Here is a 57,671-nt window from a genome sequence, read left to right on the forward strand (position 1 = left end):
CGGGCGAGGGCGGCATCACCGCCCAGGCCATGGCGCAGGGCGGCGTCGACGTTCTGTTCAACCTCGGTGCTGACGAGATCGACATCGCGCCCGGCGCCTTCGTGATCTACCAGGGCACCCACGGCGACCGCGGCGCCCACCGCGCCGACGTGATCCTGCCAGGAGCGACCTATACGGAGAAGTCGGGCACCTTCGTGAACACGGAAGGCCGGGTGCAGATGGCGAACCGGGCGGCCTTCGCTCCGGGCGAGGCCCGTGAGGATTGGGCCATCCTGCGCGCCCTGTCGGACGTGCTGGGCCAGCGCCTGCCCTTCGACTCCCTCAACGCCCTGCGGGCGCGGCTCTATGCCGAGTATCCGCATTTCGCCGCGGTCGAGGACATCACGGAAGCGGATGTGGCGTCTGCCGTTCAGGCCCTGGCCGGAATCGGCGGCACTCCCGGCCGCGAGCCGTTCGCAAGCCCCGTCAAGGACTTCTACCTCACCAACCCGATCGCCCGCGCCTCCGGCGTCATGGCCGAGTGCTCCGCGCTCGCCCGTGAGCTGCGGCTCGAGGCGGCCGAGTAAGAGGATCGGATCATGGAATTCGGAGATATCTTCCTCGCGGTCGCGATCATGCTGGGCAAGAGCCTGCTCATGCTGGTCGCGCTGCTCGTCTTCATCGCCTACGCGCTTTATGCCGACCGCAAGGTCTGGGCGGCGGTGCAGCTGCGCCGCGGCCCGAACGTGGTCGGCCCCTGGGGGCTGCTCCAGTCCTTCGCGGACCTGCTCAAGTTCGTGCTGAAGGAGCCGGTGATCCCGTCCTCGGCCAACAAGGGCATGTTCCTGCTGGCGCCGCTCCTGATGTGTACGCTCTCGCTCGCGGCCTGGGCCGTGATCCCGCTCAATGCGGGCTGGGCGATTGCCGACATCAACGTGGGCGTCCTCTACATCTTCGCCATCTCGTCGCTCGGCGTCTACGGCGTCATCATGGGCGGCTGGGCCTCGAACTCGAAATACCCGTTCCTGGGCGCGCTCCGCTCGGCGGCGCAGATGGTGTCCTACGAAGTCTCCATCGGCTTCGTCATCGTGACGGTGCTCATGTGCGCCGGCACCCTGAACCTGTCGGCCATCGTCGAGTCCCAGAACACCGCCCTCGGCATCCTGGGCTGGTACTGGCTGCCGCTGTTCCCGATGTTCGTGATCTTCTTCATCTCGGCCATGGCCGAGACGAACCGTCCGCCCTTCGACCTTCCCGAGGCGGAATCGGAGCTCGTGGCCGGCTACATGGTCGAGTATTCCTCGACCCCGTACCTGCTTTTCATGCTCGGCGAGTACGTGGCGATCATGACCATGTGCGCGCTCGGCACGATCCTGTTCCTCGGCGGCTGGCTGTCCCCGATCCCGTTCGCGCCCTTCACCTGGGTGCCCGGCGTGATCTGGTTCGTCCTGAAGGCCAGCTTCCTGTTCCTTCTCATCGCCATGGTGAAAGCCCTGGTGCCACGCTACCGCTACGACCAGCTCATGCGCCTGGGCTGGAAGGTGTTCCTGCCGCTGTCGCTGGCAATGGTCGTCATCGTGGCGGGTGTTCTGATGCTCACCGGCACCGCGCCGGGCATGCGCTAACGGAGATCGGCGAAATGAAGCTCGATCAAGTCGCAAAGTCCCTTCTTCTGCAGGAGTTCGTAGCGGGGTTCATCCTCACCGTGAAGTACTTCTTCAAGCCGAAGGCGACCATCAACTATCCCTTCGAGATGAGCCATCGCGGGCCCCGCTTCCGCGGCGAGCACGCCCTGCGCCGCTACCCCAACGGGGAAGAGCGCTGCATCGCCTGCAAGCTCTGCGAAGCCATCTGCCCGGCCCAGGCCATCACCATCGAGGCCGGTCCGCGCCGGAACGACGGCACGCGCCGCACGACCCGCTACGACATCGACATGGTGAAGTGCATCTATTGCGGCATGTGCCAGGAGGCCTGCCCGGTCGATGCCATCGTCGAGGGCCCGAATTTCGAGTTCTCGGTGGAGACCCGCGAGGAGCTCTACTACGACAAGGCCAAGCTTCTCGCGAACGGCGAGCGGTGGGAGCGCGAGATCGCGAGGAACATCGCGAAGAACGCCCCCTACGTCTGAGCGCGTTCCCTGCCGGAAAAGGGCAGGGGGCAAACAGCTCGGGCGGGTTGTCCCGCCCGGATTCGGAAATTATAGACAGGCCCGCCGGATTCTCCGGCAGCCACGTCGGAAGGGGCCGCTCCTTGCGGCTTGAGCTTGAAGCATGACGGTTACCGCTGCCTTCTTTTACCTCTTCGCGACGATCACCGTCGCCTCGGGCTTCATGGTGATCGCCTCGCGCAATCCCGTACAGTCGGTGCTTTTCCTCATCCTCGCCTTCGTCAATGCGGCGGGGCTCTTCCTGATGATGGGGGCCGAGTTCCTGGCGATGATCCTGGTCATCGTCTATGTGGGCGCGGTGGCGGTGCTCTTCCTTTTCGTCGTCATGATGCTCGACGTGGATTTCGCCGAGCTGCGCCAGGGCTTCCTGCAGTACCTGCCCGTGGGCGGGCTCATCGGCATCGTGTTCCTGCTCGAGCTGGTGCTGGTGATCGGCACCTATGTGGTCGACCCGGGCCTGATCCGGACTTCCGCCGTGCCAATCCCGCCGGCCGAGGTGGTCACGAATACCGAGGCGCTCGGCCTCGTGCTCTACACCCGCTATTTCTACTTCTTCCAGGCGGCCGGCCTGATCCTGCTGGTGGCCATGATCGGCGCCATCGTGCTCACCCTGCGCGAGCGCGTCGGTGTCCGTCGCCAGGACATTTCGAAACAGAACGCCCGGACGCAGGAGACTGCGGTCGAGGTGCGGAAGGTTCCCTTCCGCCAGGGCATCTAAGGGAGACACGCGATGGTCATCGGCCTTGGTCATTATCTCACCGTCGCCGCTGTGCTCTTCACGCTCGGCGTCTTCGGCATCTTCATCAACCGGAAGAACGTGATCGTCATCCTGATGTCGATCGAGCTGATCCTGCTCGCCGTGAACATCAACATGGTGGCCTTCTCGACCCACATGAACGACATCGTCGGCCAGGTCTTCGCGCTGCTGATCCTCACGGTGGCGGCGGCGGAGGCGGCCATCGGCCTTGCCATTCTGGTGGTCTTCTTCCGCAACCGCGGCTCCATCGCGGTTGAAGACGTCAACATGATGAGGGGCTAAACGCCCGACCGGCGAAGTAAACGACAATGTATCACGCAATCGTCTTCCTGCCGCTCGTCGGCTTCCTCATCGCAGGCATGTTCGGACGTGTCCTCGGCGCCCGTCCGAGCGAGCTGATCACGACCGGCTTGCTCTTCGTCGCCGCGGCCCTGTCCTGGGTCGCCTTCATCCAGGTCGGCTTCGGCTCGGGCGCGACCCGGGTCCAGGTGGCCCAGTGGATGGCATCCGGTGACCTCGTGGTCGACTGGGCCTTCCGGATCGACACGCTCACGGCCGTCATGCTGATCGTGGTGAACACGGTTTCGGCCCTCGTGCATCTCTATTCCATGGGCTACATGCACGAGGACCCGCACCGTCCGCGGTTCTTCGCCTATCTGTCGCTGTTCACCTTCGCCATGCTCATGCTGGTGACCGCCGACAACCTGGTCCAGATGTTCTTCGGCTGGGAAGGCGTGGGTCTCGCCAGCTATCTGCTGATCGGCTTCTGGTACCAGAAGGACTCGGCCAACGCGGCCGCCATGAAGGCCTTCATCGTCAACCGCGTGGGCGATTTCGGCTTCCTTCTCGGCATCTTCACCCTTTTCGTGCTGTTCAACAGCGTCTCCTTCGACCAGATTTTCCCGCGCGTGGCCGAGTTCGCCGAGAGCCGGTTCATGTTCCTCGGCGTCGAGTGGCACGCCCTGACCATCGCCTGTCTGCTGCTCTTCATGGGCGCCATGGGCAAGTCGGCCCAGTTCCTGCTGCACACCTGGCTGCCGGACGCGATGGAAGGCCCGACCCCGGTCTCCGCGCTCATCCATGCCGCCACCATGGTCACGGCCGGCGTCTTCATGGTCGCGCGCCTGTCGCCGGTCTTCGAGTTCGCGCCGACGGCCCTCACGGTCGTGACCGTCATCGGCGGCATCACGGCCTTCTTCGCGGCGACCGTCGGTCTGGTCCAGAACGATATCAAGCGCGTCATCGCCTATTCGACCTGCTCGCAGCTCGGCTACATGTTCGTGGCGCTGGGCGTGGGCGCCTACAGCGTGGGCGTGTTCCACCTCTTCACCCATGCCTTCTTCAAGGCGCTGCTGTTCCTCGGGGCCGGCTCGGTCATCCACGCCATGCACCATGAGCAGGACATGCGGCACATGGGCGCCCTGCGCCGCTACATCCCGTTCACCACGGCGATGATGGCGATCGGCACCCTTGCGCTCACGGGTTTCCCGTTCACCGCCGGCTATTATTCGAAGGACGCGGTGATCGAGGCGGCCTACGCGGCCCATTCCTCCGCGGGCTCCTTCGCCTTCCTGGCGACGGTCATCGCCGCCTTCATGACCTCGTTCTATTCCTGGCGCCTGTTCTTCCTCACCTTCGAGGGCAGCGCCCGCTGGGGCCACCACGGGCATCATGCTCATGCGCCCCACGACCATGAGGGCGTGGAGCACGACGAGCGCAGCCGGGACGTGGAGCCCGCACACCATGCGGACCATGAGCACGGCCACCATGGGGATCACACCCCCCACGAGAGCCCGCTCGTCATGCTGATCCCGCTGGTCGTGCTGGCCGTGGGAGCCCTGGTCGCAGGCCTCCTCTTCCATAACGCCTTCATCGGCGAGGGCTATCAGGAGTTCTGGAAGGGTGCGATCTTCACCCGTCCGGAGAACCACATCCTCGAGGAGATGCACCATCTCCCGGGCTGGGTGCCGCTGCTGCCGACCGTGATGATGATCCTCGGCTTCCTGCTGGCGGTCTACATGTACATCATCGATGCCAAGCAGCCGGCGAAGCTCGCGGCGGATCATCCGATCCTCTACCGCTTCCTGCTCAACAAGTGGTACTTCGACGAGCTCTATGACGCGATCTTCGTGCGCCCCGCCATGTGGATCGGCCGCTTCTTCTGGCGCACGGGCGACCAGCGGATCATCGACGGCCTCGGTCCGGACGGCATCTCGGCCCGCGTGCTCGACGTCACCCGTGGCGTGGTCCGCATCCAGACGGGCTATCTCTACCACTATGCCTTTGCCATGCTGATCGGCGTTGCCGCTCTCGTGACCTTCTATCTCTTCAGGGGAGCGCACTGATGCTCGGGTTCGGCATTCTCTCCGGCCTACTGATCCTGCCTCTGGTCGGGGCGGCCTTCATCCTCCTGCTCCGCGGAGACAGCGAGGCGGCCCGGTCCAATGCGCGCTGGGCGGCTCTCGCGACCACGGTCGTGACCTTCCTGCTGTCCCTGGTTGCCTGGGGGCGGTTCGACACGGCGTCGTCGTCGTTCCAGCTCGTCGAGAGCCACACCTGGCTGGCCGAGACCATCCGGTTCAAGCTCGGCGTGGACGGCTTCTCGATGCCGCTCATCCTGCTGACGACCTTCCTGATGCCGTTCTGCATCCTGGCATCGTGGGAATCCATCGAGCACCGGGTGAAGGAATATTTCGTCGCCTTCCTGGTCCTCGAGACCACGATGATCGGCGTGTTCTCCGCCCTCGACCTGGTGCTGTTCTACCTGTTCTTCGAGGCGGGCCTCATTCCGATGTTCCTCATCATCGGCATCTGGGGCGGCAAGCGGCGCATCTACGCCAGCTTCAAGTTCTTCCTCTACACGCTCCTCGGCTCGGTTCTGATGCTTCTGGCCATCATGGCCATGTACTGGACCGCCGGCACCACCGACATCCCGACCCTGCTCGCCTACGACTTCCCGGCGAACCTGCAGACGTGGCTGTGGCTGGCCTTCTTCGCCTCCTTCGCGGTGAAGATGCCCATGTGGCCGGTCCATACCTGGCTGCCGGACGCGCACGTGGAAGCGCCGACGGCGGGCTCCGTCATCCTGGCGGGCGTTCTCCTGAAGATGGGCGGCTACGGCTTCATCCGCGTGTCGCTGCCCATGTTCCCGGAGGCTTCCGTCTATTTCGCGCCGCTGGTCTTCGCCCTTTCGGTCATCGCGATCATCTACACCTCGCTGGTCGCCCTGATGCAGGAGGACATGAAGAAGCTCATCGCCTATTCGTCCGTGTCCCACATGGGCTTCGTGACCATGGGCCTGTTCAGCATGAACCCCCAGGGCATCCAGGGCGCCATGTTCACGATGATCTCGCACGGTCTCGTCTCCGGCGCGCTCTTCCTCTGCGTCGGCGTCATCTACGATCGGATGCACACCCGCGAGATCCGGGCTTATGGCGGCCTGGTGAACCGGATGCCGCTCTATGCGGTCGTGTTCCTGATCTTCACCATGGCCAATGTCGGGCTGCCGGGCACGTCGAGCTTCGTGGGCGAGTTCCTGTCCCTGATGGGCGCCTTCCGGGCCAATACCTGGGTGTCGTTCCTCGCCACCACCGGCGTCATCCTCTCGGCGGCCTATGCGCTCTGGCTCTACCGGCGCGTGGTCTACGGGGTGCTCGACAAGCCGAGCCTGCAGGGCATCACCGACCTCAACCGCCGCGAGATCATCACTTTCGCACCGCTCGTGCTGCTCGTCATCTATTACGGCGTGCATCCCGGCCCGATCCTCGATGCCTTTGCCGCGCCGACGGATGCCCTCCTGCGGGGCTACGAGGCCGCGCTCCAAACCGTGAAAACGGCGGCTGTTGCCGCACACTGAGGCCATGATGAACCCCGCCTTCACCATCCCTGCCTTCGGTCCTCTGCTGCCGGAAATCATCCTCGCCGTCGGCGTGCTCGTCCTCATCCTGTTCGGCGCATTCCGTGGCGAGCGCTCGGTGGAGGGCATGAACATCATCGCCCTGGCGCTTCTCGCCGTCGCCTTCCTGGCGGTGCTGATGCTTCCGTCGGAGCGGGTCGAGACGATGGCCGGCTCCTTCGTGGTCGACGGCTTCGCCAAGTTCATGAAGAGCCTGACGCTGATCGCCTCGGCCTGTGGCGTCATCCTCTCCATGGACTACATGCGCCGCGAGCGGATCGCCCGGTTCGAGTATCCGATCCTGATCGTGCTCTCCACCATCGGCATGCTGATGGTGATCTCGGCGAATGATCTCATCGCCCTTTACCTCGGCCTCGAACTGCTCAGCCTGTCGTCCTACGTCATCGCAGCCTTCGACCGGGACAACGTGCGCTCCACCGAGGCCGGCCTGAAATACTTCGTCCTCGGCGCCCTGTCTTCGGGCATGCTGCTCTACGGCGCGTCGCTGGTCTATGGCTTCACCGGCAGCGTGTCGTTCCCGGTCATCGCTTCCGTGCTTCAGGGCAATGTGGGCAACGGCGCGATCTTCGGCCTCGTCTTCGTCGCCGCGGGCATTGCCTTCAAGATCTCGGCCGTGCCGTTCCACATGTGGACCCCGGACGTGTACGAGGGCTCCCCGACGCCGGTGACCGCGTTCTTCGCCGCTGCGCCGAAGATGGCCGGCATGGCGATGGCGACGCGCGTGTTCATCGATGCCTTCCCGGGCATCCTGGTCCAGTGGCAGCAGATCATCGTCTTCATCTCGATCGCCTCCATGGCGCTCGGCTCCTTCGCGGCCATCGGCCAGCGCAACATCAAGCGCCTGATGGCCTATTCCTCCATCGGCAACGTCGGATACGCGCTCATCGGCCTGGCGACCGGCACGGCTGAGGGTGTCCAGGGCGTGGCGATCTACATGGCGATCTATCTGGCCATGACGCTCGGCACCTTCGCGGTCATCCTGGGCATGCGACGCGGCAACGTGATGTTCGAGACCATCGACGACCTGTCCGGCCTCGCCCGCACCCATCCGGTGATGGCGTTCTGCCTGGCGATGATGATGTTCTCGCTCGCCGGCATTCCGCCGCTGGCCGGCTTCTTCGCCAAGTTCTACGTCTTCGCCGCCGCCATCCAGGCCAACCTGGTGGCGCTGGCCGTGATCGGCGTGGTGACGAGCGTGATCGGCGCCTATTACTACCTGCGCATCGTCAAGGTCATGTACTTCGACGAGCCGGTGGAGCGGTTCGAGCCGATGGCGCCCGGCGTCAGCTTCGTCCTCGTGGTGTCGAGCGCCGTGGTGCTCCTGTTCTGGATCGTTCCGGCGCCCGTGGTGAATGCCGCAGGCGCTGCCGCGCGCTCGCTGTTCTTGTGACGTGAAGCTGTCGCCGGAATCTGAGGCCGCCGGCTACCGGCTTCTCTCGCTCGAGGCGACGGAGTCAACGAACGACGACGCCCTGCAGGCCGCGAAAGCCGGAGATCCCGGCCTTCTCTGGATCGCCGCGACCGAGCAGCATGCGGGGAGGGGGCGCCACGGCCGACAATGGTCGTCGCCGCCCGGCAATCTCTACGCCAGCCTCCTCCTCATCGATCCCTGCGAGGCAGCGGTCGCCCCGCAGCTGGGCTTCGTCGCGGGCCTCGCCCTCCACGAGGCGGTGGAGAGGCTGACGGCTTTGGGTGCCCCACGCCTGGCTCTCAAGTGGCCGAACGATCTTCTCCTCGACGGCGCGAAGCTCTCGGGCCTTCTGCTCGAAGGGCATCGCGTCGGGGCCGGCGGCAGCCTTTCCGTCGTCATCGGCTTCGGCGTGAACGTCGCCTTCGCGCCGACCAATACGCCCTATCCGGCGGCCACGCTGGAGTCGATCAGGCCGGGTCTCGCGCGGGAGGACGTCTTCTCCGCCCTTTCGTCCGCTTTCGCATCGACCTATGCCGCATGGCGGGCCTCGATCCGCAACAACAACGCCGATCCGTTCGGTCCCATTCGTCGTCTTTGGCTCGAGCGCGCCGCCGGAATAGGGCAGGAGGTGACCCTGCGCCTTCCCTCCGGCGAGAAGCGCGGTATCTTCGAGGGTCTGGACCGTTCCGGTCGCCTTCAGTTGAAAAGCTCCTCCGGCGTGGAACTGATCGATGCAGGCGACCTTTATTTTCCCAATTTGCTGCACGATATAGCCAAGCTCGGCGCTGGCGCGACAAGGTTTTGATAGATGCCATCCTCCAAAGACGAACTGGTGTTTCTGCCTCTCGGCGGCCTCGGCGAGATCGGCATGAACGCTGCCCTGTACGGCTTCGGGCCCGAGCTGAACCGCCAGTGGATCCTCGTGGATTGCGGAATGGGCTTCGGCGGCGAGGAGCACCTTCCCGGCGTCGATCTGGTCTATCCGGATCTGCGCTTTATCGAGGAGGAGCGCCAGAACCTCCTCGGCATCTTCATCACCCACGCCCACGAGGACCATATCGGCGCCCTCGTCGAGATGTGGCCGCGCCTGCGCGCGCCGGTCTATGCCACGAAATTCGCCATCGGCCTCCTGGAAACGCGGCGCCTCTCCGAGGCGAACGCTCCGAAGATCGACCTCAATGAGATCGTGCCCGGCCAGCGGGTGAATCTGGGGCCATTCGATGTCGAGTACGTGCCGGTCGCGCACTCGATCCCCGAATCCAACGCCCTCGCGATCCGAACGGCGCATGGCCTCGTGGTCCATACCGGCGACTGGAAGCTCGACAACACTCCCTATCTCGGAAGCCTCACGTCCGAGGAATCCTTCCGCGCCCTGGGCGATGAAGGCGTCCTGGCCCTCGTCTGCGATTCCACCAACGTGGTGCGCGACGGCGTGAGCCCGAGCGAGGCCGACGTGTCCCGCAATCTCGCCGCCCTCATCAAGGATGCGCCGCACCGGGTCGCCATCACCACCTTCGCGTCCAACGTCGCGCGAATCCGCTCGGTCGCGGAGGCGGCGAGGGAGTGCGGGCGCGAGGTGGTCGTCGTCGGACGCGCCATGGACCGGGTGGTCGATGTGGCGAACGAGTGCGGCTACCTGGAAGGCCTGCCGGAGTTCCGCTCCACCGAGACCTTCGGCTATCTCCCGCGCGACAAGGTCGTCGCGATCCTCACCGGCTCCCAGGGTGAGCCGCGGGCGGCCCTGGCCCGCATCGCACAGGACGAACACCCAGACATCGCCCTGTCGAAGGGCGACCGGGTGATCTTTTCGTCCCGCGCCATTCCGGGCAACGAAAAGGCCGTGGGGTCGATCATCAACAGCCTGATCGAGCAGGGAATCGAGGTGATCACGGACCGGACGGAACTCGTCCACGTGTCGGGCCACCCGCGCCGGGGCGAACTGGCCCAGATGTACGAGTGGACCCGTCCCCGCATCGCGATTCCCGCGCATGGCGAGGCGCTGCATCTCGCCGAACACGCGAAATTCGCCCGCGCCCAAGGCGTGCCGGAAGTCGTGCGCGCCAAGAACGGCACCCTCGTGCGGCTGGCGCCGGGACCGGCCGAGATCATCGACAACGTGCCCGCCGGCCGCCTCTATAAGGACGGAAACATTATCACGTCAGCGAGCGAGAGAGCCGTTCCGGAGCGTCGGAAACTGTCCTTCGCGGGCATCGTCACCGTCGCCATCGCCATCGACGAGGACGGTGAGATCGCAGGCGATCCGGTCATCGACGCCATGGGCCTGCCGGAAAAGAACCGGCAGGGCGAGAACATTCTCGATCTGATTGCCGATGCGGTCTCCCAGCTCCTCGATGGCTTGTCCAAGGCCAAGCGCCGTGATCCGGAAACGGTCGAGAATGCGGTGACCCGCGCCGTTCGGGCTGCGGTGAACGAGGCGTGGGGCAAGAAGCCCGCCTGCCATGTTCTCGTGATCGAGGTATAGCCTCGGCCTGGAGGCCTTCAGGGGGAGCAGGGATGATCGGTCGTCTCAATCACATCGCCATCGCGGTTCGCGATATCGCCGCGGCATCGAGGCTCTACCGGGACACCCTCGGCGCCGAGGTTTCGAGTCCGGAGCCGCTGGCGGAGCACGGGGTCACGGTCGTGTTCGTCGCGCTGCCCAACACCAAGGTGGAACTCCTGGAGCCCTTGGGCGAGGATTCGCCCATTGCCCGCTTCCTCGACAAGAACCCGGATGGGGGCATCCATCACGTGTGCTACGAGGTCGAGGACATCGGAGCTGCGCGGGATCAGCTCCTGAAAACCGGGGCGCGGGTGCTCGGCTCGGGCGAGCCGAAGATCGGGGCCCACGGGAAGCCTGTTCTTTTCCTGCATCCGAAGGACTTCAACGGCACCCTCATCGAGCTCGAGCAGGCATGAGGACAAGCTCTTGGTAAAGCTCATCAAAACCGTTTCCGACTCGCTCTGGGCGACCCTCGGCATCGTCGCTGCCGTGTCGGGCGCGGCCGTCGCCGTTACGGTCAGCTTCTTCGAGCTGACCGTCAGCGGCGCGCTCGCCCTTTATTTCGTGATCTGGTGGACGCTTCTCTTCGCGGTTCTGCCCTTCGGGGTCCGCAGCCAGGCGGAGACCGGGGAGGTCGTGAAGGGCAGCGAGCCGGGCGCGCCCGCCGCACCGGCATTGCGGGAAAAGGCGATCTGGACGACCCTCGTCGCCGCCACGGTTCTCGTGGTCGTCGCCGGAATATTGCCTCTCTCGGGGCTCTGAAGCAGGAAAGAAAAAAGCAAGGCTTTCGCCTTGCTCGAACTGCCTTTTGGCAATTTTGACCCTTGGCTTTCTTGCGCCGTCGCTTGTTATAGCGAGCGAGGGTCTTGTTCCTCCCGAAACTCGGACCGCAGCGTCTGACCTTTGAAGGTCTAGAACGTTAGCGTTCCGTTTATAGCCGCCTCAAAAAGCCGTGTCATCTTTTTTGGGCAGGGTCTGATGCATTTTTCGGCACATATTGTATTGACCTTTCGTCTAAGGCGCCGGCCCGGGCCTTGCGAACAGATGACAGCTTGTCTTTTGCCAAGGGTCTGTGTTGTGTGCTTGAAACGAGTCGCGACCTGTCATTCCACTCTTCATCGATCCGAAGGCGTTCTATGCGTTTGAGCCGTTATTTCCTGCCTATTCTCCGCGAGACGCCGAAAGAGGCGGAGATCGTGTCCCACCGCCTCATGCTGCGGGCCGGGATGATCCGCCAGGAAGCGGCCGGAATTTATGCCTGGCTGCCGTTGGGCCTGCGGGTGCTGAACAAGGTCAATGCCATCGTGCGTGAGGAGCAGAACCGCTCCGGCGCCATCGAGCTGCTCATGCCGACCATCCAGTCGGCGGATCTGTGGCGCGAGTCGGGCCGCTACGACGCCTACGGCAAGGAGATGCTGCGGATCCAGGACCGGCACGAGCGCGAAATGCTCTTCGGTCCGACCAACGAGGAGATGATCACCGAGATCTTCCGGGGCTATGTGCGGTCCTACAAGGACCTGCCGCTGAACCTGTACCATATCCAGTGGAAGTTCCGGGACGAGGTGCGCCCGCGCTTCGGCGTCATGCGTTCGCGCGAGTTCCTGATGAAGGACGCCTATTCCTTCGATCTCGATCAGGCCGGCGCCGTCCATTCCTACAACAAGATGTTCGTGGCCTATCTGCGCACCTTCGCCCGCATGGGCCTCAAGGCCATTCCCATGCGCGCCGATACCGGACCCATCGGCGGCAACCTGAGCCATGAGTTCATCATCCTCGCCTCCACGGGCGAGAGCGAGGTCTTCTGCCACGCCGATTACCTCGACTACGAGATTCCCTCCGTGGATACGGATTTCGACAGCGTCGCCGGTCTCCAGGGCATCGTCGACAAGTGGACCTCCCTTTATGCCGCCACCTCCGAGATGCACGACGAGGCGGCCTTCGAGGCCATTCCGGGCGACAAGAAGATGTCGGCCCGCGGCATCGAGGTCGGGCATATCTTCTATTTCGGCACCAAGTATTCCGCCCCCATGGGTGCCAAGGTCATGGGACCGGACGGCCAGGAACGGGAAGTCCACATGGGCTCCTACGGCATCGGGCCGAGCCGCCTGATCGCGGCCATCATCGAGGCGAGCCACGACGAGAACGGCATCATCTGGCCGGAAGCCATCGCTCCGTTCGACGTGGCGATCCTCAATCTCAAGGCCGGCGATTCCGCCACCGACGAGGCCTCGAACCGCCTCTATGGCGAATTGACGGCCGCCGGCCGCGACGTGCTCTACGACGACCGGGACGAGCGGCCGGGCGGCAAGTTCGCCACCGCCGACCTGATCGGTATTCCGTGGCAGATCCTGATTGGACCCAAGGGCCTGGCGGACGGTAAGGTGGAACTGAAGCATCGCGCCACGGGCGAGCGGGAGATCCTGCCGCTGGGTGATGTCGTGTCCCGCCTGACAGCATCGAAATAAGGGCGAGATGGCCAAGACCGCGCCGACCGGAACCAAACCCTTTTCGCTCTTCGAGTGGATGCTCGCCGGGCGCTACCTGCGCACGCGGCGGCGGGAAGGGTTCGTTTCGGTCATCGCCGGCTTCTCCTTCCTCGGCATCATGCTGGGCGTCGCGACGCTGATCGTGGTGCTGTCGGTGATGAACGGCTTCCGTAAGGAGCTGCTCGACAAGATCGTCGGCATCAACGGCCATATCTTCGTGGCCCCCATTGAATCCCCGCTGACCGACTATCCGGAAGTGGCCCAGCGCATCGCCGCCGTTCCGGGGGTCAAGCGCGCGATCCCGCTCGTGGAGGGGCAGGCCTTCGGCTCCTCGCAGTACAACGGCAGCGGCGTTCTGGTGCGCGGCATCCGCGGGGAGGACATCCGGCGCATCGACTACATTGCAAACAACCTCCGGCAGGGCAGCCTGGAGGATTTCGAGAACGGGGAGGGCGTCGCCATCGGGCGGCGGCTGGCCGAGGCCCTGTCGCTCCAGGCAGGCGACACCTTCACCCTGATCACCCCACGAGGAGCCTCGACTCCGTTCGGAACGGCGCCGCGCGTGAAGGGCTATCCGGTCAAGGCCGTTTTCGAGATCGGCATGTCGGAGTTCGACTCCACATTCGTCTACATGCCGCTGACCGAGGCGCAGAACTACTTCAACCGCCAGGGCGACGTGCAGCTCATCGAGGTCTTCCTCGAGAACGCCGACCGGGTGGACGAGGCCCGCGCGGCCATCGAGGCGGCGGCGGGCCGGCCAATCCTCATGACCGATTGGCGCCAGCGCAACCGCACGTTCTTCTCCGCCTTGGAAGTGGAGCGGAACGTGATGTTCCTGATCTTGACGCTCATCGTCCTCGTGGCGGCGCTCAACATCATTTCCGGGCTCATCATGCTCGTGAAGGACAAGTCGTCGGACATTGCGATCCTGCGGACCATGGGGGCGACCCGCGGGGCGGTGATGCGCGTCTTCCTGATCACGGGCGCATCCATCGGCATCGTCGGCACGATCGCAGGCTTCGGGCTCGGGCTGCTTCTCGCGCTCAACGTCGAGACCATCCGCAACTTCATCTCGAACCTCACGAGCACCAACCTCTTCCCGGCGGAGCTCTACTTCCTCAGCCGCCTCCCGGCGGAGGTCGATACGGCCGAAGTGATCACCATCCTCGTCATGGCCATGGTCCTGTCGCTTCTGGCGACCCTCTACCCCTCCTGGCGGGCGGCGAAGCTCGATCCGGTCGAAGCGCTGCGCTACGGGTAGTCCATGTCAGCAGGTCAGACCAAACCCGCCCTTTTCCTTTCGAAGGTCGAACGCCGCTATCCGCAAGGGGAGGGCTTCCTCGAGGTGCTGCGCGGAGCCGATTTGGCGATCTGGCCGGGCGAGATCGTGGCGCTCGTGGCGCCGTCCGGAACGGGCAAGTCCACCCTGCTGCATGTGGCGGGGCTCCTCGAGAAGCCCGATGGGGGCGAGGTCTATGTGGGCTCGCAGCCGACCGCCGGGATGGGCGACCCGGAGCGCACGCGTATTCGCCGCGAAGAGCTCGGCTTCGTCTATCAGTTCCACCATCTCCTGCCGGAATTCTCGGCCCTGGAGAACGTGGTGATTCCGCAGCTCATCCGCGGGCTGCCCAAGAACGAGGCACAGGAGCGCGCCAAGCAGATCCTGACCTTTCTCGGTCTCGGCAAGCGCCTGGACAACCGGCCGGGCGAACTCTCGGGCGGTGAGCAGCAGCGCGTCGCCATCGCCCGTGCGGTCGCCAATGCGCCGCGCCTCCTGTTGGCGGACGAGCCGACCGGCAACCTCGATCCCCACACCGCGGATCGCGTCTTCCAAACCCTCGTTTCGATCGTGCGCGCCTCGAAGCTTGCGGCCCTGATCGCCACCCACAACATGGATCTCGCTGCCCGAATGGACAGGCGGGTGACGATCCGCGACGGTCTCGTGGTGCAGATGCCGTAAGGCTGGCTTGTTGCTGGGTTCGCATGTCGCCCGACGGGGAAGGGGCCCATGGCTCCTGCGACCGCAGAGCCTGCCGCGTCACTCCCGCGCCTTATGCCCCCTTGAGCGGCCCGGTGCGGCTCTTATCCACACCTTCCCGTGCGTTAAGAGTCTGTTGACTCCGTCCGGAGTGCCGGTTCTGCACACCCTTTACACAGAACATACGCTGAACAAGAATGAACATACAAAGAACATGGAGTGACGGACATGCTGCGTATGATCATCGAGACGGCTGCTGAAATTGCTTCCCTTGCAGTGTTCGGTTCTGCCATAGCGATCTGGGCGCTGGTACTGTCTCCGATCGCGTAATCCCCTGGATTCACAGGAAGGAATTCTCCCTGCCGTGAGGTAGGGCGCGGTTAGGGAGAATCGTGTCACACTGCGCGCCTGTTTCGAGTTTCGGTTCATGACGCGCGTTCTTCAAGATATCGGTTTCGTCCATCTGCATGTGCACTCCTCCTACTCGCTGCTCGAGGGGGCACTGAAGATCGCGCAACTCGCGAAGCTGGCGGCGGCGGACAAGCAGCCGGCGCTGGCGCTCACCGACACCAACAATCTTTTCGGCGCCCTCGAATTCTCAGAAAAGCTGGCCGGCTCCGGCATCCAGCCCATCGCGGGCGTTCAGCTCTCGGTCTGTTTCGAGGAGCCCGATCCTGTCGCCCGGGTCGTGCCCCAGCCCTCGAACGTGGTGCTGCTGGCCCAGACCGAGGAGGGCTACCGCAACCTCATGCGCCTCGTGAGCCACGCCTATTTCGGCGTGCCGCTCGGCGAGTCGCCCAGGGTCGCGGCACCCTCGCTCGCCCAGCACTGCGAGGGGCTGATCGCTCTCACGGGCGGCTTTACGGGGCCGCTCGACTGCGCCTTGCGGGACGGTCGCCAGGAACTGGCCCAGGCGCGCCTCGACATGCTCAAGCACGCTTTCGGGCATCAGCTCTATGTGGAGATCCAGCGTCACGGGCTCGATACGGAGCGGATGATCGAGGGCGAGCTGATCGCGCTCGCCGACCGCAACGGGCTTCCCATCGTGGCCGCCAACGAGCCGTTCTTTTCGTCGCCCGGCGACTACGAGGCGCACGATGCGCTGCTCGCCATCGCCGAGGGGCGCATCGTCTCCGACGACAACCGCCGCCGGGTCTCGCCCCAGCACAATTTCAAGACGCGCCAGCAGATGATGGAGCTGTTCGCGGACCTGCCGGACGCGCTGCAGGCGAGCGTCGAGATCGCCATGCGCTGCTCGACCCGCGTGAGAACGCGCAAGCCCATTCTCCCGAGTTTCGGAACGGGCCCGGATGCCGCCACCCTGGACGAAGGCGAGGAGCTCAAGCGGCAGGCGGAGGAGGGGCTCCTGAAGCGCCTTGCCGCGCATGGCCCCGCCCCGGGCCTGACCGAGCAGGATTATCACGACCGGCTCGCCTACGAGATCGGGATCATCCGGAACATGAAGTTTCCGGGCTACTTCCTGATCGTGTCGGACTTCATCAAATGGGCGAAGGATCACAACATCCCGGTCGGGCCGGGCCGTGGTTCGGGCGCGGGCTCGCTCGTGGCCTATGCGCTCACCATCACCGATCTCGACCCGCTGCGTTTCGCCCTGCTCTTCGAGCGATTCCTGAACCCCGAGCGCGTGTCGATGCCGGACTTCGACATCGATTTCTGCGTCGAGGGGCGCGAGCGCGTGATCGAATACGTGCAGCAGCGCTATGGCGAGGAGCAGGTCGCGCAGATCATCACCTTCGGTACGCTGCTCGCCCGCGGGGTGATACGCGACGTGGGGCGCGTGCTGGAAATGCCCTATGGGCAGGTGGACAAGCTCACCAAGCTCGTGCCGCAGAACCCAGCCAATCCGGTGACGCTCGCCCAGGCCATCGAGGGCGAGCCGCGGCTGCAGGCGGCGATCGACGAGGAGCCGGTCGTCAAGCGCATGCTCGACATCGCCCAGAAGCTGGAGGGCCTGCACCGTCACGCCTCGACCCACGCGGCGGGCGTGGTGATCGGCGACCGCCCCCTGCAGGAGCTGGTGCCGCTCTACCGAGACCCGAAAACCGGCATGCGCGTGACCCAGTTCAACATGAAATGGGTCGAGCAGGCGGGCCTCGTGAAGTTCGACTTCCTGGGCCTGAAGACGCTGACGGTTCTGCGCACGGCGGTCGACCTCATCCGGCGCACGGGCGTGGAGGTCGATCTTTCGGCCCTGCCTCTCGACGACCGCAAGACCTACGAGATGCTCCGGCGCGGCGAAACGGTCGGCGTGTTCCAGGTGGAATCGGCGGGCATGAGAAAAGCTCTTGTCGAGATGGAGACCGACCGCTTCGAGGACATCATCGCGCTGGTCGCCCTCTACCGTCCGGGCCCGATGGCGAACATTCCGGTCTACTGCGCCCGCAAGCTCGGCAAGGACGAGCACAACAAGAAGGATTGGTACCCGCACGACAAGCTGGAGCCGATCCTGCGCGAGACCTTCGGCATCATCGTCTACCAGGAGCAGGTGATGGAGGTGGCGAAGGTCCTCTCCGGCTACTCGCTCGGCGACGCCGACCTTCTGCGCCGCGCCATGGGTAAGAAGATCAAGGCCGAGATGGACGCCCAGCGCGAGCGCTTCGTCTCGGGCGCCGGAAAGGGCGGGCTGGACAAGGCCAAGTCCAACGAGATCTTCGACCTTCTCGCCAAGTTCGCGGATTACGGCTTCAACAAGAGCCACGCGGCGGCCTATGCCCTCGTGGCGTTCCAGACCGCCTATCTCAAGGCCAATTACCCGGTCGAGTTCCTCGCCGCGTCCATGACGCTCGACCTGGACAACACGGACAAGCTGTCCGAATTCCGCCGCGAGGCCCAGCGCCTCGGCTTCAAGGTGGTGCCGCCGTCCATCAACCGGTCGGGCGTGGTCTTCGACGTCGTCTACGACCAGGAGGGCAAGGGCCAGATCCTCTATGCGCTCGCGGCCGTGAAGGGCGTCGGGCGCCAGGCCATCGAATCGGTCGTCGAGGCCCGCGGCGACAAGCCCTTCAAGGACCTCGCCGATTTCGCCCGCCGCATCAATCCGCGCATGCTCAACAAGCGGACCCTGGAAAACCTCATCGCGGCCGGCGCCTTCGACGAACTGGAGCCGGACCGGGCCAAAGCCTGCGCCTCCATCGACGCCATGATGAGCCTGGCCCAGCAATCCCACGAGGCCGCCAATGGCGGCATGATCGACATGTTCGGGGGCGTCGCGGCGGCGGACGTGCAGCTGCGAATCGGCCCCTACGAGCCCTGGCCCGCCGCCGAGAGGCTTCAGAAGGAATACGACGCTGTCGGCTTCTTCCTCTCGGGCCACCCGCTCGACGAATACGGCGACCTGCTGAAGAAGCTGAGGGTCCAGACCTGGATGGAGTTCAGCCGTTCCGTCAGGGCCGGCAACTCGGTCGGCCGGGTCGCCGCCACGGTCCTGGACCGGCAGGAGCGCCGCACGAAGACCGGCAACAAGATGGGCATTCTCACCCTGTCGGATCAGACCGGCCAATACGAGGCCATCATCTTCTCCGAGGGCCTGCAGCGCCTTCGCGACGTGCTGGAGCCCGGCAACGCCGTGATCCTGATGCTGCAGGCCGGCCTGGAGGGCGAGGAGGTGAGGGCGCGCATCGGCATGGCCGAGCCTCTGGAGGAGGCGGTCGCCAAGCACCAGAAGGGCATGCGCATCTTCCTGCGCGACGAGCGCCCCATCGGCAGCGTGTTCGAGCGGCTGAAGGCGCGGGGCGAGGGCGAGGTCTCCCTGGTGCTGATCCTCGACGACGGGGACCGGGAGGTGGAGGTCAAGCTTCCGGGCAAGTATATGGCGACACCCCAGATCGCCGGAGCCTTGAGGGCCGTGCCGGGGGTGGTCGACGTGCATATGAATTGAGGCTTTGCTTCGTTCTTTTCTGGAGTGGAGGCGTTCGTGCAACAGCGTGACAGGATCTGCGGTATCGGCTAACGTTTCCGTCCGGCTGAATGTAGGAACGCCTCTTATGCCGGATTTATCGACTCTCGCCCTTTTCGCAGCGGCTTGTTTGGCGCTCACGGCCACACCAGGCCCCGATATGCTGCTCATCGCATCTCGCAGCGCTAGCCAAGGCCCGGCATCCGGGTTCGCGACCCTCGCCGGTATCCAGACCGGCACCTATTGCCATGCTCTCGCAGCGGCCTTCGGTCTTTCGCACCTGTTCTTGGCTGTACCGCTTGCCTACGACGTGGTGCGCTATGTTGGGGCGGCCTACCTGCTTTATCTGGCGTGGAGGACGTTTCGATCCCACGATGCGGCGCTCTTTTCTACGGACGGGCTGCACGAGTACCCGCTTGGACAGGTATTTCGGCAGGGACTTTTCACTAACTTGCTCAATCCAAAAATGGCCCTGTTCGTGCTGGCCCTATTTCCGCAATTCGTGCGCCCCAATGTAGGCTCTGTTGCAGTGCAGATCATGCTCTTGGCAACCGTGCTCAATCTCGTCGGGCTTCTGGTCAACGGCACCATTATCATGATGGCTAGCCACATAGGCAGAACCTTCACGGGCCAGAAGAGGCTGCGCCGTATGCCCCAGCTTCTTCTCGGTACGGTATTCGCTGGCCTAGCCATCAGACTTGCGTTTGATGGGCGACGCTGATGTCTTGATAGCCAAGCCTCATGGCTCGAGCGTCACGTTCTGAGCGAGGATTATGTTCAGGCGGAGGAGGACTCTGCCGGCCTTTTGGCCTTGGATCGTCAAGGGAAATAGGGGGTGTATCCCCCTTGCATTCCCCCACCTTTTCCCCTATACGCGCCGCATCCCACACGCGGAGCTTGCCTCATGAATCAATGAGGCGTCCCGGTGGCCGGCAGGACCGGTCCACTGCTCCGCGGAGGCTTAACCGGAGAAAAACTATGGCGCTTCCTGAATTCTCGATGCGCAGCCTCCTCGAGGCTGGCGCTCACTTCGGCCACCAGGCTCACCGCTGGAACCCGAAGATGGGTCCGTACATTTTCGGCACCCGCAACAATATCCACATCATCGACCTCGCTCAGTCGGTCCCGATGATGCACCGCGCTCTCCAGGCCGTCAGCGACACGGTTGCCAAGGGCGGCCGCGTGCTCTTCGTCGGCACGAAGCGTCAGGCTGCCGATGCGGTCGCCGATGCGGCCAAGCGTTCGGCTCAGTACTACGTGAACTCCCGCTGGCTCGGCGGCATGCTGACCAACTGGAAGACGATCTCCGGCTCGATCGCGCGCCTGCGCAAGGTCGACGAGATCCTCGCCGGCGGCGGCCAGGGCCTCACGAAGAAAGAGCGCCTCATGCTCGCCCGTGAGAAGGACAAGCTCGAGCGCGCCCTCGGCGGCATCAAGGACATGGGCGGCACGCCCGACCTGATCTTCGTGATCGACACCAACAAGGAGCAACTCGCGATCCAGGAGGCCCGTCGCCTCGGTATCCCGGTTGCCGCCATCGTCGACACGAACTGCGATCCGGACGGCATCACCTTCCCGGTTCCGGCCAACGACGACGCCGGCCGCGCCATCGCGCTCTACTGCGACCTGATCGCCCGCGCCGCTCTTGACGGCATCTCCCGCGGCGCCGGCGCCATGGGCATCGATATCGGCGAGTCCGAGAATCCGATGGCCGAAGAGCTCCCGGCCAACGACGCCGCTCCCGCCTACGAGGGCGAGCAGTTCGAGCGCCTTGCGGCTCCCCGCGGCGCCCCGGACGACCTGACCAAGCTGAACGGCGTCGGCCCGCAGCTCGAGAAGAAGCTCAACGAAGCCGGCATCTTCCACTACTGGCAGCTCGCTGCCATGCAGCCGGCCGATGTCGAGCAGCTCGACAAGGACCTGAAGCTCAACGGCCGCGTCGAGCGCGACGGCTGGCTCGGCCAGGCCCGGTCGATGATCGAGGCAGCCTAAAGAGGCTGTCCGGCACCGCGAATTCGCGGTGCTGCTTGAGCAAATTGATCGAGCCCGGCGTTCCATGAGCGCCGGGCTCCCTATATGCGTAAACCTGTGAAAGGATGAGCCATGGCGAACATTACCGCTGCGATGGTGAAGGAGCTGCGCGACAAGACCAGCGCCGGCATGATGGACTGTAAGACGGCCCTCAACGAGACCAACGGTGATATCGAGGCCGCCGTCGATTGGCTGCGCAAGAAGGGTCTGTCCAAGGCCGCCAAGAAGGCCGGCCGCGTGGCCGCCGAAGGCCTCGTCGCCGTCGAGTCCTCCGGTCACACCGCGACGATCCTCGAGGTCAACTCCGAAACGGACTTCGTGGCCCGCAACGACCAGTTCCAGGCCTTCGTCCGCGAAGCCGCCAAGATCGCCCTCATGGGCAACGGCACCATCGAGTCGCTTGAGGCCGCCCACTTCCCGGGATCGCAGACGACCATCAAGGACCGCCTGCAGGAGCTGATCGCCACCATCGGCGAGAACATGACGCTGCGCCGCGTGGCGAAGCTCGAAGTTTCGAAGGGCCTCATCGCCTCCTATGTCCATAACGCGGTCGGCGACGGCCTCGGCAAGATCGGCGTTCTCGTGGCGCTGGAGTCGGAAGGCGACGTGACCGTGCTCGGCACCCTGGGCCGCCAGATCGCCATGCACATCGCGGCGACGAACCCGGTGGCCGTCGATGCTTCCGGCATCGATGCCGCGACCATCGAGCGCGAGAGCAACATCCTGCGCGAGAAGAATGCCGGCAAGCCGGACAACGTGCTGCAGAAGATCGTCGAGAGCGGCCTGAAGAGCTACTACAAGGAGGTCACTCTCCTGGAGCAGCCTTTCGTCCACGACCCCTCGAAGACCATCACCCAGGTCCTCAAGGAGGCCGAGTCCAAGGCCGGCAAGCCGGTCAGCCTGAAGAGCTTCGTCCGCTATGCCCTCGGCGAGGGCATCGAGAAGGAGGAAGCCCCGGACTTCGCGGCCGAGGTGGCCGCGGCGGCAGGCGGCAAGGCCTAAATCGAACCAAGCAAAACGGCGGCGCTTCAGCCGCCGTTTTCATGAGAAGGTTTGAAAAGAGAGGTCAGACAGTGACACAGTTTCGGCGCATCCTGGTGAAGCTCTCGGGAGAGGCCCTAATGGCCCCCGACGGATACTGGCTCGATCCTCAGACCCTGTCGGGGCTGGCGGAAGACCTGGCCCAGGCGACCCGCGCCGGATTCGAGATCGCCCTGGTCATCGGCGGCGGCAACATCATCCGCGGCGCCCGCATGAGCGCGGCCGGCTGGATCGACCGCCCCACCGCCGACTCCATGGGAATGCTCGGCACCGTCATGAACTCGCTCGCCATCGAGACGGCGCTCAACGCGGCCGGCGTCTCCGCCCGCACCATGGCGGCCGTCTCCATGCCGACGATCTGCGAGACCTATGCGCGCCAGCCGGCTCTGCACCATCTGGACAAGGGGCAGGTCGTGGTCCTCGCAGGCGGCACGGGCAACCCGTTCTTCACGACCGATACCGCGGCCGTGCTGCGGGCGGCCGAGCTGCGCTGCGACGCGGTGCTCAAGGCGACCCAGGTGGACGGCGTCTACTCGGCCGACCCCAAGAAGGACCCGAATGCGGTCCGCTACGACCGCATCACCCACGACGAGGCCATCGCCCGGGACCTGAAGGTGATGGACACGGCGGCCTTCGCCCTCGCCCGCGAGAGCAGGCTTCCCATCATCGTCGGCTCGGTCCATGCCCCGAGTTCCGTGACCGCAATTCTCCAAGGCAAAGTTCCTTCGACCGTTGTCTCCCCTTGATGCAGCGGCCCGCTCAGCGTAAGCCGGTTGTAATCGTTCGCGTAAGGATAGGGACCCGATGGCCACGACTTTCGACCTCGATGACATCAAGCGCCGCATGCAGGGCGCGATCAACGCTTTCAAGAACGACCTCGGCAGCCTCCGCACGGGGCGCGCCTCGCCGAATCTGCTCGACCCGATCCAGGTCGATGCCTACGGTTCGATGCTGCCGATCTCCCAGGTCGCGACCGTGAGCGTGCCGGAGCCTCGCCTCCTCAGCGTCCAGGTTTGGGACCGGGGCATGGTCTCCGCAGTGGAAAAGGCAATCCGGGAATCCGATCTCGGCCTCAACCCGCAGACCGAGGGCCAGGTCATTCGCCTGCGCATCCCCGAGATGAACGAGCAGCGCCGCAAGGAGATGGTCAAGGTCTCCCACAAATATGCGGAAGAGGCGCGCATCGCGATCCGCCACGTGCGCCGGGACGGCCTCGATCTGCTCAAGAAGCTGGAAAAGGACGGCACTGTCAGCGAGGACGACAGCAGGCGCCACGGCGAGCAGGTCCAGAAGCAGACCGACCACTTCGTGGCCGAGGTCGAGCAGATTCTGGCGGCCAAGGAAAAGGAAATCATGCAGGTCTGACGTGGTCGGACCTGCATCTGGAACGAGATCATGAACGGCGAAGCCAAGCGGTCGATCACTCCCTTTGCCCGTGAACCGGAAGGCGAAGGCATGCCGGCCCATGTCGCCATCATCATGGATGGGAACGGCCGCTGGGCGGCCCAGAGAGGGCTGCCCCGCCTCGAAGGCCACCGTCGCGGCGTGGAGGCGATCCGCCGTGCCGTGCGCGCGGCCGGGGATCTCGGCATCCGCTATCTCACGGTCTACAGCTTCTCGGCCGAGAACTGGCGCCGGCCGGCCCAGGAGGTCTCCGACCTCATGGGCCTGCTCAAGCGCTTCGTACGTCACGATCTGGCCGAACTGCACGCCAACAACATCCGGGTCCGGATCATCGGGCAGCGGCAGGGGCTTTCGCCGGACATCCGGATGCTCCTGGACGAGGCCGAGCAGCTGACCCGCTCCAATACGGGCCTGACCCTGGTGATCGCCTTCAACTACGGCGGCCGCCAGGAGATCGTCGAGGCGATGCGCTCCCTGGCCCGGCGGGTGAGGGACGAGGCACTGGACCCGGACGCCATCGACATGGACATGGTCGAGGCGGCCCTCGACACCCAGGGCATCCCCGACCCGGATCTGGTCATCCGCACCTCGGGCGAGCAGCGGGTTTCCAACTTCCTCACCTGGCAGACGGCCTATTCCGAGTTCGTCTTCCTGCCGGATTTCTGGCCCGACTTCGATGAGGCGACCTTCCGCGCCGCGCTGGCGGAATATGGCCGACGGGAGCGCCGGTTCGGCGGCCTGACCGTGCGGGCAGGGTAAGCATGGCCGCCCAAGAAGGCCCTCCCTTGCCCCATGTCGCGAAGCGAGGCCCCTCGAAGGAGCTGACGACCAGGATCGCATCCGCCGTCGTCCTGATCCCGCTGGCCCTGGTCGCCGCCTATATGGGCGGATGGGCGTTCGCCCTGTTCTGGCTCGCCGCCGGAATCGCCATGATGATCGAGTGGACCAACATGACCCGGACCGAGCCCCTGCGGCTGGTTCAGGCGGTCTTCGGCACCGGCCTCGTGGTATTGACCGCTCTCCTGCTCGCCGATGCCGGCTTCGTCCCCTCTGCCCTGGCCGGGCTGGGCTTTCTCGTCGCCGGAACGCTTCTCGCGAAAGGACCGACGGGCAAGCTCTGGGCAGCCTCCGCCTTCGCCTATGCGGCCGTCATCGTCCTCGTTCCGCCCATCGTTCGCGAGCATCCCAATCTCGGGCTGATCGGCCTGCTCTGGATGTTCGCCGTCGTCTGGGCGACCGACATCGCCGCCTACTTCACCGGGAGGGCCCTGGGCGGACCCAAGCTGTGGCCGGCGGTCAGCCCCAAGAAGACCTGGTCAGGCTTCGGCGGCGGTCTCGTCGCCGGCACACTCGCTGGCCTTCTCGTGGCGTGGGGCTCGCAGCGCCTCGGCCTGATGCCGCCCTTCAGCCTGCGCAACACCATCATCCTGTCCATGATCGCCTCGGTGGCCAGCCAGCTCGGGGATCTGGGCGAATCCGCCCTCAAGCGGCATTGCGACGTGAAGGATTCGAGCCATCTCATCCCTGGCCACGGCGGCGTGATGGACCGCCTCGACGGATTCTGGGCCGTTTCGCTTCTTCTCGGGCTCGTCCTTTTGATCATCTGGTTGGCAGCATAATTTCATGACGCGTTCTCTCACCATTCTCGGGGCGACCGGTTCCATCGGCCGCTCGACGTCCGATGTGGTTCTCTCCCACCGGGACGAGTTCCGCATCGAGGCGGTGGTCGGGGGGCGGGATGCGCAGGCTCTGGCTGAGGTCGCCCGCAGGCTCGGAGCCCGGTTCGCGGCTCTGGCCGACGAGCGGGGCGGGGCCGAGCTGAGGGAGGCCCTCGCCGGTTCCGGCATTGCCTCCGGGGCCGGAGACGCGGCGGTCATCGAGGCGGCCGAGCGCGATGCCGACGTGGTGCTGGCCGCCATCAGCGGCGCCGCCGGCCTTCGGCCCACCCATGCCGCCATGAAGTCGGGGCGCCGGCTCGCTCTGGCCAACAAGGAAAGCCTCGTCTGCGCGGGCGCGGCCTTCATGGCCGATGCCAAGCGCCTCGGGGTCGAGATCATGCCGGTCGATTCCGAGCACAACGCCCTCGACCAGGCGCTCGCCGCCGGGCGAAACGTCGACGTTGAGAAGGCGATCATCACCGCCACGGGCGGTCCCTTCCGCACATGGCCGCGGGAGCGCATCGCTAAGGCCAGCGCCAAGGAGGCCTCGGCTCATCCGGTCTGGTCCATGGGCTCGAAGATCAACATCGACTCGGCCACCCTGATGAACAAAGGCCTGGAGCTGATCGAGGCCCATCATCTCTTCGGTCTCGAGGCGGAGCGCCTCGACGTCCTGGTCCACCCGGAAGCCATCGTCCATGGGCTGGTCCAATGGAGCGACGGCGCCCTGACGGCGGGGCTCGCCCTGCCCGACATGAAGGTGCCCATCGCCAACGCGCTGCGGCATCGTGAGCGCCTGCGCATGGATCTGCCCCGTCTCGATCTTGCCGCGATTGGGGGATTAAGTTTCGAACGGCCGGACGAGACCCGCTTCCCGTGTCTTTCCCTTGCCAAAGCCGCTCTCCAGGCCGGCGGAGCGATGCCGGTCGTGTTGAATGCGGCCAATGAGATCGCCGTCGAAGCGTTCATGGCAGGACGCATTGGATTTTACGCGATATCCGAATATGTTGAGAGTGTTTGCTCGATCTTTTCGCGAAGAAACATCGCCGCTCCCTCGACCGTCTCCGAGGCCCTCGCCATCGACGAGGAGGCCCGGGTGACGGCACGGCAGGCGATCCCGGCGGTTGACGAACAGACGCTGCCCCAGGGGGCGCGAAAGGGACGATGATGGAATTGCTTGCAACGATCAGCGGCGCGACGGGATCTCTCGCCCTCACCCTGATTTCATTTCTCGTGGTCCTGACGGTGGTCGTCTTCATCCACGAACTCGGCCACTTCTGGGTCGGTCGGCTCTGCGGCGTAGGCGTGACCGCCTTCTCCATCGGTTTCGGGCGCGAGCTGTTCGGCTGGACCGACAAGCACGGAACCCGTTGGAAGATCGCGGCGATTCCGCTGGGCGGCTACGTGAAGTTCGTCGGGGATCTCAACGCGGCCAGCGTTCCGAACCAGAACCAGATCCAGCAGATGTCCGCCGCCGAGCGGGCGGTGAGTTTTCCCCATCAAAACGTGGCGAAGCGCGCGGCGATCGTGGCGGCCGGGCCGATCGCGAACTTCATCCTCGCCATCGCGATCTTCGCCGGCTTCAACTACTTCAGCGGCCGGCAGGTCCTGGAGCCGCGGATCGAGGCCGTGCAGGCCGGCAGCGCCGCCGAGCGGGCCGGGTTCCAGCCGCAGGACCTCATCCTCTCCATCGACGGCAGGAGAATCGAGACCTTCGCGGACATGCAGCTCCTCGTGAGCTCGAGCGCGGGCGAAAGCCTCACCTTCACGGTCGAAAGGGGCGGGCAGACCGTTACCCTCAGCGCCGTCCCCAACTTTGTCGAGCGGACGACTCCCTTCGGCAAGCAGCGCATCGGCCTTCTCGGAGTCGAGGCCTCGAAGGACCCGTCGGCGATCAAGCGGGTCTCCTATTCTCCGCTCGGGGCCCTGAAGGCGGGCGTCGCCGAGACCTGGAACCTGATCGACCGGACCCTCAACTTCCTGCGCCGCCTCGTCATGGGGTGGGAATCGGCCGACCAACTCTCCGGCCCCATCGGCATCGCCCGTGCTTCCGGTACGGCATTCGACGTCGGCGGCGTCTACAGCCTGGTGAGCCTGATCGGATTCATGTCGGTCTCCATCGGCCTCATTAACCTTTTTCCCATTCCGCTTCTCGATGGCGGGCACCTGCTTTTCTATGCCATCGAGGCCATCCGCGGCCGTCCGTTGAGCGAAAGGGCCCAGGAAATCGGCTTCCGCATCGGCTTCGCGATCGTTGCGATGCTTATGCTTTTCGCCACCTGGAACGATCTTGTTCACCTTGGCACAAGTTTTATGGACCGAGGATCGTGACACAGACGCCACGCCCGTTAAAAATGCTACTGTGTAGGGGAAAGCGCCGTTTGCAATGACGGCGAAAGTTTGTACAAGCGACCCACACCGATAAGGTTGGGACGCGTGTCTCAGCCGGCGGGGCAACCCGCTATGGGACAAATGATAAAGAGACGGGCCAGTTGATGATGTCGACGACCACGCCACGCCGGAAGAAACCGGCCGCCACCGCTGTTATCGCCCTGAGCGCGCTGATGGCGGGAATCACTGCAGCCGATACCGCTTTCGCTCAGCAGGCGAGCCGCCGGGCCTCGGCGGCGCAGGGTCCCATCATCAACCGGGTGGTCATCGAAGGTAACAAGCGGGTGGAGCGGGCCCTGATCGAGGGCGATCTCCAGCTGCGGGCGCGGGCGCCGTACAATCAGGCGGCCGTGGATGCCGACGTCCAGCGCATTCTCGAGGTCTATCGCCGTTCGGGCCGTGGCCTGGCCCAGGTGACGCCTCGCGTCGTGGACCTGCCGAACGGCCGGGTCGACGTGGTCTACACCATCGTCGAGGGCGACAAGACCGGCGTGCGGGAGATCCGCTTCGTCGGCAACAGCCAGATTTCGTCCAGCCGCCTGCGCGGCATCATGACGACCACCGAGACGAACTTCCTGAGCTTCCTCAAGACCTCGGACGTCTACGATCCGGATCGCATCGCCAACGATCTCGAGCTGATCCGTCGTTACTACCTCAAGAACGGCTATGCCGATTTCCGCATCGTTTCCAGCGATGTGACGTTCGACCCCAATGGCGGCGGCTACATCGTGACCATCGCCGTGGAGGAGGGGCCGCAATACCGCATCGGCAGCGTGAACGTCGATTCGCGTATCCCCGAAGTGACCGCCGAGTCCGTCAGCGGCGCGATCTCGACCTCTGCCGGGGCGGTCTACAACGCCAATCTCGTCGAGCGGACGCTCCAGGACATCACCACGAACGTGGCCCGTCGCGGCTATGCCTTCGCGCAGGTTCGCCCGGTCGGCACGCGCGACCCGGCGACCCAGACGGTCAGCCTCGCCTACATCATCGAAGAGGGGCCGCGCGTCTACATCGAGCGCCTCAACGTCCGCGGCAACAGCCGTACCCGCGACTACGTGATCCGTCGCGAGTTCGACCTCGGCGAAGGTGACGCCTACAACAAGGTGCTCATCGACCGGGCCGAGCGCCGCCTCAACAACCTCGGCTACTTCAAGCGCGTCCGGATCTCGAACGAGCCGGGTTCCGCTCCCGACCGCGTCGTCGTGAACGTGGATGTGGAGGATCAGTCCACCGGCGCCTTCTCGGTCTCGGGCGGCTACTCCACCGCCGACGGGTTCATCGGCGAGGTGGCCGTCAGCGAGTCGAACTTCCTCGGCCGCGGTCAGTTCGTCCGCCTGGCCGGCCAGCTCGGCGAACGCACCAACGGCGTCGACTTCTCGTTCACCGAGCCGTACTTCCTCGGCTACCGGATGTCGGCGGGTATCGACCTGTTCTCGAAGTTCAGCGATCAGACCAAGTACTCCCGCTACGAGAACCGCGTCACCGGCGGTCAGCTCCGCCTCGGCCTTCCCTTCACGGAAGAGTTCACGCTGACCCTGCGTTACTCGCTGTTCCAGCAGGACCTGAAGATCCCGAACACCTACAAGCAGCCCTATAACGACTGCTCGGCGCCGCTGCCGGGTTATACCCAGCTCAATGCCGATGGGACGCCCAACCGCTTCTTCTGCGAAGGCAACGGCGAGGCGTCGCTCGCGATCAAGGAATCTCAGGGCAAGACCCTGACCTCTCTCGCGGGTCTGACCTTCAACTACAACACGCTGGACAACGTGAAGGACCCGCGCAACGGCTTCTATGCCGAGGTGAAGACCGACTTCGCCGGTCTTGGCGGCGACTCGCGCTACTTCCGCGCCACCGGCGACGCCCGTTACTACTACGAGCTGATGGAAGACATCGTCGGTATCGCCCGCGTCCAGGGCGGTCACATCATCGGCCTCGGAAACAACAACAGCGGCATCGGAAACGGCGGCGACCTGCGTATCGTCGACCACTTCTTCATGGGCCCGTCGCTAGTCCGCGGCTTCGCCACCAACGGTATCGGACCGCGTGACATTTCGAGCCTGGACACCAACGCGAACGCCATCGGCGGCACCACCTATTTCGGCGGTACCCTCGAGGTTCAGTTCCCGATCTTCGGCCTGCCGCGCGATCTGGGCCTGAAGGGCGCCGTGTTCGCCGATGCCGGTACGCTGTTCGGCTACAAGGGCCCGACCTCGTTCGATGTCGGCGGCGGCAGCATCCTGGACCCGATCAACGGCTGCACCCAGAACCCGAACGTTCCGCAGAACTGCATCAGCGTGCTGGACAGCAAGAAGCTGCGCTCGTCCGTCGGTGCTTCGATCCTCTGGTCTTCGCCGCTCGGCCCGATCCGCTTCGACTATGCCTTTGCGCTCTCGAAGGAGGAAGGTATCCTTGCTGCGAACGGCGCTCGGATCGGCGGCGACCGGACCCAGGCCTTCCGCTTCTCGGGCGGTACACGCTTCTAATAGGAGAGGGCGCCTCAGCGGCGCCCTCGCTCTTGTTTCATGACAGAAACGACTTTCTTCCCGCAAAGCCAGGCGCTTACGCTGCGTCAGGTGGCGGAGATGGCCAACGCGAAGCTCCCCGACGGTACCGACGGGGAGCTTTTGCTTCGAGGCGTGGCTCCGCTGGAGAGCGCCGGCCCGCACGATCTCGCCTATATGGACAACGCGGCCTATGTCGGCGCCCTGGGTGCAACGAAGGCCGCAGCCTGCCTGGTCACGCCGCGCTTCGCCGCGAAGGTACCGGCGCATACCGTCGCCATCGTGACGCCGCTCGCCTACCGGGTCTTCGCCCAGGTCCTGGCCCTGCTGTTTCCGTCGGCCATGCGGCCGGAATCGGCCTTCGCCTCCACCGGCATCTCTCCGGGCTCCTTCGTCCATCCGACGGCCCGCCTGGAGCACGGGGTGCGGGTCGATCCGGGAGCCGTGATCGGCCCGGAGGCGGAGATCGGGGCGGGAACCCTGGTCGGGGCGCACGCGGTCATCGGCCAGCGCGTCAAGATCGGGCGGGACTGCACGATCGCGCCCCATGTCAGCGTGTCCCACGCCTTCATCGGCAACCGGGTCATCCTGCACCCGGGCGTCCGCATCGGTCAGGACGGATTCGGCTTCGCCATGGGGCCGCAGGGTCATCTCAAGGTGCCGCAGGTCGGCCGCGTCATCATCCAGGACGACGTGGAGATCGGCGCCAACACCACCGTGGACCGCGGTGCGAGCCGCGATACGGTGATCGGCGAGGGCACCAAGATCGACAACCTCGTTCAGATCGCCCACAACGTGGTCATCGGCCGCCATTGCGTGATCGTGGCCCAGGTCGGCATCGCCGGCTCGACCACGGTGGAGGATTTCGTCGCCATCGGCGGCCAGGTCGCCGTGAAGGGGCATGTGCGGATCGGCATGGGCGCGCAGATCGCCGCCACCAGCGGCGTGAACGGCGATGTGCCGGCCGGCGCCCGGTGGGGCGGAATTCCCGCTCGCCCGATGCGCGAGTGGTTCAGGGAAATCCACGCTCTGAAAAAACTTGCATCCCAGGGCGATTCCAGCGATTCCGCCAAAGATGATGGCGCGTCTTCGTAGAATAGACGCCGAGTAGCATCCGGAGTGAACACATGTCCGAAGCGCCGACTACGCTTCAAACGGCCGATATCATGCAGATTCTGGATCTGCTGCCCCATCGCTATCCGTTTCTGCTCGTCGACAAGATCATCGAGATCGACGGCGACAATTCCTGCATCGGCATCAAGAACGTCACCTTCAATGAGCCGCAATTCACAGGTCATTTCCCGTCGCGCCCGATCTTTCCGGGCGTGTTCCTGATCGAGGGCATGGCTCAGACCGCCGGTGCGATCTGCGTGGCATCGAAGATCGCCCAGCAGACCAAGCCGAAGCAGGTCTTCTTCATGACCATCGACAAGGTGAAGTTCCGCAAGCCCGTGGAACCGGGCGACAGGGTTGAATTCCATATGCGCAAGTTGAACAACCGCCGCAACATGTGGTGGTACAAGGGCGAGGCCAAGGTCGACGGGAACCTCGTCTGCGAGGCCGAAGTCAGCGCCATGCTGGTGACCGACTGATGGAAACGTTCATCCATCCGCTGGCCGTCGTCGAAGACGGTGCGAAGATCGGCGAGGGCGTCAGGATCGGCCCCTTCTGCACGGTCGGGCCCGAGGTGGAGCTGGGCGACGGCTGCCAGCTCATCAGCCATGTGGCCCTCGCCGGGCGGACCACCATCGGCCCCCGCACGCGCATCTTCCCCTTCGCGTCCATCGGCCACATCCCGCAGGACCTGAAATACAAGGGTGAGGCTTCGACTCTGGAGATCGGCGCCGATTGCATGATCCGCGAAGGCGTGACCATGAATCCGGGCACCGAAGGCGGGGGCTTGCGCACCGTCATCGGCGACCGCTGCGCCTTCCTGGCGGGCTCCCATGTGGGTCACGATACGAAGGTCGGCAACGACTGCATTTTGTCCAACAACGTGATGCTGGCGGGCCATGTCACGGTCGGCAACTTCGTGATCTTCGGCGGCGGCTCGGCGGTGATCCAGTTCGCCCGCGTCGGATCGCACGCTTTCGTCGGCGGCATGTCCGGCCTCGAGAACGATCTCATTCCCTACGGCATGGCCATGGGCAACCGGGCGCATCTGGCCGGTCTCAACATCATCGGCCTGCGCCGCCGCGGCTTCACGCGCGAGCAGATCCACGATATCCGCCGCGCCTATCGCCTGCTCTTCGCGGACGAGGGCACCCTGTCGGAGCGCGTCGAGGACGTGGCGGAGGAGTTCTCCACCCATCCCTTCGTTCACGAGATCCTCGACTTCATCCGCGAGGGCAAGGACCGCTCGATCTGCACGCCCCGGGATCCTGTCGGAACCGCCTGATGAATCCGGACGGCCCGATTGCGATTCTCGCCGGGTCCGGGCAGCTCCCCATCCAGCTCGTGAAGCATCTCGAGCGGGTGGGGCGGGATTACCGCATCCTCGCCTTCCGGGGCTTCGCCGCGCCGGAGCTGCGCCGGCGGGCCCATGCAAGTGCGGATCTCCTCGACCTGAAGACCATCATGTCCGTGCTCGACGGGTGGCGGCCGCAGGCCGTCTCCCTCGTGGGGGCGGTGCGTCGCCCGGGCTTCTCGGCTCTGCTCGGGGCCTATTCGCTCCTGCGCAACCGGCAGGAGGTGATGGAGGTCATCGCCCGCGGCGACGATCAGGTGCTGCGAGGCGCCGTGATGCTGCTGGAGGAGCGCGGCCACCGGGTCGTGGGCGCCCATGAACTGGCGCCCGGCCTCGTGGCGCCGTCCAGCCTGCGCGGCGCGCGGGAAGCCGGCGCCGACGACCGGCAGGCCATCGCGGTCGGGCTCGACCTCCTCAACTCCCTCTCGGCCTTCGATATCGGGCAGGCGGCCATCGTCGCCCGCGAGCACGTTCTCGCCATCGAAGGCCCCGAGGGGACGGACCGGATGCTGCGCCGTGTCCGGGGCATGCGTCAGAGCTGGTTCGGCCTGCGCAGGAGCAAGGAGGGCGGCGTTCTGATCAAGGCCGCCAAGCGCGGGCAGGATCTGCGCGTCGACATGCCGACGATCGGGCCGAAGACCGTGCAGGAGGCCGCGCGGGCCGGGTTGTCCGGCATCGCAGTGGGTGCAGGCTCCACCCTCGTCCTCGAACAGGAGGAGACTTTGGCGACGGCGGACCGGCTCGGCCTCTTCCTCGTCGCCGTGGACCTGCCCTGGATGGAGCCGCCCCATGAGTGAGAACAGGCCGTTGTTGATCTGGATCGTCTCGGGAGAGGAATCGGGCGACCAGCTCGGCGCGAAGCTCATGCGGGGCCTCAAGAAGCGGCTCGGAGCCGAGCGCCTGCAATTCGGCGGCGTCGGCGGTCATGCCATGAGGGCTGAGGGGCTGAAAAGCCTCTTTCCCCTGGAAGACATCGCCGTCATGGGCATCTCCGCCGTCATCGCGCGCCTGCCCACCATCCTCAAACGCATCAGGCTCACCGTGGATGCGGTCGTGGCGGCCAAGCCCGACCTGCTCGTCATCATCGATAGCCCGGACTTCACCCACCGCGTGGCCAAGGCCGTGCGGCAGCGCGCCCCGCGGATCCCAATCGTCGATTACGTCAGCCCCTCGGTCTGGGCTTGGCGTCCGGGCCGTGCGCCGAAGATGCGGGTTTATGTGGACCACCTCCTGGCCCTGCTTCCCTTCGAGCCCGCCGCCCATGAGCGTCTCGGCGGTCCGCCCACGACCTATGTGGGCCATCCGCTCATCGAGCGTCTCGACGAGATCCGGCCAAAGGCGGGCGAGAGGCGACAGGCGGCGGATGCTCCCCTGAAGCTCCTCGTCCTTCCCGGCAGCCGCCGCTCGGAGGTGAGCCGCCTCATGGGGCCTTTCGGCGAGACCCTGGCGCTATTGAAGGAGCGCTCGCCGCGCCCCTTCGAGGTGACGATTCCGGCCGTGCCGCACCTCGCCGCCGAAATCGGGCAGAGGGCAGGTGCCTGGAGCGTGAAGCCGAAGATTGTCGAGGGCGAGGCCGCGAAATGGGCCGCCTTCCGCGAAGCTGACGCCGCGCTCGCGGCATCCGGCACCGTGACCCTGGAACTGGGGCTCTCCGGTGTGCCGATGGTCGTGGCCTATCGCGTGTCGAAGATCGAGGAGGTGCTGAAATACCTCATCAAGGCGCCCTCCATCGTGCTCACGAACCTGGTGCTGGGCGAGAACGTGATCCCGGAGCTGATCCAGTGGGACTGCACGCCCGAGAAGCTGACCGAGGCGCTGCTGCCCCTGCTCTCCGACACGCCGGAGCGCCGCCGTCAGGTCGAAGCGTTCCGGCGCATGGACGATCTCATGCGCATCGGCGACGAGGCTCCGAGCGAGCGTGCGGCGCGGATCGTGGAAGAGGTGTTGAGCGCAGGCAGAGGGGATTGAAGCCGATAGGCATTAAGAGAAGCGACATGGAGCGTCCTGTCTACAGCTGCTTCCCCAAAGCGCCTGTTTCGTCATCGGCCTCGGACTCCAGCTCTCGTTCCCAGTCGTAGCGATGGCCCAAGCCTCTGCGGAGCCGATACCATTTGTGACGAAACCAATCATTGGCACGGATGCGCAGCGTGGGCTTGATGATCTCGAACCTGTATTCCTCATCCATGGTTTCGAGAGTATCGGCCATGTAATTCATGGCGCGAACGACACCAGGGTCATCGAACAAGCCCGCAGCATCAGAGAGACTGCCGATAATCTGATAAGCATCTGCAATCTTGACTTGACAGAGTTCCAGTAGCGAAGAAGCCGTCTCCAACTCCTGGGCCTGATCGAGAAAGCGCCGGGCTTCGGCTTCGGAAACGCATCCCTCAGCTTCCTTTCGAAGGTTATAAGCTCGGTTAAGGAGCGTCGCGGTGACGTATTCGCCGTCGAAATGTTGAACCGTAGGGCTGCTATAATGTGTCATTGTCACGAACTTACCGGTTCGAGAGTTAGAATTTCAATATGAAAAAAGGGGCCTTTCGGCCCCTTCCTTGTTTCAGGTTCTGACGCCGGTCTTACCCGCGCTGGGCGACCGTCACGTAGTCGCGCTTGGGCGAGCCCGTGTAGAGCTGGCGCGGGCGGCCGATGCGCTGGGACGGGTCCTCGATCATCTCGCTCCACTGGGCGATCCAGCCGACCGTGCGGGCCAGCGCGAAGAGCACCGTGAACATGGAGGTCGGGAAGCCCATCGCCTTGAGGGTGATGCCCGAATAGAAGTCGATGTTCGGGTAGAGCTTCTTCTCGACGAAGTACTCGTCCCGCAGGGCGATCTGCTCGAGCTCGATGGCGACTTCGAGGAGCGGATCGTCCTTGACGCCGAGCTCGTTGAGCACCTCGTGGGTGGTCTTCTGCATGATGCGGGCGCGCGGATCGTAGTTCTTGTAGACCCGGTGGCCGAAGCCCATGAGACGGAACGGATCGTTCTTGTCCTTGGCCTTGGCGATGTACTCCGGAATCCGGTCCGGCGTCCCGATCTCCTCCAGCATCTTCAGGGCCGCCTCGTTGGCGCCGCCATGGGCGGGACCCCAGAGGCAGGCGATGCCGGCCGCGATGCACGCGAACGGGTTCGCGCCCGACGAGCCGGCGAGGCGCACGGTCGAGGTCGAGGCGTTCTGCTCGTGATCGGCGTGGAGGATGAAGATCCGGTCCAGCGCCCGCGAGAGCACCGGGTTGACCTTGTACTCCTCGGCCGGGACCGCGAAGCACATGCGCAGGAAGTTGGACGTGTAGTCCAGCTCGTTCGCGGGATACACGAAGGGCTGGCCGACATGGTACTTGTAGGCCATCGCGGCGAGCGTCGGCATCTTGGCGATCATGCGCATGGAGGCGACCATGCGCTGGTGCGGATCCGAGATGTCGGTCGAGTCGTGGTAGAAGGCCGAAAGGGCGCCGACGCAGCCGACCATGATCGCCATCGGGTGGGCGTCGCGGCGGAAGCCGGTGAAGAACCGGTTCATCTGGTCGTGCACCATCGTGTGGCGCGTGACGCGGTAGTCGAAATCCGCCTTCTGGGCGGCGGTCGGCAGCTCTCCGTAGAGAAGCAGGTAGCAGGTCTCGAGGAAGTCGCCGTGCTCGGCGAGCTGTTCGATGGGGTAGCCGCGGTAGAGCAGGATGCCCTTGTCGCCGTCGATATAGGTGATCTTGGACTCGCAGGCCGCCGTCGAGGTGAAGCCGGGGTCGTATGTGAACATCCCGGTCTGACCGTAGAGCTTGGAAATGTCGACGACGCTCGGACCGATGGTGCCTTCTTTGACAGCCAGTTCCACCGACTTATCGTCAACGTTGAGCGTGCTGGAGGTAGAACTCATGCGTCTTCGCCCTTTCAAAAGGAGGCCGGGCATAACCTAGAGCAGCCATGGGTTTCGGAGAAGGTCTCCGGCCGGACTGCCGAGCCGAATTATGCCGGTCGGTAGGTAGGATGGGGTCTCGGTAGCTTATCCGTATGGAGGGGGCAAGCACGTCTAAAGGCGAGGTGCGCCCGCTATGCAGCGGGCGCATCCTTCAGTTGGTCGCGCAGGCGCAACAGCGTTTCGTCCTTGCCGAGCACCGCCATCACGTCGAAGAGGCCGGGGGAGGTCGCCCGTCCCGTCAGGGCCGCGCGCAGGGGCTGAGCCACCTGTCCGAGCTTGGCGCCGATGGCCTCGGCGTGCTCGCGCACGACCGCCTCCACGCCGGCAGCCGACCAGTCGGAGACCGCGTCCAGCTTCTCGACGATGCCGTCCAGGCGGGCGCGGCCGTCCGCCAGCAGGCTCGCGGCCTTCTCGTCGAGGTGCAGCGGGCGCTTCGCATAGAGGTAATAGGCGCTGTCGAGGAGCTCCACGAGGGTCTTGGCGCGCTCCTTCAGGCCCGGCATGGCGGCGAGAAGCTTCTGCCGCAGGGCGGGCGTGAAGGTGCGGCCGAGATGGTGCTCGTCCTTGTCGAGTTCCGGCAGCAGATCTTCGAGAGCATTCACCAGCCGCTCGTCGTCCGACTGGCGCATGTAGTGGCCGTTGAGGTTTTCGAGTTTGGCGAAGTCGAAGCGCGCCGGAGAGCGGCCGATGCTGGAGAGAGCGAAGGCGTCGATCATCTCCTGTGTGGAAAAGATCTCCTGGTCGCCGTGGCTCCAGCCGAGGCGCACAAGATAGTTGCGCAGGGCTTCCGGCAGGTAGCCCATGCTGCGATAGGCCTCGACGCCGAGCGCGCCATGACGCTTGGAGAGCTTCGCGCCGTCCGGTCCGTGGATGAGCGGGATATGGGCCATCTTCGGCACGTCCCAGCCCAGCGCCTGATAGATCTGCGTCTGGCGGGCGCCGTTGGTCAGGTGGTCGTCGCCGCGGATGATGTGGGTCACGTTCATGTCGTGATCGTCCACCACCACGGCGAGCATGTAGGTCGGCGTCCCGTCCGAACGCAGCAGCACGAGATCGTCCAGATCCTTGTTCTGCCAGACCACGCGGCCCTGCACCTCGTCCTCCACCACGGTCTCGCCCTCGGTGGGGGCCTTGAGGCGGATGACGGGCTTCACGCCCTCGGGCGCCTCGGAGGGGTCGCGGTCGCGCCAGCGGCCGTCGTAGCGCATGGGGCGGCCCTCGCGGCGGGCCGTCTCGCGCATCTCCTCCAGCTCCTGCTGGCTGGCATAGCAGTAATAGGCGCGGCCGGAGGCCAGCAGGGACTCCGCCACCTCCTTGTGCCGTGCGGCGCGGGAGAACTGGTAGACCACGTCCCCGTCCCAATCGAGGCCGAGCCATTTCAACCCGTCCAGGATCGCCGCGATGGCGGCGTCCGTGGAGCGTTCCCGATCCGTGTCCTCGATGCGCAGCAGCATCTTGCCGCCGTGCCGCTTGGCGTAGAGCCAGTTGAACAGGGCCGTGCGTCCTCCGCCGATATGCAGGAAGCCGGTGGGCGAGGGGGCGAAACGGGTGACAACGGTCATCGGTGGCAAAACCTTAGCGTTCAAGGAGTTCGTGCGGGCTCACGGTCACGGCGCCCGCGACTCATCCACAGGCCGGATTTGGCCGCGGCGCGCGCTCGTCTAACATGCAAACCCACCCAGCGTTAAGCCGAAGCGATGGCCGAAGACAACAGGGGAGACCGAAGCCGGACGCCGCGCACCCTCGCGCGGGCCCTCGTGCTGCCCCGGATCGGGTGGACTTCCATCGATTTCGGCTTCCTCGACGGCCGCGAATGGCTTGCGGGAAATCTGGCCAGAGAGGTCGAGCAGCGGCGGCTTTTCCCTTGGATCGCCGTCTGTTTCGGGCTCGGCATCATCCTGTTCTTTCAGGCCGATGCACCCGCTCTCTGGGCGCCGGTGGGGGCTTTCGTCCTTTGCACCACTGTCGCAGCGGGCTTGCGCCGGCGCCCGGTGCCGCTTGCCGTCATGATCGGGTTTGCCGCGCTTTTCGCCGGGTTCTCGGCCGGAGCGATCCGCGCCCGGAGCGTCGCGGCTCCGGTTCTCGCCCGCATGACGATTGCGCCGGTCGCAGGCTTCATCGAGGCCGTGGAGGACCGGGAGCAGGGCAAGCGGCTGCTGATCCGCGTTGCCGAGCTGAAGGGCGTTCCCGATGCGGAAAGACCGCATCTGGTGCGCGTGTCGGTGCGGAACGGGGAGGGGCTGGCGGCAGGGCTCTTCGTCACCGGAACGGTGCGCCTCCTCCCGCCGCCGCAGCCCGCCTGGCCGGGAGGGTACGACTTCGCGCGGGACGCCTATTACAAGGGCATCGGTGCCGTCGGGTCCTTCACGGGTGCGGTGAAGCAAGCCGATCCGCCATCGGATCCGCCCTGGTCCGTCCGGGTCGCGGCCCAGGTGGACGGCGCGCGCAACGCCCTGACCCATCGCATCGCCTCCGCCATCGGCGGCCCCGCGGGCGGTGTCGGCGCGGCTCTGGTGACGGGCAAGCGGGGGCTGATCGGCGAGCCGACGAACGACATGCTGCGTGGGGCCGGGATCTATCACATCGTGTCCATCTCGGGCCTCCACATGGTGCTGGCGGCCGGGACCTTCTTCTGGCTCGCCCGCGCCCTGCTGGCCCTGGCGCCGTCGCTGGCCCTGCTCTGGCCGGTCAAGAAGATCGCTGCCGTCGCGGCCATGCTCGGCGCGAGCGTCTATTGCGTATTCTCGGGATCGGACGTGGCGACCGTTCGCTCCCTCATCATGACTCTGGTCATGTTCGGCGCGATCCTGGCGGACCGGCCGGCCCTGAGCATCCGGAACCTGTCGATCTCGGCCCTCATCGTTCTTGCCCGCGAGCCCGAGGCGCTGCTCGGCCCGAGTTTCCAGATGTCGTTCGGAGCCGTCGCCGCCATGATGAGCCTCGTGCCCCTCATGCAGCGGGCAAGGCCGGAGGCGGGGCCCCGGACCCTGGCCGACCAAGCCCTGCGATGGGCGGGGCAGGGGATCGTCGGCCTGATGGCGACCACACTGGTCGCGAGTCTCGCCACGGCGCCGTTCGCCGCCTATCACTTCCAGACGCTGAACCCCTACGGCCTGATCGGCAATGCGCTGGCCCTGCCGCTCGTCTCCTTCGTCGTCATGCCGTCTGCCGTGCTGGGCGTCCTGGCCTATCCGTTCGGCCTCGACGGACCCGTCTGGCAGGTCATGGGCTGGGCGGTGGCGCAAGTGCTGGAGGTCTCGGCCCTCGTGGACGGCATTGCAGGCTCCACCGTCGTGGTGCCGGCCCTCGGGATCGGTGCTCTGGGCCTGCTCAGCCTCGCGCTCCTCATCGTGACCCTTCCCGCCTCCGCCCTGCGCTGGCTCGCGCTGCTTCCGGCCGGAATGGGCGTCGCCTTTGCGGCCGCTCCGGGCCGGTTCGATATCTATGTCGACCGGGAGGGGACGGGCGCCGCGATCCGCGGCACGGACGGCAGGCTCACCTTCGTGGGCCGACCGTCGGCCTTCGTGATGGAGCAGTGGCTGCGGGCGGACGGGGATGGCCGCGCGGCGGACGATGCCGGCCTGAGGCAGGACGCCCGGTGCGATGCGGCCGGATGCGTGGTGGCGGCGAAGGTCGGCCGCCATGTGGCCTTCGTGCAGGACCTGTCGGCCTTCGAGGAGGATTGTCGCCGCGCTGCGGTCGTGATCGCCCGTCTCGACGCGCCGGAGACGTGCGGGGCCGTTCTCGTGCTCGACAGGGATGCGCTGGCCGCCAGGGGCGCGACCGCGATCCGCCTCGGCGAAGCGGAGATCGAGATCAGATCCGTCCGCAAGGGACGCGAGACCCTGCCGTGGACCGGCCCGGTGGCATCGGCCGGCAAAAAGAAGGACGGGGCGCGCCCGGCGCGACCCGTCCCTGAACAGGATCTCCCGGGAGAGGAGATCAGTAGCGGCGAACCAGACTGACCAGCTTGCCCTGGATCTTGACCCGATCCGGGCCGAGCACGCGGGTCTCGTAGGCCTGATTGGCGGCTTCCAGCGCAATCGACGAGCCGCGGCGGCGGAAGCGCTTGAGGGTCGCTTCCTCGTCGTCGATCAGGGCCACGATGATGTCGCCCGTATTGGCGGTGTCCTGCTTGCGGATCACCACGAGGTCGCCGTCGAGAATGCCGGCCTCGACCATCGAGTCCCCTCGGACCTCGAGGGCATAGTGCTCGCCCTGGGCCAGGAAGTCCTGGGAGAGGGTGATCGAGTGGCTGCGGTTCTGGATGGCCGAGATCGGCACACCGGCCGCGATCCGGCCCATGACCGGGATCGACATGTCGCGGGTCCGCTCCTCCACGGGCGCCGGAGCCGGCGCCTTGGCCTTGGCGGCGAGACCGCCCTCGACCACGCTCGGGGTGAAGCGACGCTGCGCCGCCGCACCGCCCACGGTCTCCGGCAGGCGGAGAACCTCCAGGGCGCGGGCCCGGTTGGGCAGGCGGCGGATGAAGCCGCGCTCCTCGAGCGCCGTGATCAGGCGGTGGATGCCGGATTTGGATTTGAGATCGAGCGCATCCTTCATCTCGTCGAAGGACGGCGGAACCCCGGTCTCACGCAGCCGCTCATGGATGAAGCGGAGCAATTCGTGCTGTTTACGCGTCAGCATGGCTAGCCCTTACTGCTCCGCAAAGGAGCGATTCTGAAACAAAGCAAGAACAGGGTAACTGTTCTCGCTGTGTTCTGCAAGTCTAAGGCCAAGCTGAATCGACGCTTTTCAGCAAAACCGGTCGAGCCGGACGATCCGGCAGGGCTCTCCCGCCCGTGCTTCCGGAGCGTGCGGAGCCCTGACGAGCAGGGCGTCCGAGCGGGTCAGGATGCCGAGCATGGAGGAGTCCTGCGTGGAATGGGGCCTTGCGACCGTAAGTCCCAGCGGTGAGCCGCGAAAATCGACCTCGTGCACCGAAAGGCTCGCGCGCATGTAGTCCTGCCTATCGCCGTTCGCCGGAAGATCGCTGCCGAGAAGGGCGGATTCCGTCGGGTCTGCTCCCGCCAGCGGATCGCCTGCGAGAGCCCTGATGGCCGGAACGAGGAAGAGGATCGCGCAGACGAGGGACGAGACCGGATTGCCCGGGAGGCCGAGCAGCAGCGTCGATCCCAGCCGGCCGTGCATCAGCGGCTTGCCCGGCCGCAACGCCACGCGCCAGAACCCGAGGTCCATCCCATGCCGGGCGAGGGCCTTCTGCACCAGGTCGTGCTCGCCGACGGAGGCGCCGCCGAGGGTCACCAGAATGTCGGCGCGGGCATCCAGGGCGGCCTGGATGCGCTCTTCGAGAGAATCGAGCGTGTCCCGGGCGATGCCGAGATCGAGCGCCTCGCCGCCGGCCTTCTCCACCATCAGCGCGGTGGCGGGCAGGCTCGAAGCGGTGATCTGGTCCGGTCCCGCAGGCTCGCCCGCCCGCACCAGTTCGTCGCCCGTGGCGAGAATCGCGACCCGGGGCCTGCGCCGGACGGGAAGCTCCCCATGCCCCATGGCGGCCGCGAGGGCGATGTGGCGGCTGTCGAGGCGTGTGCCCGCTTCGAGCAGCCTGTCGCCTTCCTTGAAGTCGAGACCGGCTGCGCGGATGTGACGATGGGGGGCGGAGGCCTCCGTCACCGTCACGCGGCCGTCGGCCCGTTCCGTGTTCTCCTGGATGACCACGGAATCGGCGCCGTCCGGCAGGGGGGCTCCGGTGAAGATGCGCACGGCCTGCGAAGGCCCGACGGTGCCGGGAAAGCGGTTGCCCGCCGCACTCGTGCCGATCACGTCGAGGGTCACGGGAAACCGGGCGATGTCGTCCGCGCGTACCGCATAGCCGTCCATGGCCGAGGCGGGGAACGGCGGCTGGTCGCGAAGCGCGACCACGCCCGCCGCGAGGGTGCGGCCCGCACAGTCGATCAGGGCCGCCCGCTCCACTTCGGTCGGTGCGGATACACCGGCCAGGACACGGCGCAGAGCCTCCTCGACCGAAATCAGACTCATGGGGCCTCGTAGGTTCCGGAGCGGCCGCCGCTCTTGTGGCGCAAGCGGATGTTCTCGATGCGCATGCCTTTGTCGGCGGCCTTCACCATGTCGTAGACGGTCAGGCACGCCACCGAGACGGCGGTGAGCGCCTCCATCTCGACGCCGGTCTGGCCGGAAACCTTCACCTCGGCGGTGACGCGTACGCCCGGAAGCTCCTCGTCGAGGGCGCAATCCACCTTCACCTTCGAGATCATCAGGGGATGGCAGAGCGGGATCAGCTCGTGCGTCTTCTTGGACGCCATGATGCCGGCGAGCCTCGCGGTGCCCAGCACGTCGCCCTTCTTGGCGTCTCCCTGACGGATCAGCGCCACCGTCTCGCGGGTCATCACCACGCTTCCCTCGGCGATGGCGGTGCGGCTGGTGACGGCCTTGTCCGAGACGTCGACCATGTTGGCCGCGCCGGATGCGTCCAGATGCGTCAGCCCGCTCATGCGGCCTCGCCGAACAGAAGACGCCGCGTGGCGGCACTCACATCCGCCTGCCGCATCAGGCTCTCGCCCACGAGGAAGGTGCGGATGTTCACCTTCGTCAGCCGGGTGATGTCGTCCAGGGTGAAGATGCCGCTCTCGCCCACGACGATGCGGTCCGCCGGGATCAGCGGCGCCAGCTCCTCGCTGACGGCGAGCGACACCTCGAAGGTGCGCAGATTGCGGTTGTTGATGCCGACGAGCTTCGTGCCGAGCGGCAGGGCGCGGTCCAGTTCGGCGCGGTCGTGCACCTCGACGAGCACGTCCATTCCGAGGCCGTGGGCGGTTTCGATCAGGTCACGGGCCTCGCCGTCCGAGACGCTCGCCATGATGACGAGGATGCAGTCGGCGCCCCAGGCGCGGGCCTCGTATACCTGGTAGGGCTCGAACAGGAAATCCTTGCGCAGGGCCGGCAGACCCGAGGCGTCGCGCGCCTGCGCCAGATATTCGGGCCTGCCTTGAAAGGAAGGCTCGTCGGTGAGCACCGAGAGGCAGGTTGCGCCGCCCTCGGCATAGGCCCTCGCCAGGGCGGGCGGGTCGAAATCGGCCCGGATCAGCCCCTTGGACGGGCTGGCCTTCTTCACCTCGGCAATCAGGGCCGGGCGATCCTCTGCCAAGTGGCGCTCGATGGCGGCGGCGAAGCCGCGCGGAGGCGCCATGTCTTGGATGCGCCGCTCCAGCTCGGCCTGCGGCACAGCCGCCTTGGCGGCCGCGATCTCCTGGCGCTTGTAGGCTTCGATGCGCGCGAGAACGTCGCTCATGACCTGTCCTCACGCATTCGATGCGATGACGAGGTGTTCGAGCGCTGCCTTCGCCGCACCCGTATCGAGGGAGCGCGAGGCGCGGTCCAGCCCGTCGCGGAGGTTGGCGGCTTCGTCGGCCACGACCAATGCGGCGGCGGCGTTCAGGAGAGCGACGTCGCGATAGGGGATCCGCGAACCTTCGAGCACGGCACGAAGCTGCGCGGCATTGTGCGCCGGATCGGCGCCTTTCAGGTCCTCCAGCTTCGCGACGGGAAGGCCGACCTCCTCGGGGGTGACGGTGAAGCGGCGAATGGTGCCGTTCTCGAGGGCGACCACATGGGTCGCGCCCGTGGTAGTCATCTCGTCGAGGCCGTCGGAGCCGTGCACGGTCCAGATCTTCTTGGAGCCGAGCTCCTTCAGAACCTGGGTCAGGGGTTCGAGCCAAGCCTCTGAAAACACGCCGAGAAGCTGGCGCGAGACGCCGGCCGGATTCGACAGCGGTCCGAGCAGGTTGAAGATGGTCCGTGTGCCCAGCTCCACGCGCACGGGCGCCACGTGGCGCATGGCGGCGTGGTGCGTCTGCGCGAACATGAAGCACAGGCCCACATCCTTCAGGCACCGCTCCAGTCCCGCAGGATCGAGGCCGAGCTTGACGCCCAGCGCCGAGAGCACGTCCGCCGTGCCGGATCTGGAGGAGGCGGCACGGTTGCCGTGCTTGGCGACGGGAACGCCGCAGCCGGCCACGATGATCGAGGCCAGGGTCGAGATGTTGTAGCTGCCGGAATGGTCGCCTCCGGTGCCGACGATGTCGACCGCTTTCTCGGGTGCCTTCACGGTCAGCATCCGGCCGCGCATGGCCGAGACGGCGCCCACGATCTCGTCCAGAGCCTCTCCGCGCACCCGCAGAGCCATGAGAAAGGCGCCGCCCTGGGCAGGCGTGACCTCGCCCGAGAGCAGGTCGTCGAAGGCGTCGCGCGCCTCTTCCCGGGAGAGGGAGGCTCCCGTGGCCACCTTGGCGAGATAGGATTTGAAGGATTCCATCGGTCTCAATGCCCTGAAGCCGCATCGGTGCGGCTCTTGTCGTGGTTGGCGTTCCAGGCCGCGGCCAGTTCGAAGAAGTTGCGCATGATCGTGGCGCCGTGCTCCGACAGGATGCTCTCCGGATGGAACTGCACCCCGTGAATCGGCAGCGTCTTGTGCGACAGGCCCATGATCAGCCCGTCCGGCGTCTCGGCGGTCACGGCGAGGTCGGACGGGCAGGTCTGCCGGTCGACGATGAGCGAATGGTACCGGGTGGCCTTGAACGGTCCGTTGATGCCGCGAAACACCGCCTGGCCCTGATGCTCCACCTCGGAGACCTTGCCGTGCATCGGCAGCGGGGCGCGGGAGACCGTGCCGCCGAAGGCCTGGCCGATGGTCTGCAGGCCGAGGCAGACGCCGAACGTCGGAATCTCGGGAGCCGCGCGTTTCACCAGATCGAGGCAGATGCCGGCCTCGTTGGGCGTGCAGGGTCCGGGAGAAAGCACGATGGCGTCCGGCGGCGAGGCCAGAACCTCCTCGGTCGTCGTGGCGTCGTTGCGGACGACCTGGACCGAGGTGGCGAGCGGACCGAGCAGATGCACCAGATTCCAGGTGAAGCTGTCGTAATTGTCGATGACGAGGACGCGGGTCATGATGCAGGAAACGTTTGCCTATGCGGCGGGCTTGGTCAAGCGAAGCATGGGCCCGGCGCTCACTGGCCGAACCTCGATTGCGTCGCGAAGCGCACGGCCTCTTCCGCCGCGCGGAACAGGGCCTTCGCCTTGTTGATGCATTCCTGCTGCTCGGAGGCCGGATCGGAATCGTAGACGATGCCGGCGCCCGCCTGGACGGCCATGCGTCCGTCCTTCACGACGGCGGTGCGCAGCACGATGCAGGTGTCCATCTCGCCGTTGGCGCCGAAATAGCCGATGCAGCCGGCATAAGGCCCGCGCTTGTCCTTTTCCAGCTCGTCGATGATCTCCATGGCGCGCACCTTCGGCGCGCCCGAGACGGTGCCAGCCGGAAAGCCCGCCACGAGGGCGTCGAGGGCATCGAAGCTCTCGTCGAGGCGGCCTTCCACGTTCGACACGATGTGCATGACCTGGCTGTAGTATTCGAGGAAGAACGAGTCCGTCACCTGGACGGAGCCCATCTCCGCCACCCGTCCCACGTCGTTGCGGCCGAGATCGAGCAGCATCAGGTGCTCGGCGCGCTCCTTCTGGTCGGCGAGAAGGCTCTCCGCATGGGCGCGGTCCTCGGCGGCCGTGGCGCCGCGCGGGCGGGTGCCCGCGATGGGCCGGATCGTGACCTTGCCGCCGCGAACGCGAACGAGGATCTCGGGCGAGGAGCAGACGATCTGGAAATCCTCGAAATCGAGATAGCACAGGAACGGCGCGGGGTTGATGCGCCGGAGCGACCGGTAGAGCGCGAAGGCGGGCAGCGGGAAGGCGGCCTCGAAGCGCTGGGACAGAACCACCTGAAAGATGTCGCCGGCGCGGATGTATTCCTTCGCCTTCGCCACCATGCCCTCGAACTCTTCCGGCGTGGTGTTCGAGACCGGCGGCTCGAAATCGACCTCCCGCGGATCGGTGCGGTGCTCGAAGGGCAGGGGGCGTTCGAGGGCGAAGGTCACCTCTTCCAGCCGCGCCAGGGCGGCCTCATAGGCCACTTTGGCGGTGACGCCCTCCTTCGGGCGCACGGGAGCGATGAGCGAGATCTCGTCCTTCACGGCGTCGAACACGACCATGACCGTCGGACGCAGGAGAATGGCGTCGGGAACCTTCAGCGCGTCCGGGTTGGGCTCCGGCAGGCGCTCCATCTGGCGCACCATGTCGTAACCGAGATAGCCGAACAGGCCCGCCGCCATGGGCGGCAGATCCTCGCCGAGGGGCAGGGCGCTCTCTGCGATGAGGGCGCGCAGGCTCTCCAGGGGCGGAAGCTTCTCCCTGCTGAAGCGGCCTGCATGGTCGAGCGCCCGCCGGTCGATGGACGCGACGCCGTCCTGGCAGCGCCAGACGAGGTCGGGATCCAGCCCGATCATCGAGAACCGGCCGCGGACGGCTCCGCCCTCGACGGATTCCAGCAGGAAGGCCGATCCCTTGCGGCCGTGCCGCAGCTTCAGGAAGGCCGCGACGGGGGTCAGCAGGTCGCCGACGAGGCTGGTGCGGAGTACGCCGGCCTCGCCTGCATTATAGGCCTTCGCGAAGGCGTCGAAATCGGGCGCGATGACCATGAGAGCTAGATTTCGCCCCCCGTGGCCAGGCGCAGCGCCTGTTGGTTGATGGTCACGCCCAACTCCTGGCGCACCTGTGCGATGTACTGGTTGAGCAGGTCGTCGCTCATGCCGTTGCGGAGCTGGTTCTCGATGTTCTGCGCCTCCTGCGTGGTCGTGACGAAGGGCGGCACGGTGGCGCCCGTCACCCGGAAGACGGCGCGGGTATCGGCGCCGTTGGCGGCGTTGCCGGCCTGGCCCACCGGAATGGAGAAGATCCGGCCGACGGCCTCGGCGGTCAGGTCGTCCTTGGGGGCATTGCGGGTGAGGTCGGCGGCGGCCTTCACGGGAGCGTTGATCTCCTGGGCCACGGCCTCGATGGTCTCGCCCTTCTGAAGCCGCTCGGTCAGCTGCCGCGCCTGCTCGGCGAGGCGCTGGGCGATCTGATCCTCGCGCCACTGGGTCGCCACCTGGTCGCGAACCTCGTCGAGGGTCTTTTCGCGGGCGGGCTCGATTCCGGTCACGTCGTACCAGACATATCCCCCGCCCGAGCGCCGCAGGGCCTCGTTGTCGACGCCGATGTCGGACGCGAAGGCGGCCCTCACGACAGCCTCGCGCTCCGGGATGTCGACCGGGTTTCCGGCCTTGTCGAGCCCCTGGGCGTCCACGGCGGGCACCTGGACCACGGTCAGGCCTTTCTCCTGGGCAATCTCGGCGAGGGGGCGGGCGCTGGCGCGCATGTCCTCGATGGAATCGTGCAGGTCATCGATCTCGTTCCGAGCACGCTCCTGGGCGATCTCGGCGCGTACCTCGCCCGCCACCTCCTCGAAGGGGCGCACGGCTTCAGGCTGGACCTGGGTGACGCGGACGAGGACCGGTCCGAAACGGCCCGCGACCGGGCCGCTCGTGGCGCCCTGCTCGAGCGCGAAGGCGGCATCGGCGACGGCCGGGTCCACCATCTCGGCCCGGGTAAAGGTGCCGAGCTCCAGGTCCTGGGGTGCGATGTTGCGCTCCGCCGCGATGGCGTCGAAGGTGGCGCCTTCCTTGATCCGGTTGAAGGCGGCCTCCGCCTCCTCCGGGCTGGAGAAGGTGATCTGCTGGATCGTCCGGCGCTCCGGCGTGCCGTAGCGGGCCTTCTGCTGCTCGTAGCGTTGGCGGGCATCCGCATCGCTGACGCTTTCCGGCTTCGCGAGCGAGGCGGCATCGACCGCCATGAGGGAGACGGCGCGGTACTCAGGCGCCTGATAGGCGCTCTTGCGCTCGTTGTAGAAGCTCTGGAGCTGCTCCTCGGTCGGGGCGGGAATCTCGCCGGCCATCTGAGGCGTCAGGACGAAATACGAGGCGGTGCGACGCTCGTTGGCGTAGCGGTGGAGCGCCTCGCGGGCGGCGAGCGGCACCGTCAGTTCCCCGGCGATCGCCTCCGCCAGGTGGATGCGGGCCATGGCAAGGCGCTGCTCCTGCACGAAGCCGGCTTCGGACAGGGAAGCGTTGCGCAGGGCCTGGTCGAACAGGGCCCGGTTGAACTGGCCGTCGGCGCCGCGGAAGGCCGGGTTCTCCATGATGGAGCGGGCGACGAGCTGGTCGGAGACGCTCAGGCCGAGCTCCCGGGCCCGTTCCGCCATGACCGCCTCGGTGACGAGGGTGGACAGGACCTGCTGGTCGAGGCCGAAGGCGCGCGCCTGCTGGGGCGTGATGACGGTCCGGAACTGGCGGCCGAGGCGCTGCAGCTCGTTGTTGTAGGCATTGCGGACCTGGTCGATCGTGATCTCGGTATCGCCGACCTGGGCCACCGTGGTCGGGGCCGACGCCCGGAAGATGTCGCCGATGCCCCAGATGGCGAAGCTGAGGATCAGAACGCCGAATAGGATGGTGGCGATGATTTTGCCGACCAGGCTCTGCCCGGCCTTGCGCATTCCTCGAAGCATCGTGAACCCGTTTCCTTGAAACTCGTTAAGAGGCCGATAGCCGATCAAGAGCCCGACGAAAAGGGCAAGTCTGGTTGAAACGCGACCTAACCCTCTGCTACTGCCATTTTACGATAAGCGTGACAGGAGTGCCTGAATGAGCGTCGATAGGCCGCGCCCGCTGGTTGCGGGCAACTGGAAGATGAACGGGCTGAGGATGTCGGCCAAGGTTCTGGGCGACATTCAGGCGGGCTACACGCCCGGCCTCAAGGCCAAGGTCGATCTGCTGGTCTGCCCCCCGGCAACGCTGCTTTACACCTTCGCCCATATTTCCGTCGGCTCCCGGATCGCCGTCGGCGGCCAGGACTGCCACGCCAAGGAATCGGGGGCCCACACGGGCGACATCTCGGCCGAGATGCTGGCGGATGCCGGAGCGACCTACGTCATCGTCGGCCATTCCGAGCGGCGCCAGTTCCACGGCGAAAAGGACGCCGATGTCTGCGCCAAGGCGGTCGCGGCGCACCGGGCGGGCCTCACGGCCGTCGTCTGCGTGGGCGAGACCCGGGAGGAGCGCGAGGCGGGCAAGACCCTCAACGTGGTCAAGAAGCAGCTTCGCGGCTCCATTCCGGTCGATTCGAACAGCCAGAACCTCGTGGTCGCCTACGAGCCGGTCTGGGCCATCGGCACTGGGCTCACTCCCACGGCCGCCGACGTGGCGGAGGTGCACGGGCTGATCCGCGAGGAGCTGAAGCGCCTCGTCGGCAAGGCCGACCATGGCAAGGTGCGCATCCTCTATGGCGGCTCGGTGAAGCCCTCGAACGCGGCCGAGCTGATGGCCGTCGAGAACGTCGACGGCGCCCTCGTGGGCGGGGCCAGCCTCGTCGCGGCGGACTTTCTCGCCATCGCCGGCGCGTATCTCACATAAGTGTTCGGCAAAAGGGTCCTTGCGGGTCTTTGATCCCGCGCACACCTATGCTACAGGCCGCCCCAACGAACAGAAGCGAGCGGTCGACGCCCACCGGCGCGGCCGCTTGAGGTTTTTGGAACGATGCAAACAGTTCTCATCATTGTCCACCTGATCATTGTCCTTGCCCTGATCGGCGTGGTTCTCCTGCAGCGCTCCGAGGGCGGCGGCATGGGTCTCGGCGGCGGAGGCGGCGGAGGCGGCGTGTCCGGCTTCATGACCGGCCGCGGCCAAGCCAACGCGCTCACCCGCACCACGGCGATTCTGGCGGCGCTCTTCTTCGTGACCAGCATGGCGCTGGCCATCATGGCGACCACGAACCGCGGCCCGCGCTCGATCCTGGACGGTACCTCTCCGACCGCTCCGGCCGGCCAGCAGGCTCCCGCGGGCGGAGGCGGCAACGTGCTCGAGCAGCTCCAGCGGCTGCAGGGCGACCAGCCCGCTCCGGCCCCGGCCCCCGCGCCGGGCGCTCCCGCACCGGCGGTTCCCGCGCCCGCACCGGCGCCGGCGGCACCCCAGGTGCCCCAGTCTCAGTAAAACAAACAGGGCCGGTCCTTCCGGCCCTCTCTTTTTGTGGATGGCAAACGAGCGGCCGGGTTCGCGATTGCGAATCGGCGCTCCTTCTTTATGGATAGGGGTCCATGACGCGGTACGTATTCATCACCGGCGGCGTGGTGTCTTCGCTCGGCAAGGGCTTGGCTTCGGCCGCCCTGGGAGCGCTTCTCCAAGCACGCGGCTACAGTGTCAGGCTTCGCAAGCTCGACCCATATCTCAACGTCGATCCGGGGACCATGAGCCCCTATCAGCACGGCGAGGTCTTCGTGACCGACGACGGCGCCGAGACCGACCTGGATCTGGGCCATTACGAGCGCTTCACCGGCGTGCCGGCCACCAAGGCCGACAACATCACCACGGGCCGGATCTATCTCGACATCATCACCAAGGAGCGGCGCGGCGACTATCTCGGCGCCACGATCCAGGTGATCCCGCACGTCACCAACGCCATCAAGGACTTCGTTCTCACCGGCAACGAGGGCTTCGACTTCGTTCTCGTCGAGATCGGCGGCACGGTGGGCGACATCGAGGGCCTGCCGTTCTTCGAGGCGATCCGCCAGCTCGGCAACGACCTGCCGCGCGGGCAGGCGATCTACACCCACCTGACCCTTCTGCCCTTCATCCCGTCCGCGGGCGAGCTGAAGACGAAGCCCACCCAGCACTCCGTGGCGGAGCTTCGCTCCATCGGCATCCAGCCGGACATCCTGCTCTGCCGCACCGACCGCGAGATCCCGAAGGACGAGCGCCGCAAGCTGGCCCTGTTCTGCAACGTGCGCGAGACGGCGGTGATCGAGGCGCGCGACGCGCCCTCCATCTACGACGTGCCGCTGGCCTATCACGAGGCCGGGCTCGACAGCGAGATTCTCGCCGCCTTCGGCATCGAGGACGCGCCCGCGCCGGACCTGAGCCGCTGGACGCGGATTTCCAACCGGGTCCACAACCCGGAGGGCGAGGTCACCATCGCGGTGGTCGGCAAGTATACCGGCCTCAAGGACGCCTATAAGTCGCTGATCGAGTCGCTCCACCATGGCGGCATCGCCAACCAGGTGAAGGTGAACCTGAACTGGATCGAGAGCGAAGTCTTCGAGCGCGAGGATCCGGCGCCGTTCCTGGAAGGCATTCACGGCATCATGGTGCCGGGCGGCTTCGGCCAGCGCGGCTCCGAGGGCAAGATCCGCGCCGCGCGCTTCGCCCGCGAGCGCAAGGTGCCGTATTTCGGCATCTGCTTCGGCATGCAGATGGCGGTGATCGAGGCGGCGCGGTCGCTGGCCGGGATCGAGGAGGCCAGCTCCACCGAGTTCGGCCCCACGCCGGAGCCGGTGGTGGGCCTGCTGACCGAATGGCTGCGCGGCAACGAGCTGGAGAAGCGCGCCGCGGGCGGCGACCTGGGCGGCACCATGCGGCTCGGCGCCTACCAGGCCAAGCTCACCCCCGGCAGCAAGGTAGCCGAGATCTACGGCGGCACGGAAATCTCCGAGCGCCACCGCCACCGCTACGAGGTCAACATGTCCTACCGCGAGAAGCTGGAGCAGAAGGGCCTGCGCTTCTCCGGCGTCTCGCCGGACGGCATCCTGCCGGAGATCGTGGAATACGAGGACCACCCCTGGTTCATCGGCGTCCAGTACCACCCCGAGCTGAAATCCCGCCCCTTCGAGCCGCACCCGCTCTTCAAGAGCTTCATCCATGCGGCGGTGGAGCAGAGCCGGCTGGTGTGACGGCCGGTGCCGAGCTTATGAACGAAAAAAGCCCCGCGGCCGGTGTGCCGCGGGGCTTTTCTTTGGTTCATAAGAGGGTGAACGGCTCTCTATTGGTTTTCGCCAGGAATGCTCCTCATTCCCTGCTCAGATGAAGAAGAAGTCCTTGTGGGTGAGGGTCTCGCCCTCCTTCTTCTGGAACTTGAAGCTGGCGATCTCCACCATGGCCTTGCGGCCCGAGCCGTCCACGTCCCAGTACAGCTTCTTGCCCTTGAGGATGAAGAAGTCGTCCTTGTCCGTGGCCTTGCTGCCCTTCTTGAAGTAGCTCGCCTTGAGCTTGGCCGGCTTGTCGAGCGAGGCGTTCTTTTTCTTCAGGTACTTGGCGATGGTCTTGTTGGTGAAGGCCGCATCGTCGAAGAACAGGCTGTCGTACTTGGAGCCGAAGTCGTAGATCTTGTCCTTGTTCCGGTTGGCCACGCTCTTGCTGGTGAGCTTGGTGTCGAACACGAAGGCGTCCTTGCTGGTCTTGCCCTTGCCGCCGTAGAGCTTGTCCTTGCCCGCGCCGCCGCCGAGCACGTCACGACCGGCATCGCCCTTGAGCGTGTCGTTGCCCGCGCCGCCGAACAGCCGGTCGTTGCCCACCCCGCCGGAGAGCTGGTCTCTGAGGGCGCCGCCCCAGAGCACGTCGTGATCGGCCGTGCCGGCGGTGACCTCCGGGTTGACGTCAGCGACATTGATGACGAGATCCTGGTCGACAATGTGGGTGCCGTCGCTGACCCGCACCTTGATCGTGTGCGAGGCCGCCTGCTCGAAGTCGAGCTTGAAGCCGTTCGCCACCAGGATCTGGTTGCCCTGGAGGACGAAACGTCCGCCGGCATTGTCGAGGAGCTGATAGGTGAGGGTCTCGTCCGCATCGGCCGTGGACGAGAGCGTGCCGACCAGGGAACCGGCCGCTGCATATTCCGCCGCCGTGCTCCCGCTCAGAACCGGAGCCGCCGGGGCATTGTTCACCGGAGGCGTCACCGGCTCGTCGTCGTCCTGGATCTTGCCGGTGGCGATGCGGTTCTCGGCATCGATGGTGGCATTGCCGCCCTCGAACTGCGACAGCTCGACCGTGAAGGTCTCCTCGTCCGCATCGTCGACTGCATCCTTGTTGACGCGAACCGTGACGAAAGCCTCGAACTCGTCGTTCGCGAAGCTGACGGTGCCGGATGTACCGGAGAAGTCGTCCTCGCTGGCGGTTCCGGTGTTCAAGGTCCAGCGGACGGTGGACTCGGAGCCGAAGGTGTCGCGGGTGACCTTGAACGTCACTTCGGTGGTGCCCTCACCGGTGCCCTCTATCACCGTCTTGGTGAGGGAATCGGCCGCGAACCGGACAATCGGCGGGGTGTTTTGATCGTGGACGGTGAAGGTGTAGGTCTTTACGTGCCTGAAGGTGGCATCAGAGGAGCGATTTTCATCGTAGGCCACTACCTGTAAGCTTCTACCGGTGCCCACATCGGCGTCGGTGATCGGGGCGTTGGTTTTAATCTGGCCCGATGCCGGGTCGATGCTGAACTTGCCGTGAGCGGTCACGAGCTGGTCGTTCACCAGGAAAGCGAACTTGTTGTTCCGGTAGGCGTCGGTCCGGTCCAGGTCGATCCAGGTGGCTTGGACGAGGTTAATGTTCTCACCCGTGGTGCCGGCCCGCATTACGTTCTGTTGCGCGCTGAAGGTGACATCTGTCGGCTTCTCGTTGACGTCCTCGATCTTGATCTTGAGCGCCTGTGTCGCGCTATAGAACGCGCCATCGTAAGCCTTCACATAGACCGTGTAGAAATCTTCGTCAGCCGGAAGCGTTTCCAGATCGAGAGTATGTTCAGGATCGAACTCGATCCGCCCCGTCGTGTTGATCCTGAATAACCCGCCCGCATTGCCGCCGTTCGCCTGCGTGGTATCGAACTCGAACGTGATTTGGTCTGCAGGCGTGCGATCGTCCGAGGAATAGAGCGTACTCGCGAAGGGGGCGTTCTCCTGCGTCGTGACTTCGAGAGCGCCTTGACCGAAGGTCGGAGCCGATGGAGGCGTACCGGGATCGGTGTAGATGCCGCTCTCATCCTCGATAACATCGATGTTCTGCGCAAAAATCCGCGTCTTTTCTTCTTGCGTGAACGTCCCGGTCGTGAGTTTTATCCGCTCGCCACCGCTTGCGGTGCCGATGCCGAGAAAGGCGGTATTCTTATCGGCCACGATAAGACGGGTATCACCATTCGGTCCGAGCTTGATGGCTGCAATATTGAACACCGCCTTCGTGCTGAAATCGTAGGTCTCGGCTGCGCCTGTTAGCTGCAGAATGTTCGTGCCACCCTTTCCGTCAACGACATAGAATTGGGCCAGGCGGTTCGAATTGGTAACGAAGGTATCATCGCCGTTCGAGCCGTGGAGCAGTTCGAAGCCGCTGAGGACTTCGCCGGCCCTCAGGTCGATAGAGCCTGGTCCGGCCATTGCAAGAATATCCTGACCGCCTCCGGCCTCGGTGACATCGCCCGTATTGATGCCGTCCGACTCAACCATGAGAGTTTCATTCGCGTCGGTCCCGGTGGCGATTTCGACCTGCCCCGTCAGAAGCTCTATTTCCGTCAATGTAAAACGGCGCTGAAAAATTTCGTCTGAGCTTACCCATGTAACGATCCAACTGCCATCTTCCATGCTCGCTGTATCGGAGAATATCTGATCGCCCTGAGTCGTCGCATTGATCCGAATTTCTGGACCAATCGGCGCACCTTCCGTGCTATAACGCTGCTGATAAAGACCCAACCCTGACCCATCTTGGTTTTTTGAACTCCATGTAACAATCCAGCCGCCGTCCTCCATGGCAGTCGCGGAAGGTCTGAATTGGTGGTCCGCAGTCGTAGTGTTGACACGTGTCTCCGTTCCGAACGCCGATCCATCGGCATGATAGCGCTGTTGATAAACACCTGTGTCTGAACCGTCTTGATCAAGGGAGGTCCAGATAACTATCCAGCCGCCATCGCCGAGCCCAACCACCTTCGACTGACTTTGGTTATTGGCAACAGTGGTATTAACGCGGGTTTCTGTGCCGACGGGCGCTCCATTGGAAGCGTACCGTTGTTGAACCACGCCGAATCCGCTTGGGTCTGTAGAGCTGTTATCGATGGTCCAAGTGACGATCCATCCGCCGTCTGTAAGTGCAGCAACACTTGGGTCGGCAGCGGAAAGGTGCGCTGGAGATTGGCCTACCCGAGTTTCCCCACCATTAGGTAAGCCACTCGCATCATAACGCTGTTGATAGATGTAGCTGCGTCCATCTGCGAATGTTCGCCAAGTTACCACCCATCCGCCGTCCGCGAGCCCAGTAACGCTTGGCTCTTCTTGTGTATTTTCGGTTGTGGTATTGACCCGTGTTTCAGGCCCTATCGTATTTCCGTCGGCACCGTAGCGCTGCTGATAGACGCTATGGTTCATCTCGTATTCCGTGCCGTTCCACTGGCCGTATGACTGCCAGGTTACGACCCAACCGCCATCGCTAAGGGCTGTGACGGCGGCGAGTTCCTGACTACCGGGAACATAGCTATTGACCCGGGTTTCAGGCCCTGATGCAGTGCCGTCAGCATTGTAGCGCTGCTGATAGACGCCATTCATGTATCCATCCTGGTCCAGCGATTGCCAGGTCACTACCCACCCGCCACCGGCCAGTCTTGTTATCGATGGAAAGGTCTGAGTATGTGTTGCCCAGGTATTGACCTGCGTCTCCGGCCCCGCCTGGATCACCGTAAATGCCATGGTACGCGCTCCCGCCCTTGATAACGACATGAAATAACTTTGCGGAAGACCTAGCGGAGGCTGTTTGTAAAACCTACTCCTCGAACAGGGAGGGTGAGGCGAAGCTATCGCCCCAACCCCCTGATTCCCCGTTGGAAACTCGCCGCCCCGGCCACATCATGGCTTGTCCCGCGCCTTGTGCCCGGGCTATGGCTGGAAAAAGGTATGTTCCCTTAGGAAAAGGCCCTCCATGCAGCGCCGCATCGACCACCTCGTCGTCGCCGTTCACGATCTCGACGAGGCGTCGAGCCTTTATCAGCGGCTCGGGTTTCAGGTCGGGGCGCGCAACCGCCATCCCTGGGGCACCGAGAACCGGCTGGTGCAGCTGCAATCCTCGTTCATCGAGCTGATCGCGCTCGGGGAGGGGGCGGAGATCCCGCCGCACGAGGAGGGCCGGTTCAGCTTCGGGGCCTTCCTGCGGGATTATCTGGAACAGCGCCAGGGACTGGCGATGCTCGTTCTCGACAGCGGCGATGCCGAGGCCGATGCGCGGGCTTTCGCCGAGAGCGGGATCGGCGCCTTCGAGCCCTTCTTCTTCGAGCGCCGGGGGCGCAAGCCGGACGGCACGCCGACCCAGGTCGCCTTCACCCTGGCCTTCGCCCGCAGCGAGGCGGCGCCGCAGGCGAGCTTCTTCGTGTGCCAGCACCATTTCCCCGAGAACTTCTGGAACCCGGAATTCCAGCGCCACGACAACAAGGCGGTGGACATCGCCGCCGTGGCCTTCGCGGCGCCGGAGCCCCAGCGCCATGCCGATTTCCTGGCGGCCTTCACGGGATCGGAGCCGCGCCGGGTCGCCGACCGGGACGTCTCGTTCCCGCTGAAGGGCGCGCATCTCGACGTGATGACGCCGGACGACGCGGCCGAGGTCTACGGCTCGGTGGAGGTCGATCCCGCGCAGCCGTCCCTCGCGGCCTTTTCCGTCCGCGTGGAGGATATCGGCCGGCAGGGGCGGTGGCTGGATGCGGCCGAAATCCCGTATCAGCACATCGGCAGCCGCATCGTGGTGCCGGCCAGCGCCGCTTTCGGCGTCGCGATCGCGTTCGAAGCAACGTAGTATCGGGCCGATTCGCCGACAAACCAAAAAGTCTTCGGGGGCTACCGTCATGAACTACCTGGCCGATCTCGCCAGCTTTCTCGTCTTCTTCGTCGTCGCGACGGTGCTCGTGGCGCTCTACCTCGCGGTCTACACGCTCGCGACCATGCACAACGAGTTCGCGCTGATCCGCCAGAACGTGATCTCGGCCGCCACGGCCTTGGGCTTCAGCCTCGTGGGCTTCGCGCTGCCGCTCGCCAGCGCCATCGTGCATGCCCAGACCATCGTCGATTGCCTGCTCTGGGGCCTCGTCGCCCTCGTGGTGCAGATCCTGGTTTATTGGCTCGTGCGCATCGTGATGCCGAACCTGTCCCAGCGCATTGCCGCAGGGGAAATGGCGGCGGCGCTCTTCCTCGGAGCGGCCTCGCTCTCCGCCGGGATCATCAACGCCTCGGCGATGACGTTCTGATGCGCTCCGTGAGGGAGTGACAGGGAAACGCTTTTCGTCCGCTCCCAAACAGGCTAGTGACGCCCCATGACCGATACGCAATCCCGTTCCGCCACCGTCGAGGCCGGCTCCGTCCGGTTCGGCAACCATCTGCCGCTCAGCATCATCGCCGGGCCCTGCGCCATGGAAAGCCGCGACCACGCGCTCGAAATGGCCTCGGCGCTCAAGGAGATGGCGGGGAGGCTCGGCA

Annotated in this window: 50 protein-coding genes (2 of these 50 only partly in view); 38 read left to right on the plus strand and 12 right to left on the minus strand. The window is 65.4% G+C overall.

Features of this window, described 5'->3' with window-relative positions; genetic code table 11:
* From nuoG to lpxB, 31 genes are all read left to right on the plus strand, one after another.
* Nucleotides 1-566: the 3' end of an NADH-quinone oxidoreductase subunit NuoG gene (gene nuoG / locus LGR44_RS12440; RefSeq protein ID WP_226740933.1), read on the plus strand. Its footprint begins 1,513 nt before the window's first position; only the last 566 of its 2,079 coding nucleotides appear in the window; the start codon falls outside the window, past its left edge; its stop codon occupies nt 564-566.
* A 12-nt stretch (nt 567-578) separates the two neighbouring features.
* Nucleotides 579-1,604 carry an NADH-quinone oxidoreductase subunit NuoH gene (gene nuoH, locus LGR44_RS12445; protein ID WP_226740936.1) on the plus strand — a complete coding sequence of 342 codons (1,026 nt, stop codon included), beginning with the start codon at nt 579-581 and terminating at the stop codon, nt 1,602-1,604.
* A gap of 14 nt (nt 1,605-1,618) precedes the next feature.
* The gene (gene nuoI / locus LGR44_RS12450) at nt 1,619-2,107 is read left to right on the plus strand and encodes an NADH-quinone oxidoreductase subunit NuoI (RefSeq protein ID WP_226740939.1); all 489 of its coding nucleotides are present in this window, start codon (nt 1,619-1,621) and stop codon (nt 2,105-2,107) included.
* Nucleotides 2,108-2,249: 142 nt separating this feature from the next.
* On the plus strand, nt 2,250-2,864 hold the full coding sequence (locus tag LGR44_RS12455) for an NADH-quinone oxidoreductase subunit J (RefSeq protein WP_226740943.1): 615 nt from the start codon (nt 2,250-2,252) through the stop codon (nt 2,862-2,864).
* Between the two features lie 12 nt (nt 2,865-2,876).
* Nucleotides 2,877-3,185, plus strand: coding sequence for an NADH-quinone oxidoreductase subunit NuoK (nuoK, locus tag LGR44_RS12460; RefSeq protein WP_114771644.1), 309 nt, complete (start codon nt 2,877-2,879; stop codon nt 3,183-3,185).
* Nucleotides 3,186-3,211: 26 nt separating this feature from the next.
* Nucleotides 3,212-5,248 (plus strand): NADH-quinone oxidoreductase subunit L, encoded by a 2,037-nt coding sequence (nuoL, locus tag LGR44_RS12465; RefSeq protein WP_226740946.1) that lies wholly within the window; start codon nt 3,212-3,214, stop codon nt 5,246-5,248.
* Nucleotides 5,248-6,759: an NADH-quinone oxidoreductase subunit M gene (locus tag LGR44_RS12470; protein ID WP_226740950.1), complete on the plus strand. Its 1,512-nt coding sequence runs from the start codon at nt 5,248-5,250 to the stop codon at nt 6,757-6,759. The genes nuoL and LGR44_RS12470 overlap by 1 nt, the downstream gene beginning before the upstream one ends.
* Before the next feature lie 7 nt (nt 6,760-6,766).
* Complete coding sequence (gene nuoN, locus LGR44_RS12475) at nt 6,767-8,209, plus strand: NADH-quinone oxidoreductase subunit NuoN (protein WP_226740954.1); 1,443 nt, start codon at nt 6,767-6,769, stop codon at nt 8,207-8,209.
* Nucleotide 8,210: 1 nt separating this feature from the next.
* Nucleotides 8,211-9,035 (plus strand): biotin--[acetyl-CoA-carboxylase] ligase, encoded by an 825-nt coding sequence (locus LGR44_RS12480; RefSeq protein ID WP_226740964.1) that lies wholly within the window; start codon nt 8,211-8,213, stop codon nt 9,033-9,035.
* 3 nt (nt 9,036-9,038) lie between these two features.
* A complete protein-coding gene (locus LGR44_RS12485) occupies nt 9,039-10,712 on the plus strand; it encodes a ribonuclease J (RefSeq protein WP_226740968.1) in 1,674 nt (557 codons plus the stop codon).
* 32 nt (nt 10,713-10,744) lie between these two features.
* Nucleotides 10,745-11,149: a methylmalonyl-CoA epimerase gene (gene mce / locus LGR44_RS12490; RefSeq protein WP_226740971.1), complete on the plus strand. Its 405-nt coding sequence runs from the start codon at nt 10,745-10,747 to the stop codon at nt 11,147-11,149.
* Between the two features lie 10 nt (nt 11,150-11,159).
* Nucleotides 11,160-11,495 carry a DUF1467 family protein gene (locus LGR44_RS12495; RefSeq protein WP_226740974.1) on the plus strand — a complete coding sequence of 112 codons (336 nt, stop codon included), beginning with the start codon at nt 11,160-11,162 and terminating at the stop codon, nt 11,493-11,495.
* A gap of 374 nt (nt 11,496-11,869) precedes the next feature.
* Nucleotides 11,870-13,198, plus strand: coding sequence for a proline--tRNA ligase (gene proS, locus LGR44_RS12500; protein ID WP_226740978.1), 1,329 nt, complete (start codon nt 11,870-11,872; stop codon nt 13,196-13,198).
* A 7-nt stretch (nt 13,199-13,205) separates the two neighbouring features.
* Entirely contained in the window at nt 13,206-14,480 is a 1,275-nt protein-coding gene (locus LGR44_RS12505) for a lipoprotein-releasing ABC transporter permease subunit (protein ID WP_226740982.1), read from the plus strand.
* Between the two features lie 3 nt (nt 14,481-14,483).
* Nucleotides 14,484-15,179, plus strand: coding sequence for an ABC transporter ATP-binding protein (locus LGR44_RS12510; protein WP_226740985.1), 696 nt, complete (start codon nt 14,484-14,486; stop codon nt 15,177-15,179).
* Nucleotides 15,180-15,624: 445 nt separating this feature from the next.
* A complete protein-coding gene (gene dnaE / locus LGR44_RS12515; RefSeq protein WP_226740989.1) occupies nt 15,625-19,095 on the plus strand; it encodes a DNA polymerase III subunit alpha in 3,471 nt (1,156 codons plus the stop codon).
* A gap of 106 nt (nt 19,096-19,201) precedes the next feature.
* Nucleotides 19,202-19,834 carry a LysE family translocator gene (locus LGR44_RS12520; protein WP_226740992.1) on the plus strand — a complete coding sequence of 211 codons (633 nt, stop codon included), beginning with the start codon at nt 19,202-19,204 and terminating at the stop codon, nt 19,832-19,834.
* Nucleotides 19,835-20,091: 257 nt separating this feature from the next.
* Nucleotides 20,092-21,105 (plus strand): 30S ribosomal protein S2, encoded by a 1,014-nt coding sequence (locus LGR44_RS12525; RefSeq protein ID WP_226740995.1) that lies wholly within the window; start codon nt 20,092-20,094, stop codon nt 21,103-21,105.
* A 111-nt stretch (nt 21,106-21,216) separates the two neighbouring features.
* Nucleotides 21,217-22,146 (plus strand): translation elongation factor Ts, encoded by a 930-nt coding sequence (gene tsf / locus LGR44_RS12530; protein ID WP_226740997.1) that lies wholly within the window; start codon nt 21,217-21,219, stop codon nt 22,144-22,146.
* 41 nt (nt 22,147-22,187) lie between these two features.
* Entirely contained in the window at nt 22,188-22,931 is a 744-nt protein-coding gene (gene pyrH, locus LGR44_RS12535) for a UMP kinase (RefSeq protein WP_226740999.1), read from the plus strand.
* 58 nt (nt 22,932-22,989) lie between these two features.
* Nucleotides 22,990-23,550, plus strand: coding sequence for a ribosome recycling factor (gene frr / locus LGR44_RS12540; RefSeq protein WP_226741001.1), 561 nt, complete (start codon nt 22,990-22,992; stop codon nt 23,548-23,550).
* Nucleotides 23,551-23,580: 30 nt separating this feature from the next.
* The gene (locus LGR44_RS12545; protein ID WP_226741003.1) at nt 23,581-24,348 is read left to right on the plus strand and encodes an isoprenyl transferase; all 768 of its coding nucleotides are present in this window, start codon (nt 23,581-23,583) and stop codon (nt 24,346-24,348) included.
* A gap of 26 nt (nt 24,349-24,374) precedes the next feature.
* Complete coding sequence (locus LGR44_RS12550; RefSeq protein ID WP_319004840.1) at nt 24,375-25,208, plus strand: phosphatidate cytidylyltransferase; 834 nt, start codon at nt 24,375-24,377, stop codon at nt 25,206-25,208.
* A gap of 4 nt (nt 25,209-25,212) precedes the next feature.
* Nucleotides 25,213-26,415, plus strand: a complete 1,203-nt coding sequence (gene dxr, locus LGR44_RS12555) for a 1-deoxy-D-xylulose-5-phosphate reductoisomerase (protein ID WP_226741008.1) — start codon at nt 25,213-25,215, stop codon at nt 26,413-26,415.
* Nucleotides 26,415-27,578 (plus strand): RIP metalloprotease RseP, encoded by a 1,164-nt coding sequence (gene rseP, locus LGR44_RS12560; RefSeq protein ID WP_226741082.1) that lies wholly within the window; start codon nt 26,415-26,417, stop codon nt 27,576-27,578. The genes dxr and rseP overlap by 1 nt, the downstream gene beginning before the upstream one ends.
* Before the next feature lie 164 nt (nt 27,579-27,742).
* On the plus strand, nt 27,743-30,121 hold the full coding sequence (gene bamA, locus LGR44_RS12565) for an outer membrane protein assembly factor BamA (RefSeq protein ID WP_226741011.1): 2,379 nt from the start codon (nt 27,743-27,745) through the stop codon (nt 30,119-30,121).
* Nucleotides 30,122-30,160: 39 nt separating this feature from the next.
* On the plus strand, nt 30,161-31,234 hold the full coding sequence (gene lpxD, locus LGR44_RS12570; RefSeq protein ID WP_226741013.1) for a UDP-3-O-(3-hydroxymyristoyl)glucosamine N-acyltransferase: 1,074 nt from the start codon (nt 30,161-30,163) through the stop codon (nt 31,232-31,234).
* Between the two features lie 32 nt (nt 31,235-31,266).
* Nucleotides 31,267-31,731 carry a 3-hydroxyacyl-ACP dehydratase FabZ gene (gene fabZ, locus LGR44_RS12575; protein WP_226741015.1) on the plus strand — a complete coding sequence of 155 codons (465 nt, stop codon included), beginning with the start codon at nt 31,267-31,269 and terminating at the stop codon, nt 31,729-31,731.
* On the plus strand, nt 31,731-32,537 hold the full coding sequence (gene lpxA / locus LGR44_RS12580; RefSeq protein WP_226741018.1) for an acyl-ACP--UDP-N-acetylglucosamine O-acyltransferase: 807 nt from the start codon (nt 31,731-31,733) through the stop codon (nt 32,535-32,537). The genes fabZ and lpxA overlap by 1 nt, the downstream gene beginning before the upstream one ends.
* Nucleotides 32,537-33,403 (plus strand): LpxI family protein, encoded by an 867-nt coding sequence (locus LGR44_RS12585; RefSeq protein ID WP_226741020.1) that lies wholly within the window; start codon nt 32,537-32,539, stop codon nt 33,401-33,403. Before lpxA ends, LGR44_RS12585 begins: the two co-directional genes overlap by 1 nt.
* On the plus strand, nt 33,396-34,574 hold the full coding sequence (lpxB, locus tag LGR44_RS12590; RefSeq protein WP_226741022.1) for a lipid-A-disaccharide synthase: 1,179 nt from the start codon (nt 33,396-33,398) through the stop codon (nt 34,572-34,574). Before LGR44_RS12585 ends, lpxB begins: the two co-directional genes overlap by 8 nt.
* Nucleotides 34,575-34,614: 40 nt before the next feature.
* Here the strand turns inward: lpxB and LGR44_RS12595 are convergent, their stop codons facing one another.
* The 3 genes from LGR44_RS12595 to gltX form a co-directional block, all read right to left on the minus strand.
* Nucleotides 34,615-35,091, minus strand: a complete 477-nt coding sequence (locus LGR44_RS12595; RefSeq protein WP_226741024.1) for a hypothetical protein — start codon at nt 35,089-35,091, stop codon at nt 34,615-34,617.
* A gap of 91 nt (nt 35,092-35,182) precedes the next feature.
* On the minus strand, nt 35,183-36,475 hold the full coding sequence (gene gltA / locus LGR44_RS12600; protein WP_226741026.1) for a citrate synthase: 1,293 nt from the start codon (nt 36,473-36,475) through the stop codon (nt 35,183-35,185).
* A 173-nt stretch (nt 36,476-36,648) separates the two neighbouring features.
* Nucleotides 36,649-38,079 (minus strand): glutamate--tRNA ligase, encoded by a 1,431-nt coding sequence (gene gltX, locus LGR44_RS12605; protein ID WP_226741028.1) that lies wholly within the window; start codon nt 38,077-38,079, stop codon nt 36,649-36,651.
* Nucleotides 38,080-38,214: 135 nt separating this feature from the next.
* Between gltX and LGR44_RS12610 the strand changes: the two genes are divergently transcribed.
* Complete coding sequence (locus LGR44_RS12610) at nt 38,215-40,482, plus strand: ComEC/Rec2 family competence protein (RefSeq protein ID WP_226741030.1); 2,268 nt, start codon at nt 38,215-38,217, stop codon at nt 40,480-40,482.
* On the opposite strand, the gene lexA is transcribed toward LGR44_RS12610, so the two are convergent.
* The 8 genes from lexA to LGR44_RS12650 form a co-directional block, all read right to left on the minus strand.
* The gene (gene lexA, locus LGR44_RS12615) at nt 40,460-41,164 is read right to left on the minus strand and encodes a transcriptional repressor LexA (RefSeq protein ID WP_226741032.1); all 705 of its coding nucleotides are present in this window, start codon (nt 41,162-41,164) and stop codon (nt 40,460-40,462) included. The two genes, LGR44_RS12610 and lexA, sit on opposite strands and share 23 nt — an antisense overlap.
* Before the next feature lie 108 nt (nt 41,165-41,272).
* Nucleotides 41,273-42,517, minus strand: coding sequence for a molybdopterin molybdotransferase MoeA (locus tag LGR44_RS12620; RefSeq protein ID WP_226741034.1), 1,245 nt, complete (start codon nt 42,515-42,517; stop codon nt 41,273-41,275).
* On the minus strand, nt 42,514-42,990 hold the full coding sequence (gene moaC / locus LGR44_RS12625) for a cyclic pyranopterin monophosphate synthase MoaC (RefSeq protein ID WP_226741036.1): 477 nt from the start codon (nt 42,988-42,990) through the stop codon (nt 42,514-42,516). Before moaC ends, LGR44_RS12620 begins: the two co-directional genes overlap by 4 nt.
* Nucleotides 42,987-43,787 carry an indole-3-glycerol phosphate synthase TrpC gene (gene trpC / locus LGR44_RS12630; protein ID WP_226741039.1) on the minus strand — a complete coding sequence of 267 codons (801 nt, stop codon included), beginning with the start codon at nt 43,785-43,787 and terminating at the stop codon, nt 42,987-42,989. The genes moaC and trpC overlap by 4 nt, the downstream gene beginning before the upstream one ends.
* Nucleotides 43,788-43,796: 9 nt before the next feature.
* Nucleotides 43,797-44,810, minus strand: coding sequence for an anthranilate phosphoribosyltransferase (trpD, locus tag LGR44_RS12635; protein WP_226741042.1), 1,014 nt, complete (start codon nt 44,808-44,810; stop codon nt 43,797-43,799).
* A 5-nt stretch (nt 44,811-44,815) separates the two neighbouring features.
* Nucleotides 44,816-45,442, minus strand: coding sequence for an anthranilate synthase component II (locus LGR44_RS12640; protein WP_226741045.1), 627 nt, complete (start codon nt 45,440-45,442; stop codon nt 44,816-44,818).
* A gap of 59 nt (nt 45,443-45,501) precedes the next feature.
* On the minus strand, nt 45,502-47,022 hold the full coding sequence (gene trpE / locus LGR44_RS12645; protein WP_226741049.1) for an anthranilate synthase component I: 1,521 nt from the start codon (nt 47,020-47,022) through the stop codon (nt 45,502-45,504).
* Between the two features lie 5 nt (nt 47,023-47,027).
* The gene (locus LGR44_RS12650) at nt 47,028-48,926 is read right to left on the minus strand and encodes a SurA N-terminal domain-containing protein (protein ID WP_226741052.1); all 1,899 of its coding nucleotides are present in this window, start codon (nt 48,924-48,926) and stop codon (nt 47,028-47,030) included.
* Between the two features lie 136 nt (nt 48,927-49,062).
* On the opposite strand from LGR44_RS12650, the gene tpiA reads away from it, so the two are divergent.
* The 3 genes from tpiA (at nt 49,063) to LGR44_RS12665 (ending at nt 52,139) form a co-directional block, all read left to right on the plus strand.
* On the plus strand, nt 49,063-49,830 hold the full coding sequence (gene tpiA / locus LGR44_RS12655; protein WP_226741055.1) for a triose-phosphate isomerase: 768 nt from the start codon (nt 49,063-49,065) through the stop codon (nt 49,828-49,830).
* 123 nt (nt 49,831-49,953) lie between these two features.
* Nucleotides 49,954-50,406, plus strand: a complete 453-nt coding sequence (secG, locus tag LGR44_RS12660; RefSeq protein WP_226741057.1) for a preprotein translocase subunit SecG — start codon at nt 49,954-49,956, stop codon at nt 50,404-50,406.
* A gap of 104 nt (nt 50,407-50,510) precedes the next feature.
* Nucleotides 50,511-52,139 (plus strand): CTP synthase, encoded by a 1,629-nt coding sequence (locus tag LGR44_RS12665; protein ID WP_226741058.1) that lies wholly within the window; start codon nt 50,511-50,513, stop codon nt 52,137-52,139.
* 126 nt (nt 52,140-52,265) lie between these two features.
* Here the strand turns inward: LGR44_RS12665 and LGR44_RS12670 are convergent, their stop codons facing one another.
* Nucleotides 52,266-55,901 carry a Calx-beta domain-containing protein gene (locus LGR44_RS12670; RefSeq protein WP_226741059.1) on the minus strand — a complete coding sequence of 1,212 codons (3,636 nt, stop codon included), beginning with the start codon at nt 55,899-55,901 and terminating at the stop codon, nt 52,266-52,268.
* 229 nt (nt 55,902-56,130) lie between these two features.
* On the opposite strand from LGR44_RS12670, the gene LGR44_RS12675 reads away from it, so the two are divergent.
* The 3 genes from LGR44_RS12675 to kdsA all read left to right on the plus strand — a co-directional run.
* Nucleotides 56,131-56,994 carry a VOC family protein gene (locus tag LGR44_RS12675; protein WP_226741060.1) on the plus strand — a complete coding sequence of 288 codons (864 nt, stop codon included), beginning with the start codon at nt 56,131-56,133 and terminating at the stop codon, nt 56,992-56,994.
* A gap of 49 nt (nt 56,995-57,043) precedes the next feature.
* Nucleotides 57,044-57,442, plus strand: a complete 399-nt coding sequence (locus tag LGR44_RS12680; RefSeq protein ID WP_226741061.1) for a DUF350 domain-containing protein — start codon at nt 57,044-57,046, stop codon at nt 57,440-57,442.
* 66 nt (nt 57,443-57,508) lie between these two features.
* Nucleotides 57,509-57,671: the beginning of a 3-deoxy-8-phosphooctulonate synthase gene (kdsA, locus tag LGR44_RS12685; protein ID WP_226741062.1), read on the plus strand. Its footprint extends 686 nt past the window's final position; 163 of the gene's 849 nt are visible here — the first part of the coding sequence; the start codon lies at nt 57,509-57,511; its stop codon lies beyond the right edge, outside the window.

The sequence above is a fragment of the Microvirga lenta genome, assembly GCF_020532555.1.
Lineage (GTDB): Bacteria > Pseudomonadota > Alphaproteobacteria > Rhizobiales > Beijerinckiaceae > Microvirga > Microvirga lenta.

Bases quoted from the DNA above. Each gene is read 5' to 3' on its own strand.
- tpiA (WP_226741055.1), top strand. From the start codon at position 49,063: ATGAGCGTCGATAGGCCGCGCCCGCTGGTTGCGGGCAACTGGAAGATG.
- nuoH (WP_226740936.1), top strand. From the start codon at position 579: ATGGAATTCGGAGATATCTTCCTCGCGGTCGCGATCATGCTGGGCAAG.
- LGR44_RS12595 (WP_226741024.1), bottom strand. From the start codon at position 35,091: ATGACACATTATAGCAGCCCTACGGTTCAACATTTCGACGGCGAATAC.
- LGR44_RS12620 (WP_226741034.1), bottom strand. From the start codon at position 42,517: ATGAGTCTGATTTCGGTCGAGGAGGCTCTGCGCCGTGTCCTGGCCGGT.
- LGR44_RS12650 (WP_226741052.1), bottom strand. From the start codon at position 48,926: ATGCTTCGAGGAATGCGCAAGGCCGGGCAGAGCCTGGTCGGCAAAATC.
- nuoL (WP_226740946.1), top strand. From the start codon at position 3,212: ATGTATCACGCAATCGTCTTCCTGCCGCTCGTCGGCTTCCTCATCGCA.
- LGR44_RS12525 (WP_226740995.1), top strand. From the start codon at position 20,092: ATGGCGCTTCCTGAATTCTCGATGCGCAGCCTCCTCGAGGCTGGCGCT.
- LGR44_RS12505 (WP_226740982.1), top strand. From the start codon at position 13,206: ATGGCCAAGACCGCGCCGACCGGAACCAAACCCTTTTCGCTCTTCGAG.
- LGR44_RS12520 (WP_226740992.1), top strand. From the start codon at position 19,202: ATGCCGGATTTATCGACTCTCGCCCTTTTCGCAGCGGCTTGTTTGGCG.
- nuoI (WP_226740939.1), top strand. From the start codon at position 1,619: ATGAAGCTCGATCAAGTCGCAAAGTCCCTTCTTCTGCAGGAGTTCGTA.
- LGR44_RS12485 (WP_226740968.1), top strand. From the start codon at position 9,039: ATGCCATCCTCCAAAGACGAACTGGTGTTTCTGCCTCTCGGCGGCCTC.
- LGR44_RS12675 (WP_226741060.1), top strand. From the start codon at position 56,131: ATGCAGCGCCGCATCGACCACCTCGTCGTCGCCGTTCACGATCTCGAC.
- LGR44_RS12670 (WP_226741059.1), bottom strand. From the start codon at position 55,901: ATGGCATTTACGGTGATCCAGGCGGGGCCGGAGACGCAGGTCAATACC.
- LGR44_RS12665 (WP_226741058.1), top strand. From the start codon at position 50,511: ATGACGCGGTACGTATTCATCACCGGCGGCGTGGTGTCTTCGCTCGGC.
- dxr (WP_226741008.1), top strand. From the start codon at position 25,213: ATGACGCGTTCTCTCACCATTCTCGGGGCGACCGGTTCCATCGGCCGC.
- lpxD (WP_226741013.1), top strand. From the start codon at position 30,161: ATGACAGAAACGACTTTCTTCCCGCAAAGCCAGGCGCTTACGCTGCGT.
- LGR44_RS12455 (WP_226740943.1), top strand. From the start codon at position 2,250: ATGACGGTTACCGCTGCCTTCTTTTACCTCTTCGCGACGATCACCGTC.
- lpxB (WP_226741022.1), top strand. From the start codon at position 33,396: ATGAGTGAGAACAGGCCGTTGTTGATCTGGATCGTCTCGGGAGAGGAA.
- LGR44_RS12545 (WP_226741003.1), top strand. From the start codon at position 23,581: ATGAACGGCGAAGCCAAGCGGTCGATCACTCCCTTTGCCCGTGAACCG.
- tsf (WP_226740997.1), top strand. From the start codon at position 21,217: ATGGCGAACATTACCGCTGCGATGGTGAAGGAGCTGCGCGACAAGACC.
- LGR44_RS12680 (WP_226741061.1), top strand. From the start codon at position 57,044: ATGAACTACCTGGCCGATCTCGCCAGCTTTCTCGTCTTCTTCGTCGTC.
- gltA (WP_226741026.1), bottom strand. From the start codon at position 36,475: ATGAGTTCTACCTCCAGCACGCTCAACGTTGACGATAAGTCGGTGGAA.
- nuoK (WP_114771644.1), top strand. From the start codon at position 2,877: ATGGTCATCGGCCTTGGTCATTATCTCACCGTCGCCGCTGTGCTCTTC.
- trpD (WP_226741042.1), bottom strand. From the start codon at position 44,810: ATGGAATCCTTCAAATCCTATCTCGCCAAGGTGGCCACGGGAGCCTCC.
- frr (WP_226741001.1), top strand. From the start codon at position 22,990: ATGGCCACGACTTTCGACCTCGATGACATCAAGCGCCGCATGCAGGGC.
- dnaE (WP_226740989.1), top strand. From the start codon at position 15,625: ATGACGCGCGTTCTTCAAGATATCGGTTTCGTCCATCTGCATGTGCAC.
- rseP (WP_226741082.1), top strand. From the start codon at position 26,415: ATGGAATTGCTTGCAACGATCAGCGGCGCGACGGGATCTCTCGCCCTC.
- trpC (WP_226741039.1), bottom strand. From the start codon at position 43,787: ATGAGCGACGTTCTCGCGCGCATCGAAGCCTACAAGCGCCAGGAGATC.
- gltX (WP_226741028.1), bottom strand. From the start codon at position 38,079: ATGACCGTTGTCACCCGTTTCGCCCCCTCGCCCACCGGCTTCCTGCAT.
- fabZ (WP_226741015.1), top strand. From the start codon at position 31,267: ATGTCCGAAGCGCCGACTACGCTTCAAACGGCCGATATCATGCAGATT.
- pyrH (WP_226740999.1), top strand. From the start codon at position 22,188: ATGAGAAGGTTTGAAAAGAGAGGTCAGACAGTGACACAGTTTCGGCGC.
- moaC (WP_226741036.1), bottom strand. From the start codon at position 42,990: ATGAGCGGGCTGACGCATCTGGACGCATCCGGCGCGGCCAACATGGTC.
- LGR44_RS12585 (WP_226741020.1), top strand. From the start codon at position 32,537: ATGAATCCGGACGGCCCGATTGCGATTCTCGCCGGGTCCGGGCAGCTC.
- LGR44_RS12610 (WP_226741030.1), top strand. From the start codon at position 38,215: ATGGCCGAAGACAACAGGGGAGACCGAAGCCGGACGCCGCGCACCCTC.
- proS (WP_226740978.1), top strand. From the start codon at position 11,870: ATGCGTTTGAGCCGTTATTTCCTGCCTATTCTCCGCGAGACGCCGAAA.
- lpxA (WP_226741018.1), top strand. From the start codon at position 31,731: ATGGAAACGTTCATCCATCCGCTGGCCGTCGTCGAAGACGGTGCGAAG.
- trpE (WP_226741049.1), bottom strand. From the start codon at position 47,022: ATGGTCATCGCGCCCGATTTCGACGCCTTCGCGAAGGCCTATAATGCA.
- mce (WP_226740971.1), top strand. From the start codon at position 10,745: ATGATCGGTCGTCTCAATCACATCGCCATCGCGGTTCGCGATATCGCC.
- secG (WP_226741057.1), top strand. From the start codon at position 49,954: ATGCAAACAGTTCTCATCATTGTCCACCTGATCATTGTCCTTGCCCTG.
- nuoN (WP_226740954.1), top strand. From the start codon at position 6,767: ATGAACCCCGCCTTCACCATCCCTGCCTTCGGTCCTCTGCTGCCGGAA.
- lexA (WP_226741032.1), bottom strand. From the start codon at position 41,164: ATGCTGACGCGTAAACAGCACGAATTGCTCCGCTTCATCCATGAGCGG.
- LGR44_RS12470 (WP_226740950.1), top strand. From the start codon at position 5,248: ATGCTCGGGTTCGGCATTCTCTCCGGCCTACTGATCCTGCCTCTGGTC.
- bamA (WP_226741011.1), top strand. From the start codon at position 27,743: ATGATGTCGACGACCACGCCACGCCGGAAGAAACCGGCCGCCACCGCT.
- LGR44_RS12640 (WP_226741045.1), bottom strand. From the start codon at position 45,442: ATGACCCGCGTCCTCGTCATCGACAATTACGACAGCTTCACCTGGAAT.
- LGR44_RS12510 (WP_226740985.1), top strand. From the start codon at position 14,484: ATGTCAGCAGGTCAGACCAAACCCGCCCTTTTCCTTTCGAAGGTCGAA.